The sequence below is a fragment of the Salicibibacter cibi genome (assembly GCF_016495865.1).
GTDB classification, from domain to species: Bacteria; Bacillota; Bacilli; order Bacillales; family Marinococcaceae; genus Salicibibacter; species Salicibibacter cibi.
In genome coordinates this window covers 692,058-749,728 of record NZ_CP054706.1, presented here as the reverse complement: position 1 = coordinate 749,728, position 57,671 = coordinate 692,058, and the positions used below count along the sequence as shown (strand labels likewise).

The window sequence follows — 57,671 nt, the reverse complement described above, 5'->3', positions numbered from 1 at the left end:
TTCTTCTCTTGCTGTTTTATGAACGGCACGCCCCACATTGTTCAGCTTGCCCCCTGCCTGAAATTTTGCTAGTCCGGCATCAAAAACTTTCTTTGTCGCCTCGAGCAGCCGGCTTTGGGACGGTGTTGCTTCGCCGACGACGAAGGACATGCCCGTATCCACCCAATAATCGTTGTAGGCGCCGGACACATCGATGTTGACGAGGTCCCCTTCCTGAATGGCTCGCTCGCCGGGGATTCCATGGGCAACTTCTTCATTGATACAGATACATGTATTCCCCGGAAAACCATACGTGCTGATCGGCGCCGAAACCGCGCCACTATCCGCAAACATCTCCCCTGCCAATTCATCAAGCTCGATTGTTTTCACGCCAGGCTTCGTCCGACCGATCATTTCATCACGAATCCCCGCGATCACCTGTCCCGCTTCTTTCAATCCTTGGATATCTTTATTGTCTGTTGCAATCATTATGAAGACCCCTTTTAATAAAAATGAAGGCAGCCTCTGTGTAGACTGCGCAACTGATCTCTTTCATTTTATTGTAGCCTTCTTGGCTTCATGCAACAACAATGAGGCTTTAGGGGCGAGGGGAAGGTGAAGCTATAGGGCGCAGCACCAAACCTTCTTCTAAAAGGCTGCGGGCAACGGTTTCTAGTGATTCTTGTTTTCCTTCTTTCTTACCTTCTTTTCTGCCTTCTTCTAAACCTTCCCTTCTCGCGTCCTGTTTCCGAAGTTCGAATTCCCGTTTTGCAGCCTCTTCATCCATAATCTGTTTCGCCCGTTCTTCATAGGCTACGCGCTGTTCTTTTGTTGAGCTGAGTTCTTCCCAGTGACTGAAGGCATCGTATAATGTATCATCTTTCATGGCGATCCTCCTCGGACCCACACGAGGTGGGTTCTGCAGGCGTTGCCACAGGAGGTGGCGGTTTTAGCCTGCCTTCCTTTAATTTTATCATCATAGACTTTGCTGTTCCTACGATCAACCATCCCGAGCATCAACAGCCACCTCGCCAATACATCATTCCATGGGTCAAGTTTATTAGCTTTCCAGTCTATGATCAGTTTGCTCATTTCGATGAAATGAAATTCCATCACATCGGTCAACCGAAATTTTTGCTCATCTTCGTATAAGTGATAAGTAGTATGAAATTGATCCGTTCCTGCGAATAAATCAAAATTAAGAATGTTAATAGCTATGACCGGGTGCAAATCTCGATATGCCATCCCTTTTTGTAATGGGCGCCGGTAAGTTCCGGCCCAGTAATACAGTGAACGCATAATCATGTCATGTTGATTCGTGAACTGAATTTCAATATTAATTGTCTCACCGGCCTCGGTGGTTACCAGCAAATCAAGCCTTGACTGCTTGTCATCGGCATATTCTCCGCCCGCTTCCGTGTTCTCGAAGTTGATATTCGTGATGGTATTTCTACCTGTATTGCATTTATTCGCCACCTTATATTATAGCATAGTTATGTTATTGATACGGGAGATCAAACCAACTTTTCGGAATTTTCTTCGCTTATATTTGGGAAACTTACATAGGGTTCACAGAATTACATAGAGGGGCAATCTTCAGTGGAAGGGAAGTAGAAAGGAAAATTGATTTTCGAGGGTCTGTAGATGTCTACACTCGTCTGCAGGCTATAAACTTAGGCAAAAGACACTCGTACACTTCCCTCTTTTTGAGCTGCATCAAAACAACTTATGACAAAGTTATCAAGTTCACTTCTTAGCCATGTTAAATATTCGTCATTCAGATCATAGGGCTCATTATCACGATGTAATTGATTAAGGGCCGTCAGTGCTTTCTCGGCTTCCGGCAACGACACTTCCTTGCTCTGGCCATTCCCGCTTACACCGGCATAAAAATCATAGGCATCAAATAAGCGATAAACGATTAACGCATTCGGATTTCCCATCGTAAAACGAATATGACAAATCTCTTCACCTGATTTATTAAATCCGCAAATGTCGTGACTCACAAAAATTCCTCCTTCTGGAATTAAAATTGAAAAAATTCGGTCTAAAAACAATCAGGATTTTCTTAGGGATGGGTATTGATACGGGACAATTTAGGGGGATTGACAGGCAAGACACACAACGCTGATGGGTGTTCTTGAAAGGAATCTTGAAGAGAGAAGGTGTGGTTGCAAGGGGGCAACAGAAAAGGTCAAAGGGAGGGCTAAGAGAGGAAGAGAAGATAACTAATTATTGCACGATTAAAAATAATTGTCAAATTAAAAGCGTTGAAAAAGTCCCCCTATTATTTGGGGATTTTTCGTCCATAGATCTTTAGTCCCACCCTGATTCCCGGCCAATGTTTGAAAAACCTTCTTTCACCCACCCGCCTTCATCATTTGTCTCGATAATTGCTTATAAAATCCGACCGAATCATTTCCTTTAATTAAATTTAACTGGTGATCTTTCGAACGAGTGCTGATGCGAACGGGATTCGAGATCGACATCCTCCGGTCTTTCAACAATGCAATTTCCTCAATTTTACTGTAAGGAATGCTCACAACTTCCGATCGTTTTGAAACCCATGATTTTTCTACAAAAATAACTCTTTGATCGGTGAGCGCGACAAAATCAATCAGCAAGCCATATGTATGCAGAAGCTGTTCGTCCCCAACTAAATATTCCCGTGCCTGATCCTGGTGTTTTTTACGATTATCTGCTTTTTTCCAAAATGCCATTTGTGCACACCTCTCAGAAAGATGAAGTAGCTACCCTTGGGATGTGATCCTCTTAGTAGCTACTTGATTGATTGTATTCTAAGCTTAGAATTCTTCGTAAACGGCCGGGTCCTGGTTCTTCCTGCGGCCATCCGGACGTGTCAAATCATTTAAAGCACCCATGTCTTCATCATCCAGAACAAAATCAAAAATCGTGATGTTCTCCTGCTGGCGCTTGGCAGATGCGGATTTCGGAATCGCGACGGCGCCGAGTTGATAATGCCAGCGCAACACGACTTGAGAAGCGGTTTTATCATGCTTGTCTGCGATTTTCTTGATCGTATCGTTGCTTAAAACAGCATCCATTCGCATTAAAGGGCTCCATGATTCTGTAACCACCCCGTGTGCTTCATGCCATTTCCGCTGTTCGTCCTGGTTGAAAAAAGGATGCAGTTCCACTTGATTGATACTTGGCAATACACCCGTTTCTTCTTCCAATCGTTCCATATGCTCCGGAAGGAAATTGCATACGCCGATAGAACGGATAAGTCCCCATTTCTTCGCATCAATTAACGCTTTCCACGCCTCGATATATTGATCTTGCATGGGATTCGGCCAATGGATCAAATATAAATCATAGTAATCAAGATTGGCACGATAGAGTGATTCCTGGATCGCCTTCACTGCCTGATCATAAGTATGGTATCGGCCGGGAAGCTTCGATGTGATGAGCAATTCTTCACGTGTTACAGATGTGCGCCTGACCGCCTCCCCGACCGTCCCCTCGTTTTCATAATTATACGCGGTATCAATGAGACGATAGCCTTGATCAATGGCACTCGTGATGGCCGCTGCACCCTCGTTTCCCCATAATTCATACGTACCGAAACCAACGGTCGGTACACGCATGCCGTCATTCAGTGTGATTTCTGGTATTTGCATCGTCTCGTATCACTCCTTCACCCTTTATACCCCCATCGTATCACAAAATAAACATCCATACCGCTGCTACGAAGTAGATAAAGATGATAGCAATTGAAGGTCCCACATAAATGTTTCGCCCATGTCGTGAAAAAATGGCATAGCATAAGATTGCGCCGTTGACGGCCAAGAGTACTGACGTCGCCGTGTGGCTCGGGGAAGCCGATTGCAAAATCGATCCTTCGTATAAAAAATCACACAGGCATAAAATGAGCAGGTTAAAAAGGTTGCTTCCAATGATCGATGCAGCGGCAAGGTTTGAATTGTTGAGCTTAAAAGCGATAAAGACCGTCATGGCTTCGGGCAAAGACGTGGTCGTTGCAATCAAGAAGCTTCCGACAAAGCTCGAACCCAACCCAGTGATAACGGCGATTTGGTCCCCTGCATACGTTAGAAGCGTGCCCGCGAGCAAAATCGTAATGGCAGCGGCAAAAAAACCGATCACCGCTTGTTTTAACGTATACCTTTCTTTGACGCTTCCCTCGCTTACCTTCTCTTCTTTTGGGGGTTTTCGGCGTATCACCCATAAACTAAGCAGGTAGAGAACAATGATGAGCAACGTGTCCACACCTACGTTGAGCAACGGAATTTCTACTGTAAAAAAGAGCGCAATCGGCACGATGGCCATCATAATAAAACCGAACAGAGCAGTATACCGTTGTTGCTGATCGATGCTGGTCAGTACTTTTCGTTGCCTATAAATAACATCAAAAACAGCCAAAATTAATAAATTAAAAAGGTTGCTTCCGATGACGTTACCGACGGCAAGGTCAGGATTATTCAGATAGATCGCCGAGACACTTGTCGTCACTTCCGGGAGCGAGGTCGCCCCCGCCAACAGAAAAGTACCGATCAACAGCGATCCCATCCCGGACAATCGGCTGATGGCATCAGAATACGCAGAGATTTTTATGGCAGAAAAGACCGTGACAATAATTGCGAGGATGAAAATAACGTAGATCAATAAAATTCTCCTTTACCGAACCATATGAAAATCGATATCCGGCAAAGGTGCAATAAAAAAGAGACCTCTGCCTGCGCGTAGGCAAAGGTCTCGCAAACAACGTCATCGTTGCCTTTAAAGCCGGGGCATTATTTCCCGTCATGACGGCTTTAAATAAACTGCTACTCCCCTTTGATATCTGTGATCATTATAAGGCAGGGTCATAGGGTTGTCAACGAATACGAGTGCCTTCATGTGAATCCATTACGAGCCCTGGATTTTTTTATTTTAGCAGATGAAATTCTGGGCAAGCTATGGATAGGACATACATATACACGATGGAGGAAGACGATGGACAACCTTGGAAGAAAAATAAAACGATTAACAATGGCCATGATTATAATGGTTTCTGCCGTACCCCTTGATGTTGAAGCAACATCCATCACAAAAACCCAATCGGAAGAAACAGCTTCACTTCTTGAACTGATCAATGAGTCCCTTCATGAAAACGTGGATGAAACGGATCAAGCGTCGCTTGCTGATGCTTTTCTGGAAACACTTAGCGAAGAGCAGCAAGAGATCGTCCGCAATGAATTAACCGAAGAAAACGCTACGACATGGAGCAATGTCCCGGCCACTTATGAAAACCGAAATGGCATAGCGCTCGGGGATTTGTCCGAAAAAAGCATAAAGGCCGCTTTAAAACTGATGAAAGCATCCCTAAGCGAGGAAGGTTTCCAAACATTAACGGAAATCATGAAAGCCGATGCATTTCAACGCACGGAATACAATGATGACACGTTAGGAACCGGCTTGTATTTTATTTCCATTCTCGGTACGCCATCGGATAACGAGCCATGGATGTTACAGTTCAGCGGGCACCATCTCGCTAAAAATCTTGTGTTTAACGGCAAGGAGGCGGGGGCTACCCCTCAATTTACGGGAGTTGAACCGCGAGCGTTTACCATGTGGGATAATGTGACATATCGACCCATCGATGAACGGATCACAAGTATGGAAGCCATGCTGCATTCGCTCGATGACGAACAACTGGAGAGCGCTGAAATGGAGAAAACGTTTGACGACGTTGTTGTCGGTCCCGGGGAAGATGGAAATTATCCAGAAACAGAAGGAATTGCTTATGCTAACCTGGATAAAAAACAGCAAATCCTCGTTCAAAAGGCTATCAAAGCCTGGGTGGACGATGCACCTGATGAAGCCGGTCATGCGTTGCTTAACGCCTATCTTTCTGAAGATGCGCTGCAAAACACACATATTGCCTGGTCCGGCTCTCCGGACGTTGAAGATACAGGCGCTTATGTAAGAATTGACGGTCCGCGTGTATGGATCGAACTAACGTCCCGGGAAGGGGAGAGTCACCCCGACAACCCGCATTACCATACGGTTTGGCGGGATAAAGTCGCTGATTATGGCGGGTTATTTACTCAATAAACTGTCATTTTTGATAAAAGTTTCACTTTAAATTGGGACTCTTCTCCAAAATCTATGGTTGATATAAGTGAATAATTATGGTACTTACACTAGTGCAGAACGGCTGAATTAGGGGCCCCTAAATGGGTGTTAATGGGTAAAGAACATTGTTTCCAAAAAGCGACAATAGTGGGTCGTGCCCCTAATTAGAATCATTCTCAAATGGGTTACGCCGGAAGCCCCGCGTCCTTAAAAATAGAATAAGTCTCATTTTGGAGGACGCTGGAAGGTCCAGCGTCCCTGAAAAAAGAATAAGTCTTAATTTGAGGGACGCTGGGAAAGCCCCGCGTCCTTTAAAAAAGAATAAACCCAAATATGAGGGACGCTGGAAAGGACGTATGTTTAAAAAGACGAATCATCGAAGGCGCGATTTCCGGAAAATAGCTAAGCCACGCTATGACGTGTTTTGAATGACAATATTGGTGTGAGTGATTAATTCAACCACATTAAGCGGCCACCAATTGTAATAATGTGTTAAAAAGGGGAATCCTCTGGTATAAGTCGAACCGTACGTAATGGTGACCTAACGGGAGCCCACGTAAGCCGTTAGGGCACGAATCGTGCGTAATGGTGCCCTAACGGGAGCCCACGAAAGCTTTAAGTCACGAACCGCAGTTTGTTTCACTCACGGGGGGCCCACGGAAAGTGTCGTGTTTTTCCGTAGCGATTATCATCAATTACATCTATTTGTCAACCATAGGTTTTAGTGTTGACCCCTAAATTGGATTGACCCCTTACAATGTTTAACTTTACCTTGCCGGGGCATTTTTTCATTTATAAAATTTTACTCAAAAATTCTCTCGTACGTTCATGCGTTGTGTCATCAAACACTTGCGTTGGGGTGCCTTCCTCAACCATCCTGCCCTCATCCATAAAGAACACGCGATCGCCGACTTCTTTTGCAAAACCCATTTCATGTGTGACGACAACCATTGTCATCCCTTCGTTAGCCAAGTCCTTCATAACGGCGAGCACATCACCAACGAGTTCCGGGTCAAGGGCGGACGTCGGTTCATCAAAAAGCATCACTTTCGGATTCATCGCCAAGGCACGGGCAATGGCAACCCGCTGTTTTTGTCCCCCCGAGAGACTAGAAGGATATGCATCCGCTTTATCGGCAAGTCCGACTTTTTCTAACAGATTCAGGGAACGATCGCGAACTTCTCGCGTGCTTTCCCCTTTCAACTTATGCGGTGCCAGCATCACATTATCGCGGACGGTCTTGTGAGGGAAAAGGTTAAAATGTTGGAAAACCATCCCTACATCTTGGCGAATGGCATTAATATCCGTTTTTGGGTCAGCAATATTCACCCCGTCAATCAGTACTTCTCCTAAAGTAATATCCTCAAGGCGATTTAAACAGCGCAAAAATGTACTTTTTCCGGAGCCCGACGGCCCGATGACACAGACCACTTCCTGCGCATCAATTTCCGTTGTAATATCGGTCAACACCTCGTTTTTTCCAAACGATTTATGTAAATCCTTCACCTTAATCATGAATGGTCAAGCCTCCGTTCTGTGAAACGTAACAGTATAGATGCCGGAATGGTAATCAAGAGGTAAAATACACAAACCATTAAGTAAGTTTCAAAACTCGCGAACGTTATGCTTGCGTACGTTTGACCTTGATACATCAATTCCGTCACCGCGATTGCCGACAATAAAGACGTATCTTTTAAACTTATGATAAATTGGTTCCCAAAAGGCGGAATCATAATTTTTACGGCTTGCGGCCAAATAATGTGGCGCATCGTTTGTCGTCCGTTTAACCCGAGCGAACGGCCCGCCTCCAATTGTCCCTTATCCACGGACTGCACACCGCCTCGTACAATCTCTGCCAAGTACGCCCCGGAATTAAGCGCGATCACGCCAAAAGCGGTAATTAACGCGTCAAAATTAAAATTGAAAAGGGCGGGAATCCCAAAATGAATAAAAAAGATTTGCGCAAGCAATGGGGTGCCCCTCACCACTTCCACATAGATTGACGCGACCGTTTTGATGAACCAATTCGTTGATAATCGCATAATTCCAAAAATGGTGCCGATCACACAACCGATTAACACACCAATGATCGTGATGATTAATGTGTACCATAGTCCCGTGAGTAAATAAGGGGTCACTTCAACAAATGCTTCAGGTGATAGATTCATACCGGACTCCTTTTAAAAAACATAAGATGGATAAAGCTGCCATGCATGATCCCCGCATGAGCAGCTTTTTTTATCTCGGTGGTATTCCAGAGCTCAGATTTCAGAAACCAGAGATCGGAAAAAGATTTTTATGTCCCTTCAGGGCGTTCTCCAAAGTAATCTTCGAAAATATCATCATACGTTCCATTTTCTTTCAATGTCTCCAAAGCTTCATTCACTGGCTCAACAAGTTCGTGATCTTGCGGCATGCCAATGCCATAGTCATCTGCCAGTAACGTTTCGCCTACCGTCACCATTTGGCCATCTGCCAGATCCTCTGTATGATAGGCAACGTTCGGTTCATCATATAAAACAGCGTCCACATGGCCGCCGATCACAGCTTCGTACGCTTCGGTGATTTCCGGAAAAGCTTCGATCTCAATGCCATCGACATTATCCTCGAGATACTCTTGGCTCGTGGATCCTTGGCGTGTACTGACTGTCGCCCCTTGTTCTTCCGCATCCTCGAGCGATTGAATCTCATCGTTTCCATCCGCTACTGCTAAAATAATCCCGGCATCAAAGTAGTATGGGTCCGAAAAATCAACCGTTTCTTCCCGTTCTTCCGTAATCGACATAGCATTAATTGCCGCGTCATAAGAACCGGATTGAATGCCGGAAAGCGATGCAGCAAAATCTACCGGTTCATAATCAATCTCAAAACCCACTTCATCCGCAATGGCATTCATCAGTTCAATATCGAAACCTGTCAATTCATCCGTTTCCAAATCAGTAAACGCAAAAGGCACGAAATTGTTGTCGGTCGCGACCGTAAAGGTCTCTCCTTCTACAGAACCGTCTCCACCATTTTCATCCCCATCATCCTCGACGGCTTCCTCATCTTCGTCGTCTGCCCCTTCTTCGTCTTCTGCCTCAACGTCGTCAGTGTCATCACCGTTGACATCCGCGTCGTCAGCGTCCCCTTCGGTATCATCCGTACCGCACGCAGCAGTAGCCATCAGTGAAACGCCCAAAATTCCAGATAACCAAAAATTTTTCTTCATTCTTTTCCCCCTATTCTTTTTCTAAGGAATATTAAAAAAATAATATATGTGCTAGTATACCACAAATGGGTCATATAGCAATTATGCGAAAGAATACGATTGAGTGTATGCTTATGACAGTTAGCGGTACCATATGAATATAGATAGAAAACTTGGCTTTTCGCCAAGCCTTTATGGCGAAAAGTCTTAGTTGCACTTATGTAGGTAATAAAGTTGATTTATACTTTCTTACCTACCAAAAAATCCGGAGGTTAATGATGCAAACCACATTAATGGCTGACTATTGGCACGAAGAAACGACAATTGCCGAAATCCATGACGCTTATGATAAAGGAACACTTACTGCGAAAAACCTTGTTCTTTATTATTTAAACCGTATCGCGCTTTGGGATCAGGATGGCCCTTCCATTAATGCCGTTTCCGATATCAATCCCGATGCCATTCCGATCGCGAAAGCACTGGATAAAGAGCGGGAAAACCACGGTCGAAAAGGGGCGTTGCACGGCATCCCGATTCTTTTAAAAGAAAATATCGGAACCGTCGATAAATTGCCGACGCCCGCAGGATCGATCGCGCTTGAAAATTGGCGTTCAAACGAGGATGCGTTTCTCGTCAAACAATTGCGGGAAGCCGGTGCGATTATTCTCGGCAAAACAAATATGACTGAGCTTGCCCACCGCATCGGCACAGACATGCCGGAAAACTATAGTTCAAGGGGCGGCTATGTCCTCTGTCCATACGGCACCCAATTTGATGTCGGCGGATCGAGTACGGGTAGCGCAGCGGCAGTTGCGGCTAATTTTGCACCCGTAAGCATTGGGACTGATACGTCCGGTTCGTTGTTAAACCCCGCGACACGCAATTCTCTTGTGACGATCAAGCCGACCATTGGGCTTGTTAGCCGTACGGGAATCATCCCTTTATCCTACGCACAAGATGCAGCCGGACCGATGACGCAAACCGTGACGGATGCCGCGCATCTTTTAGGAACGATCGCAGGCAAAGACCCTCAAGATGAAGAGACAAAAACACAACCGCTCAAAATTCCGAATTACGTAGAATCTCTCCATAGTGATGGTTTGCAAGGAAAAAGAATCGGTGTTTTTCGCGACTATCAACCGAGCATGAGCGATCAAATCGATCCTTCCCTTTTTGAAGAAACGATCGTCACAGTAAAAGACCTCGGAGCGACGTTGGTCGATGCCGTATCCATCCCGGCGATTAATCGAAGGGATAGTGATGCTGTTGTCAGCTATGAATGCCGACATTCCCTGAATAATTTTTTTGCCAGGGCACGTCCTTCCACGGGTTTTCGTTCCTTTGATGCATTTTTGCAATCGTATGAGGATCATGCCTACTTGCATAAATATGGCTATGATCGCCTAAGAATTCGAACAGCAGTGGAAAATAGTTTATCCAATGCTAGCTACCTCACTCAGAAACTCCGCGACGAAGGTTTGGATGATCCGCAAAGCCTGGAAAATGTTTTATTCAATCAAAACTTGGATGCTATCCTTTTTCCAAGTTCGAGTAGTAGTTATGATGTTGCTGCCCGCGCCGGATTGCCATCAATCGCCGTTCCTGCCGGCTACCATGAAAATGGGCGGCCATTCGGGATTACGTTCACAGGACAGGCGTTTTCAGAAGAAACATTATTTCAGATTGCTTTTGCTTATGAACAGGCGACGATGCATAGAAAAAAACCTGGCATAACGCAGTGACATTATTTATTTTCTATCCAGCACAGCCATTGTGCAGCGTGACACACAGATGAGTTTCTCGTCTTCGTCGACAATTTTGATCTCCCAGATCATCGTTGTCCGTCCTTTATGGAAAGGGGTGGCCGTAGCCGTCACTTCACCATCCTGTTTACTGCGTACGTGGTTCGCATTAATCTCGAGGCCAACCGGGACTTTTGTTTCCTGGTCGATATTTAGCGCTGTTCCTACTGACGCTGCCGTTTCCGCCAGGACGACCGAGGCGCCGCCATGAAGAATACCGGCAGGCTGATGCGTTTTCGGTTGCACCGGCATCCGGAGCACGAGTCGATCTTGATTTGCCTCCACAAAAGTAATGTCAAGTACATCAATCAACGTGCCTTCGGCGTTTTTTTGCAATTGTTCTTCTACATTTTTAATAGGCTGTTCCATGACGATCATCTCCTGAATAAGTATTCATTCATTTTATCACAAGAGTGAAAAGAAGAACTGATCCTCCTTTGGAAGATCAGCCCTGCTCGTCCATCTTTTAGTTTTCTCCCCAAACCTCATCTGCGACTTCTTTAATATGGCGCAGTTTTGCCCATTGTGCTTCTTCCGATAAAATGTTGCCTTCTTCCGTGGAAGCAAAACCACATTGGGGACTGATCGCCAACTGTTCAAGCGGTACATACTTTTCAGCTTCACGAATACGACTTTTCAACGCTTCTTTATCTTCAAGTTCACCCGTTTTTGATGTTACGATGCCAAGCACAATTTTTAAATCATCGCGGTTCACATACTGCAGGGATTCAAACGTGCCGGAACGCTCGTCATCGTACTCCAGAAAAAGCCCGTCCACTTCAACTTCCTGGAATACCGTCTTTGCAACCGGATCATAACCCCCACTCATGGACCAAGTGGACCGGAAATTGCCACGGCAAATATGCATCGTCACTGTTAAATCATCCGGCCGATCCGAAAGTGCCTCATTGATGATATCTTTATACCACTGTTGCTTGTTTCGTTTGTCTTGTTTTTGCTCTTCCGTATCGTCTTCAGTCGGAATAAGAATTGCCCATCCAACATCATCGAATTGCAAGTAACGGCACCCGGCATCGTAGAAAGCATGAACAGCTTTTTTGTATGCTGCAGCAAGATCTTTGCGAAAACGTTCCCGATCCTCATAAACACCGGATACAAAATGATGATCCGCGTAAAGCATACTTGGACTCGGAATCGTTTGCTTGGCCACGTGACCTTCGCCGACGATGCTTTTTAAGTAGCGAAAATGATCGAGAAAAGGATGGTCTTCCGGAAAATCCAATTGCCCAATAATCCGTACGAGCCAAGGCTTCGTTTCCACGCCTTTAAATGCATAGCCATGTTCCGGTTCATATCCTTCTACCCCATCAAGGCCTTCCAAGAAATCCAGATGCCACCATGCACGGCGAAATTCCCCATCCGTAATAGCCGTAAGCCCCGCTTCTTTTTGTTTTTCCACAATCGCGCGAATTTCTTCGTCCTCAACCTGGCGCAATTGTTCAGCCGTAATTGCATCGTTGACACGATCTTCACGTGCCTTTTTCAAGCGCTCCGTGCGCAAAATGCTCCCGACATGATCTGCACGGTATGGCGCATGCTTTGCTGTAATTTCTGCCATCTTCCCCAAAACTCCTTTTGCTAAAAAATAAACCCTCTCTTCCGAAGAAAAGAGGGGTGTGTTCGAGATCCTCTTATCTTCCTGGCATTAGCACCTTCCACCTGATGGGGTTGCTGAAGCGTCGTTGGGCCAGTCCCTCTGCTTCTCTTTATAAGAAAAAACCAATTATTTAACTCTGAATAATAGTATATCAGGATTCTATGTTATATGCAAAGGTCAAAAAAGAGAGATGATTCGTTCGAATGACCGGCGTTTCTCTTGGAAATCGTGGATATTCGTTAGAATCAGCCATTCATCATTGTGATAGCGCTCCGAAAAATAGCTTAATTGTTCTCGTACCGTGTCTGGACCGCCGATAATCATTCTTCTGCGATTTTCCTTTATTTTTTGTTGATCCCTTTCGGTCTTTTTTGCCGCTTTCGCCTCTTCTACGCTCGGCACGCGGCTATCTAGCCCCTTTTCCGTTCGTAACAGCCACATATCCTGACTCATTGCCAGTTCTTCCGCGTGCGCGTCTGATTCCCCGCAAATGACGAAAACAGCGGTTAATGCGTGGGGGACGCTTAAGCTGCCTGGTGTGAATTGTTGCCGGTAAACCTCATGAGCTGCTTCTCCACGAGTAGGTGCGATAAAATGCCCGTATACATAACCCACGCCGAGGCGGGCGGCGATTTCGGCACTATTTTCCCCGAGGCCCAAAGAGTAAACTGGTGGGGCTGCATTCGTTCTCGGTGTTGCTCGTACGCCCTTAGGTGATTGGCCACGAACATAGCTAGCGAGGGCTTCCAATTTTTCCGGATAATCATTTAACTGATTTTCTTTCCCATCCGCCAACGCAGATCGAACCCTTTCTGCCCCTCCGGGTGACCGTCCCACGCCCGCTTCAATCCTCCCGGGGAAAAGCGCCTGTAATTGCAGAAGTTGGGCAGCGACTTTATAGACGCTGTATTGCGGGAGCAAGATGCCGCCACTTCCCACGTGTAACCGAGTTGTTCGGCTCGCCACAGCCGCCATCATGATTTCCGGGGCACTCGACGTCATCCCTTTCGTCGCGTGGTGCTCGGCAAACCAAAAACGTTGATAACCGATTGCCTCTGCATGTTGTGCCAAATCAAGCGTTTCCTCGACGGTATCTTCTGCTGTCTTTCCCTTAGGGGTAGCCATTTGTTCCAAAATTCCTAGCTTCATCGTTGATTCTTACTCCCTTACATGGCCATTGCTTGTCTTGGTGATGGCCGTTCCGCTTGAACTTTTATTTTATCATATGTTGAAGCTGTCCATGTTTCCCAATGCTTACACGTCAAAGGGGCACGTAAGGCAATCTAAAACATTTGGGAGCAGCCAAGGAATTTGTCCGAGCTTAGCATTACTTGTTTGAATGAAAATTAATAACCAATAAAACATTGAGACTTTGATCGTTCAACATCTGTTATATAATAAAATGAGATGTTATTTTAAACGAACATTCCGATTAGCAAAGAGGTGCTCACGATGATCAAAGTCATCAGCGGTAAAAAAAGAATCATTTTTTATCCAATCCTATGGATCGTGGCTACGTTTGTATTGCTCTTTTTTTCACCCGATTTAAATCAAATCGTCAGTAAAGAAGGGCAAATTGAGATCCCGAGTGAATACCCCACGCAACAATTTGAAAATATGGTTGCCTCCGACGGGGCATTCACCGGCACAGAGGTCATTGTGGTGTACCACGAAGAAGACGGCTTGTCGCAAGCGCAAGCGGATCAGATCGAAGAAACGATGGAAGCCTTTGAAAATGATCCCGGCGACGTGCCCCTCCATGATATCGTTTCACCATTTAATGGGGACGAACAGGCCGATCAGTTAATCAGTGATGACGAAACGCTTTTGCTCGTTTCCCTTGAATTGGATATGGCATCCGAAGCATACGATACATATCGAAACGACATTCAACAATTAACAGCTGTGGATGGACTTACGCATTACCAAACGGGTGACGCGGCCATTTCCACAGATTACGACAAATCGACACAGGAAAATTTAGGTACGTCCCAATGGATAACGATCGCGTTAGTATTTACCGTCCTACTCAGCATCTTTCGCTCCCCATTGACACCGTTACTGATGCTCATTCTCCTTGGCTTATCTTTTCTCGGTTCAATATCGATTGTTTCTTTTCTTGCCGATTGGTTTGGATTCCCGGTTTCCACTTATACGGAAATTTTCATTTTAGCGATCATTTTTGGCGTAGGTACCGACTATTGCATTTTATTAATGCGGCGTTTTCAAGAAGAATTGCCTGCGAGTGAAACTGCCCATGAAGCGATGATTCAAACGTTTCGCTTCTCTACGCAAACGATTCTTTACGGTGCCATCACCGGCTTTATCGGATTTGCAACCATCGGTTTGGCCGATTTTAATATCTTTCAATCGGCCGTCGGCGTTGCAGTCGGCATCCTCGTGTTGCTCATCGGTATATTGGCGGGGATGCCTCCCTTGATGAGTTTTATGGGAAATCGCATTTTTTGGCCGAGTAAACCGAGAGCCAAACGGCAAGACAATTGGTTGTGGAGAAAGCTGGGCGGCTTCTCGGTGTACCGGCCGGGGTACACAATGCTAATCGTTGCCGCTATCTTAGCGCCACTCTTATGGATGTACGACAACGACATCTCGTTTAATATGCCCGAGGAAGTCCAGGAAGGTTATGAATCCGTCCAAGCCTATGACTTAATCGCCGATCGTTTCGGGGAAGGGGATGTCTTTTTTACGACCCTCGCTGTGGAAGCCCCTGAAGGAACGTGGGAAGAACCGAATGCGCTCCCTTACTTGGAATTAATGGCGATTAATTTGGAAAAAGTCGATGGGGTAAGCGATGTGCGCACAGTAACACGGCCGGAAGGGGAACGTTTGGAAGAGATGACCATCCCGGAACAAGCTGACATATTATCATCGAGCTTAAGCGAGACACTGGACGGCTTAGCTGAGATTTCCGATGGTCATGACGACTTGCTCGAAGGGGTGGCAGACGGCGCCGAACAATTTTCGGAAGCGGAAGAGGGCGTGGAAGCGTTACTGAATGGAACAGATGAAGCGCTCGAAGGTGTCGAGGAATTACAAGGTGGCTTATCAAGCTTAACGAGTGAAATAGCGACCGCTCAAGAGGAAGTATCGGCTGCTTCTGAGGAAATTGCCGAATACGAAGCGCAGTTGGATGAGTTTCAAGAAGCGATTCCCAGCACCGAATCGTTGGAACAACAATTGGAAGAAGCCGAAACCGCCAGACAAGAAGCACTTAGCACCATCAGCGAGCGGCAAGAACAACTCGGGACGCTGCAAGACATGATCGGCGGCCTTGCATTTGACCCCGACGATATCGACATCGGCTTACAGGAAAACTTGGAAATGTGGCAATCGACATTGAATGACCTTAGTGAAGAGGCGGACGAGGCTGCGCCGGACTCCGACATCAGTGAAGACATCGACAACATGAATGCCGCTTTGCAAGAAGGTGCAGAGCAAACGGACGAAGCTGTTGCCATTGTTTCGGAAGTAGAGGAAACGCGTCAAGATATTGAATCGGAACTGGAAGCCGTTTCTGCCGATCTAGCGGAAGCCGAAGAATTACTTACCCTCGAGACACCTTTAACTGACATGAATATTCCGGACCCGAACGCGACCCTTCAAGATGTCCAGAATGACCTCGAAGAAGCCGGAACAGGCATGCAAGAACTGGCCGAGGGGCTTGGAGAAGCTGTAAACGGTTTGGAGGACATGCAGGAAGGAACGCAGGAGTTAAACGAAGGGTTAACGGAAATCCAGGAAGGTCAACATGAACTTATGGAAGGCATTGAAGCCGCCGGCGACGGATTTACGGAACTCGAAGAAGGGTTGTTGGAAGTGGATGAAGGCACGCTTGATGTCATTGATGCGATTGAGCAAATGGAAGACTTTACATCCAGCATGGCTGACCAACCTTCTCACCCATTGGAAGGCATTTTCATTACGGACGACATCATGGAAAACGAAGCGTTCGACCAACTCTGGGAACATTACGCGACGCCGGATGATCGTTTTGTTTCCTTCATTGACATCACGATGGAAAACGATCCTTACGGGCTTGAAGCCATTGAAACAGTGGATGCCATCGACGAGGTCGCTGCGTTTTCGTTAAAAGAAACACCGTTCGAAGATGCGAATATTTTGCTCGATGGCATCGCCGCGCAAAATCGAGATTTAAATGAGTTGACGAATCGCGACTTTATCACAACGGCATCGATTATGTTGACGGGAATTTCCCTTGCCTTAGCCGTTCTTTTCCGCTCCCTCGTTATGCCGCTTTATGTCCTTTTTTCGTTAGCCGCCACGTACTTTGGCGCGGCCGCGATTACGGAATGGATTTTTATGGACTTAGCCGGTTATCAAGGCTTAATGTGGGCCGTGCCGTTCTTTAGCTTTGTCATCTTAATGGCTCTCGGTGTCGATTATTCGATCTTCCTTATTACACGCTTTGATGAAAACCGCAAAACCCTTGATTTGAAAGAAGCCATGATGTTGGCCATGCGCCGCATAGGTGGGATCGTGCTGGCTGCCGCCCTCATCTTGGGCGGAACATTCGCCTCCCTACTCGCATCCGGGGTACTCACCCTTCTTCAAATCAGCACGATGGTCGTCATCGGTTTGCTCCTTTACTCTTTATTGTTACTACCGCTATTTGTCCCGTCCGTAGCAACCATTCTTGGTCCATATAACTGGTGGCCGTTTCATAAGAGAGACAAATAAGCATGAGCGGGGGTTCAGCCCCTACTCATGCTTATTTTGTGTCCACATCACGAATGACAAACCTACTTTTCGGGATCGTGGGCATCCGCACCATGCTATAGCTTAAATCTTGATCGGGCACGGTGTACGTAATGTGATTCGTCAAAAATTCTAGGCTCGTCTGCATGAGCATCACCGTAATCCATTCGCCGGCACAGCGATGCCCCATGTAATGATCCCCTCCGCCTTGCGGAACAAATGCAAACGGGCTCCCTTTCCAATCTTTAAAACGCTCGGGCTTGAATGCATCAGGCGCTTCCCATAAATCCGAACGATGATTAATGCCGTGAACATCAAGCATAACGAGCGTCCCCTTTTTGAAAGGATACCCTTTCCAATGAAAATCTTTGCGAGCGAGCGCCCCCAATAAAGGTGTGAAGGGGTAATAGCGGCGGATTTCTTGGACAAACATCGTCGTATACATGTCATCTCCCACGCGTAATTCAGGTAATGTTTCCGGATGATCATGCACCGCCAGTGCGCCAAACACGACGTATCGGCCAATCGCCACGATCGGTCTAAGCACATTAATGATTTCAACGGCGGCCGTATGGGTATCCAACCGTTTTCCTTTATGGTCTCGGTGAAAAGACATAATATAAGCGGCTGTATTTTCGGGAGGATTCAGTTTTTTTGCTCGAATTTGTTTCACAATCGTTTGTATCCATTTCTCCGAACTGTCCCTTGCTCTCTTGCCACGCCGGTTTCGTTCTCCAACACCGCCGAAGGCATCGATCATTTCACCGAATTCCCGCGCCCGTTGTTCAACTTCTTTCTCTCGAAGAGGAATGCCTGCCCACGCGCAAGCACTTCGGCACATGACATCCTCTGCTTCATCGAATAAAACAACCCGGTTCCTTCCCTTCCATTCATGGACTTTCTTTTTCCAATGTTTCATCGTTATTTTTTTGATTTCTTCCAATCGTTCCGGCGTCATTAGCGATAAAAACATCAATTTTCGATGTTTATGCGCTTCATCATCCAACCCTTGCACGCCATGCTCACCGAACAATGATTTTTTTATGCGCCTTGGCGCCATTCCTTTGCGTTTAAAATACCTTTCATCATAAAAAAGCTGTGCAGCTTCTTCCCCGCTGATAAGGATCGTTTTTTGGGCAAGAAGGCGCGTCTGGATAATATCCGATTGCTGATGTCGCCGCCTGTTTGAAATGTATCGGTACCCTTCATTCAGTAATGTTAAAGTCTGGTCCAATCCTTTTTCTTTCGGAATCTGCTTCGTCGCTCGCGTCATTATTATTGCCTCCTCTAGCATTATTTTTTCGCCCAAAATGAAAATCATGCGTTTTCCACCTTGACATTCATCGAAGTACCTATATGGTTAGTTACATAAGTAAATAACCAATGAACTAAGGAGGTGGATCATGAGCCATTCATTCGATGACAGCCACCCCATTTTCGTTCAAATTGCCGAAAAAGTTGAAGATGACATCATTGAAGGCTTTCTGCGAGAAGGAGATAAGATCTCTTCCACCAATGAATTTGCCGCCTATTATCAAATCAACCCTGCAACAGCGGCTAAAGGGATTAATAAACTCGTCGATGACGGCATTATTTTTAAAAAGCGAGGGGTCGGCATGTTCGTGAACGAAGGTGCAAAAGAGATTCTTTTTAAAAAAAGAAACCAAGCGTTTTTTGATGCGTATGTTCAACCAGCCTTACTGGAAGCCCGTAAAATAAACCTTTCAAAAGAGAAATTGATCGAAATGATCAAACAGGAAGGAGAATCAAAATGAGTGCAAGTATCATGTGTTCTGATGTTACCAAGACATATCGTTCCGCTGTAGCACTGGATCAAGTTAGTTTAACGCTGGAAGAAAACAAAATTTATGGATTACTGGGAAGAAATGGTGTAGGAAAAACCTCTTTATTGCATATCATGAGCGGACAAATGTATCCGTCGCACGGAGATGTCCAAATTGGCGGGAAACCTCCTTTCGAAAAGCCATCCGTTTTGGAAGACCTTTGTTTTGTCAAAGAAAGCAATAACTTCATGAAAAATTTAAATGTCAAACAAATCTTTCATATCGCCCGCTCATTTTATAAAAAATGGGACCAAAATTATGCTTTAGAGTTGCTGGAGACTTTTAACCTTACGCTCAAACAAAAAGTGAAAACAATGTCCAAGGGGATGGAATCTTCCCTGGGAATCATTATTGGGCTCGCAAGCCGCGCGTCAATAACCATTTTCGATGAACCGTATATCGGCATGGATGCCGCGGCCAGGCAAACGTTCTATGATCTATTGATTGAGGATTATACTGAACATCCGCGAACATTGATTCTCTCTACACACCTCATTGATGAACTGAGCAAAATCTTTGAAGAGGTGTTGATCATGGACCAAGGCACATTATTGCTCCAAGAAAAAACGGATGCCTTGCGGAATACGAGTTATTACTTGCAGGGACCGAAAGAAAAACTTAGCCCTTTCTTACGTGAAAAGACCGTTCTCCATCGTGAATCGTTAGGGAGCGAGGAGACCGTTGCCGTTCAGCATTCACTGTCTACGGAAGAAAGGCAACAGATGAAACAGGAAGGACTAACAGTGAGTGCCATTCCGATCCAAAAACTGATGATCCATTTAACGTCGCAACAAAAGAAAGGAGAAGCACTATGAATCCGGTTAAAGGGAATCTATTGATTTTTTATTATGACCTGCGGCAATCATTTCTGATTTTCTGGAGCATTCTCGGCTTTCTGCTTTTGGTGACTTTCTTCATTAACATGAATTGGCCGGAAGGTGACTTCTTTTTCTTCATCAATTTCCCTGTTTATATCTATTTGGCAATCACAGCATTTATTTCTTTAAAAAATTATTATCCCTTTTCCATGGGAATGGGCAGCACGCGAAGAAACTTTCAACGCTCGATGATTTCCGGCTTTATCGCACTTGCCGCATTAAGTGCCTTGACCCTTAATATAGCCATGCGGATCAGTGAACGTTTGTCTGATGCTTGGGGATTAAATATCGGGTTTACTTCACTGGGGCAAATTGATACAGTTCCCAACCAATTTATTTCCGTATTTTGGCTGGACTTTACGATTTGTTTGTTCCTCATGGCCATCACCTATGCCATTGCTTGTCTTCACTATCGTTACGGTCATTTGATTACTTATCTTTCCATAGCTGTTATCATTATGATTCTGATAATTCCCGGTGTTAATGATCTGCTGAATCAATTGATTGAAGGATTTTGGCAAGACAATGCCCTCTGGTATTTTAGCTCTTTAATCTTGATTGCATGTGTGTTTTTTGGAGCAGCTGCCTTAATCATGCGCAAAGCGCCTTTACAATCGGCAACCGGAAAATAAGTAAGTAAAAGAGGAGGGGGCACTTTTTACCTCCCCTCCTCCTGAGTTATTTTTGGAATTACATTCCCGCTTCGTACTGAAGGCGTTTCGATAACTCCCGGAATTGTTCTTCGTCAAATCCCGGGACAAATTCTTCCGGAACATGATCAAGATCCGGGATTTCCCCGCCTTCCGGCATGCCATCAACGACTTCAAGTTCGCCTTCAGGCCCAACCGGTGTCGGTCCATTCCAAATGCGATCAAGTAATTGATAGTCATCGTCACTAAAACGGAACAGCTTGCGATGTGTTCCTTTTTCTTCATATTTTCTGGCATGATCGTATTTCGAGTTATCCAAATCCGGAACAGGTAGCATTTTCATCATATTTACGCCTGTGATATCTTCAAGTGCTTTTGCATAGGCAACCGCGTGGACGCCGCCGCGTACGAGCAAATAGCCCGCCAGCTCACGTGCCGTTTCATTATCGGTCATTTGGTAAACACGCATCTTGTGCGTCCGTGCGCCGCACTCCAAATAGAAGTTATGCAACAAATCGTTAACAAGATTTCCGCTAGAGAAAACATTGTCACCTGTCCAAGCTTTGCCGGCAGAATCAGCCGGTATAGCATTTTGCCCGCCTAAAATAAAATTAAACTTGTTTTCATACCCCATTACCGGCGCGAGCGGTGTGTCATCCGGGTTTGTGCTGCCATTTCCAACGGAACCGTCAAGATTAAGGTTGATCGTGTTAGCGACCAATTCCACGTGACCGATTTCTTCAGCCGTAATATTTGCTATCAACTCATAAAATGGGCGTAGCTTTTTCTTGCTCCTAAAATTAAACGACTGAAACATGTAATTGTTTAGCGTCGACATTTCACCGAACCTACCGCCCAATAACTCCTGCACAACACCTGCCGCTTCGGGATCCGGCTTCTCTGGTCTCGGAAGGTCAATTTGCAACTTGTCGACTCTTTTAAACAATTTAATACCTCCTTGTAAAATGTGACCACAGTAGACCTATTCCCAAAATAGATGGAAAAACAAACATACTTCTAATTTATTCATTAGGGACTGCTGAATAACGGAAAAAGACTGGCACATAAGCATTTTCCGTTGGTGTTGTTAAAGCTGGATGCAAGGAAATCCATCCTATAAACAAAAAAACCCTTGCACTTCTGGCAACGTACGGAGGGACGGTGCTGCAATGGCGAGCCTCCAGCGGAAAAACGGACGCGTCAAGACCCCGCAGCGTCGCGAGGAGGCTTGCCCGTTCGTCCGCGGAAAGCGAAGCCATGGAAGCGGCATCCCGGCTTCAGCTGATAGCCGCAAGTTGTTCAGCAATCCCTCATTAGAAAACTTGGCTTTTCGTCAAGCTTTTATGGCGAAAGCCTTCGTTGCACTTTCAATGATCTACCCTTTTCAAAAAGATCGAATGCTTTCTCCATAAGGGGCTTTATACTACAACATTTTGACAAACAAAAACAGCCAAAAACCAGCATTGAGGCGGTTTTATGACTGTTTTTGTTCATTTTAACTGCAAAATAAGTTGTTATATGATGCCACCTTCTTCAAAAAGTTGATACGTTAGCTTTGCGAATGAGTTTCGGATAACTTTAACTTTCCTTTTACTATCACAACCCCTACTAAAAAAATCCAAACCACAAATAACAGTCCTATAGCTTCAGTTAGTGTATGAATAACCTGCATCCCAAACATCAGAAGTACCCAAGATATAAGATAAGCAATAATATGCAAGATCCCGGTTATAAGACCAAAAACACTAACCTTATGTTCGCTTGTGTATAGCTGCAACCCTCTTGACAGTATAATGACCCATATAGCGATTAAAATATTAGCGAGGATGTATATGCTGGTAGAAAACCCTCCTTCTAACATTGTCCATTCATAGAGTAAAAGAGCAAAAGCGTCCGTAAATTCATTTACATCCGACTTATATAAGTTAAAAGCATAGGCAACACTTGACGCTTGTAGCATTAACGATAATGAGTAAAGAAGGAATCCTAAGGATCCCGAAAAAAGACCTATTATATTGTATAATTCAAATTTTACTTTCCTTTTTAAAAGATAAAATGTAGCGATCGGTACGGCAATCGTTAGTAGCATCATGAAGGATTTACTCCCGTGATCCATAGCTAAATATCCTATGAAGGATGTGTGGTAATCCATACCGATTTGGGCTAATGTTTCGCCTTCTTCTATAGCAATTGGATTCATAATCGAAAAAATAATATTAAATCTCATCCAAAATACGATGAAAACTGCGTGTATAATACCTATCCATCCAATAAATTTCAAATCACGCCCTCCAATCAGATACATATAAACAGTATAAAGATCTTAATACTTTGTAACAATCAAATGAACAATGTTTTTTTTGGCCCGGCAGACGTACTATCTCCCTGAAACACCAGAATACACCCCCCGCAAAACCCCTTTTCTTGGTAGTGTCCATTCATCAAGCGGCTGGAACTTTGAAATTTTATCACTGAAGCTCACTGATATTCACTGAACTTCACTGCTTGCGCTAAACTCACCTAGCTATCTCTCAGTAGATTTGTAGCTACATGACACTCCATGATAAGTTACTGAAGTAGCAAAAAGAAGGGATGTGTTTTTTTCTACAAAAGCGTATTAAACTTTAACCATTTCATAAAACTCCATAAGCTGGGGATGAAAGGAAGAGGATGATTTGTATGAGAAACGAAAATGAAAGCAGATAATACAACATGGATACGAGAAAAGACGACAATCAATTAAAGTATGCACAGCAGCATTTGGCCAATGAACGTACTTACTTGGCATGGGTGCGTACCGCCGTTGCTATTTTGGGCATCGGGTTTTTAGTCACCAGTCTCCATTTATCAATGGGGTTATCAGAAAATCTACTTATTGTGATCTTGGGGATTTCTACTGGTTTTTTGGGAGTTTTAACGATCATTTTGGCATCCGTCAGTTATTTTAAAAAAGAAAAACAAATCCGAAAGCAAACCTTCTATTCATCCTATATTATGATTTATTTCTTTTCTCTTTTATGGATCATTATTGCCCTAGTTGCAACCCTTTATATTATCCAGATATTAGTATAAAAAACGCAGGGCATTGACGTATGGGGTGAAAAAAATGAAATTTTATCACTGAATTTCACTGCTTGCGCTAAACTCACCTAGCTATCTCTCAGTAGATTTGTGACTGCACAACACCCCATGATAAGTTATTAAAGTTTGCAATAGAAAGGTCGTGTAAATCTAATGGGTTTCATAGACACCGACATTCATGAACGTGTCAGTTATGAACAACTTCTCCCTTATTTGGAACAACCATGGCGTCGTTACATCACTGATTGCCACTGGATGCAAGAAAAACACATGCCGTATACGCAGCCTGCCGTTGCCGGGGTTGACCGTGCAGACGCTCAGTTACCTGATGGTCGCCCCGCGGGTTCTGATCTTGGGTTCATGCAGGAGCAACTGCTTGATAGCAACGGGCATGAGTATGGAATTCTTACTGGAGCGCTTGATCCTTCCCCATCATCGATGCATGGATGGTATGAAATGGCAACAGCCCTTGCCAGCGCTTATAATGATTGGCAAATTGAGCACTGGCTTGAAAAGGATTCACGTCTATATGGTTCTGTGCATATCGCCGCACAAGATCCCGCTGCGGCTGTTCAAGAAATTGAAAGAGTAGGGGATCACCCAAAAATGGTCCAGATCCTCCTCCCTATTGATGACATTCTTTGGGGCGATCCTTTCTACCACCCTATATTTGAAGCAGCAGAAAAACATCAGTTGATGATTGGTATGCACCATAATGAACCACCCATTTATTATGGAAAGTGGCCGAGATATTTCATTGAATGGCATACGTTAATTCCCACCGCCCATATGAACCAAGTAACGAATATGATTTTTTCGGGTGTATTTGAAAAGTTTCCTGGTTTGAAACTCATGATGATCGAAGGCGGCTTTACGTATGTTCCGTTTTTAATGCGGAAAATGGACCAACAATACACAGACTTGCGCCATGAAGTCCCCTGGGTGAAGCGAATGCCGAGCGATACGATTCGTGACCATTTATGTTTTACCACCCAACCTCTGGAAGAACTGAAAAAGTGGGAGCTTTTGCAAATCATTGAGCAAATGGGGAGCGATCAGATTATTTCTTTTTCGACCGATTACCCCCATTGGGATTATGATTCTCCGGAACGTGCACTGCCTCCACGCCTCGATGAAGCCTTGAAGCGAAAACTCTTTTCTGAAAATGCGCGTCAATTTTACCCCAAGCTTCGCAGAGGAGGGAAAACGGATGGAAAAAGTAGTCGCTCATACGGATGACCTGGCTCCCGGCGAAATGATGGAGGCTGAATTTGATGGACGACCTGTCGTGATCTGCCGTGCATCAGATGGTGATTTCCATGCATTTACCAATCTTTGTCCTCATCAAGGCGCTCCCTTAAGTAAAGGCCAGTTATGTGGAGCGCCTGAACCAACAGACGAAATTGGAACCTACAATTACAAAAACGAAGGAAATATTCTACGCTGTCCATGGCACGGAAGAGAATTCAATATTAAAGATAGTGGCCGTATGCTTGCCAATGAACGTCAAAAACTACGTGAATATAAATTGAGTGTGGAAGAACTGAGCGTAGCAGATGGAAATATCATCTTGTACAAATGAAATAATTTCAATGCGGATTCATTCCGCATTTTTAATGTAATTATATAACAAAGAGGGGAATTTTTAATGTGTAAAAATCGTTTAGTGTATGGATTAGTATCTTTTGGAATGTTAGCTGCACTTACAGCCTGCGGAGATGAACGTTCATCAGGCGCTGAAGAAGAGGAAGAAAATCATGATGTAGACGGCATTGAAGAAATTGTTGGGATTGACCCGGGGTCGGGTACGATGGATATGGCTGAGAGGACAATGGATGCCTATGACTTAGACATTGATCTAGTGTCAAGTTCAGAAGCAGCCATGATAGCGGAATTAGAAGAAGCGATTGAAAATCAAGAACCAGTCGTCGTTACGCTTTGGCAGCCACACTGGGCGTTTAATGACTATGACTTGGAATTCTTGGATGACCCGGAAGAAGCGATGGGGCAATCTGAAAATATCCATACAATGGTCAGGGAAGGTCTTGAAGATGATCATGCTTCCGCCTACCAATTATTGGATAATTTCCACTGGGAAATCGAAGATATGAATGAAGTTATGTTAGATGCCAGAGAAGATGATGTGGAATTCCCCGACGCAGCGGAGGAGTGGATTGAAAACAACCGGGATGAGGTGGACGCTTGGTTAGAAGGCATCGAACCAGTTGAAAATGAGACAATCGAGTTGGCTTATGTCAATTGGGAAACAGAAACTGCATCAACGAATGTCGTTGCGCAAGTTCTTGAAGAATTAGGTTACGATGTCGAGTTGTCGTCTGTTGATATGGGCGTGGCATTTCAAGCCCTTGCCGATGGGGAAAGTGATGGTATGTTGATTGCTTGGCTCCCTGTAGGTGCATCAACTTACTATGAACAATATGAAGATGAGATCGTCGACCTGGGTCCAAATTTAGAGGGTGCCCAACAAGGTTTTGTTGTCCCAGATTATATGGATATTGATTCTATTGAAGACCTACAGGATGAAGAATAAAGTTCATCTGTAATATCACGGTCAGTTTGATCCAAGGGACTTATCATCGTGAAGGATGCTCTGATCTCCAGAACCCCAAGTGCACAGAAAACCATGATTGGAGGTGTAGGATAGTGGATGATGATTACATGGATACTTACGATATAACAGTTATTGGTGGAGGACCAGCAGGATTGTTCACCGCTTTCTACGGAGGGATGCGCCAGGCAAAAGTGAAGATCATTGAGAGCATGCCCCAACTGGGCGGTCAACTTTCTGCTCTTTATCCCGAGAAGTATATATACGACGTGGCCGGTTTCCCAAAAGTTCGCGCTCAAGACCTTGTTGACGACTTGGTTGAACAAATGCAAATGTTTGAACCAACCGTTGTGCTTGATCAATCCGTAGAAACCGTCGATAAGCTCAACGACGAGACGTTTAGAATTGAAACAGACAAGGACACCCATTACTCACGGACGATTATCGTTGCCGCCGGTGTTGGTGCTTTTCAACCCCGAAAGCTCAAAATTGAGGAGGCCGAACAATATGAGGGCAAAAACCTTCACTATTTTGTTGATAACCTAGGCGCTTTCAAAAACAAGGACGTCCTTATTTGTGGGGGTGGAGACTCTGCCGTTGATTGGACGCTGACGCTTGCCAATGACGCGAATGTGACGCTTACCCATCGTCGTGATAAATTTCGGGCTCATGAGCATAGCATCGCCGAATTACAATCGGCTCCCGTAAACATGCACACCCCATTTGAAATAAGCGAACTCCGGGGCAATGGTGAAAATATTAAACAGGTTGTCCTTCAGGAAGTGAAAGGTACCGATCAAAAAATCATTGACGTTGACAATGTGATTGTCAACTATGGGTTTATTTCATCGCTAGGTCCCATTAAAACGTGGGGACTCGATACGACCAAAAACTCCATTATTGTGAATTCCCGCATGGAAACGAACATCAAGGGGATCTATGCGGTCGGAGACATTGCCTCCTTCGATGGCAAAGTGAAGTTGATTGCCACCGGATTTGGTGAAGCTCCAACTGCCGTCAGTAATGCAAAAGCCTATATGGACCCGGGATCCCGGCTTCAACCTGGTCATAGCACGCATATGTTTTAATTAAAAGGGAGCTTCGTGATACTTTTAACATCTATATGAAAATATGAAAAGGAGCGTGATCCTTTGCGCTTACAAATGTATATCGACGGTCAATGGGTGGATGCTGTCGACGATGAAACCCGTGATATCATCAACCCTTATAATCAGGAAGTGATCGCAAATGTTACGGAGGGCAACGAAGAAGATGCAAAAAAAGCCGTTGCCGCTGCACGCCGTGCATTTGATAACGGAGCGTGGGCGACGACACCGGCGAGTGAACGGGGGGCGATCGTTCATGACATTGGCCGGCTGATTCGTTCGTCCCGTCAAGAACTTGCTGAGCTCGAAACGCTCGATACCGGGAAGACGCTCAGTGAAAGTCTCGACGATATGGACGACATCGCCAATGTGTTTATTTATTTTGCCGGTTTGGCGGATAAAGATGGCGGTGAAGTGATTGATAGCCCGATTCCGGATTCCACAAGCAAGGTTGTTCGCGAGCCCGTGGGCGTATGCGGACAAATCACCCCGTGGAATTATCCGTTATTGCAGGCCGCCTGGAAGTTGGCCCCGGCACTTGCCGCGGGAAATACGCTCGTGATGAAACCGAGCGAGATCACGCCGCTAACGACCGTGAAAGTGTTTGAGCTTTTTGAACAAGCCGGCGTCCCTGCAGGCGTGGCAAACCTTGTCCTCGGACCGGGCAATACGGCAGGTGCGCACCTATCCGAAAGCACGGACGTCGACTTGATTTCATTTACCGGCGGAATCGACACCGGGAAGAAAATCATGCAAGCCGCAAGTACGAATGTGAAAAAGCTCGCGTTGGAGCTCGGAGGCAAAAACCCGAACATTATCTTCGCAGATGCGGATATTGATGTGGCAGTTGATCAAGCATTGAACGCGGCTTTCTTCCACGCGGGACAAGTGTGTTCGGCCGGTGCGCGCGTACTCGTTGAAAGCTCCATGCATGACGCATTTGTCGATGCCCTCGTCAAGCGGGCGAAGCATATTAAACTCGGCAATGGTTTCGCGGAAGATACGCAATCCGGGCCGCTCATTTCTGCCGAGCACCGTGAGAAAGTAGAAGCATATGTCGCCATCGGCCAAGAGGAAGGCGCAAAACTCGCGCTTGGAGGAAAACGACCGGAAGCCGAAGAACTGCAACAAGGGTTCTTTTATCTGCCGACGATTTTTACCAATTGTACAGCCGATATGCGCATCGTGCAGGAAGAAGTATTTGGACCGGTGCTGACGGTAGAACCATTTGAAACAACAGAAGAGGCAGTGGCGAAGGCGAATGACACGATTTATGGACTCGCAGGCGCGGTCTTCACGGAAGACATTGCAAAGGCGGAAAACGTCGTTACCCAACTTCGTATGGGAACCGTTTGGATCAATGATTTCCACCCTTATTTTGCCCAAGCGCCTTGGGGCGGTTACAAACAATCGGGCATCGGCCGTGAACTCGGGCGCCCCGGCCTGGAGGAATATACCGAGACGAAGCATGTGTTCAGAAACACTAACCCCGAGCCTTTGGAATGGTTTAAATAAAAGAGCATACCAAAAGAATGCCAACTTTCGTATCCGCCAGCCGGAGCTAAATCCTTGTGCCGATAATGGCACAAGGATTTTTTCTTTTGCACGGCAACATCAAAAGATGGCTTTTCATAGATTGTCGGTTTTTTTGGCAGCTGATGTGACACATTTTATAAACAGCAGATTTAATATTTTATACCGCACAGCATGTTGTCACCGGCGATCGCAATACCTGATTCACATTTCTTGAACCCGAGGCACCATGAACTATATAATAGATGAATACTGCCATTCAAGGCTAACATGGAGGTTTAGTCGTGGAACCCATTGCCGTTACCCGTGTGCAAACATTAATAGATTCATTTGCCAGAAAAGATGTTTATTTACATTTAGAAACAACCAATGGCGCCTACGCATCTCATTTTGACCAATCTTTCTTTTCAGCAGGCGCTTATATACGTAACGCGCACATTAACTACAAGCACGGAAAAATTATCGGCGACGGCCCTTACCGTGTCGGCTTGGAGCTGAACATCGGTTGGGTATACGGAGAAGGACTCACGCATTTCGAGCTCAATGAAGATGGCCAACTTATTCTCGCCGGATTAAATCATGAAGATAAAATTGCCGTTACACTTGAAATATCCGAACAACCGTTCAGAAAATAAGGGGGCTCTGATCATGGTGAAAAAAGAACGCCACGTACTTGTCATTTTTCCTCATCCCGACGATGAAGCATTCGGCGTTTCCGGAACCATCTCCGCCCACATTGCCAGTGGAACGCCGGTCACTTATGCTTGCCTTACCCTGGGAGAGATGGGGAGAAACGTTGGAAATCCACCGATTGCCACACGTGAATCCCTCCCGGACGTACGAAAAAAAGAACTGGAAGAAGCGGCTGACGCGATGGGGCTCACCGATTTGCGAATGATGGGGTATCGGGACAAAACCCTCGAATTTCTCGCTCCCGGTGTGCTTAAAAGCATGGTGGAGGAACTAGTTGCAGAGCTTAACCCAACGCTTGTCATTTCTTTTTATCCCGAACATTCGGTACATCCCGATCACAACGCCACAGCTGAAGCCGTCGTTGAAGCACTCGCCGATATGCCAAAAGAAACAAGGCCAACCTTTTACGCCGTTGCCATCACCCTTGATAACCCGGATGTTGTCTATTCCGTAAAAGATTACATGCGGGAAAAGCTCCTGGCATTACGAGCCCACCATTCCCAATTCGGCGCTACCTTTGCCGAACGGGAAAAGCATTATCGCGGCGGAGATCCCGAAATTGTGGAGCGACTGGAAAACGAACGTTTCTTTAACTATAAATTTGCAGATGACGCGTAAGCACCGTCCTTTTTTGGCGGTGTTTTTTTATGTTCTGCTTTCTGTATTAATGAGAAGTACTCGGGTATGTTCATCCAAACCAATATGTTCTTTTACATTCGATAACGCTTCATTTTTGTTAATTTCGTTCAACAATCCCAGCGAAACCGCACCGGCTTCTCCGGCTATGGTCTTCGGATCATTCGCCATCGGTTGATCGAGTAAGTGCATCCCTTGTCGGCATCGGAATCAGGATAAGTCACGAATGCATCTACGGTGTTTTTACTATGTCCAAGGCGAGCGGAATTACCTCCCCGCAAGCGAACCCTTTCATGCCGAGAAGCCCAGTCAACAGATAAATATATCCTCTCTGATGTTTTATTTACATTCTCCACAGCTAATAGAGTATTGTTTTTGGTAATGCCGATTCGATCACATATAAATTCAATTTCACTCATTAACCTGAAATACTGACAGGCAGAAACAAACCCGGGGGCATTTTTATGATAAGTAACCGCGCGACGCATCGCCTCCGGATTAACTGTCGGATGGTCGGTCGGCACCGCTTGTTTGTTAGGATTTTCGGTCCATAGAGACGCTTCCATTCTATCCTTCCTTTCGAAAAACCGTTCATTCTTTCCGATTATTATACCAATCATTTAAGATAACCGTATATTTATTTTGCTTTAAAATGGGTATATTATGGAGAGAAGTGGAAGTCATAGCCTTCCTGAGATAATGCAATGGAGGAGGATAAAAATGGGTAGCGTCTCCATAACCGGGGCACTTTTAATCATTACCGGTTGGTTTGCACTCTTGGAGTACGATAAATTCAATGAAGCTGAAAAACGCGACATTTTACAGGGCATTAAAAAAAGCCCGGTGAAAATCGCGATCATTGCCCTTATGCCAGCGGGAATACTCATCAACATTATCGGTGGATTTGTGTTTTCGCCGATTACCATGATCATCGGTTCAAGCATGATTTTTTTACAGGCAATCATCGTCGCGGTGTTATTTTGGAACCGAACCAGGTGGAAGAGCATCCTACTTCTAGTCGTCATCATCGGCTTAGGGATCTTTATTTATATCCCTTTATGGATTTAAAAAAATCAACCTCGCGGAGGTTGATTTTTATTCTTCTTCTACTTCAAAGTTAATGGGCAAATCATCCAGTGCTTGATTCCATTCAGCGACTTCCTCTGAAGAATGATCCGACAGAGCCACGGTTAACCCGGCACCGTTTTCGTTTAGGCTGAAATCACTCAATTGGAGTTCACCAATGTCGGCACTCCAGATGACTTCTCCATCTTCAGCATTCTCGGCAGCTTTATCTAAATTAAATGCCGCTGTGCTTTCCTCGGCATTGGCGTTTTGCTCGACATCAATGTCTGCTTCACTGCCAACGATAAAGGTATAAAGCAATCCCACACTCACGACAACGGCTATGACCGCAAAAATGGCAATCATGAATTTTGCTGCTTTATTCATCGTAGGTACACCCCCTTCAACATTCAGCAAAAGTTATACGCTTCTTCTATCGACAGGCTTTTGACTCGATCTTTAAAATTCCTCTACATGACCATTCATTTCCTAAACGTCGAGTTTTAAAACATCAATGTTCACATGGTCGTTTTTTCATGGAAACTCTCTCACATCTGTGTTGTATTTTATCACAAAGAAAAAAGATCCAGTGAAAACTGGATCCTTCATCTAGCGAAATACATGACGGTTTCGTTATGAACGCACCACCCGATTTTTTTCTACGGTGCCCGCGTCTTTCGAATGTACGCCGTGACGATAATAGTCCTTATATTCAGGCTCTAATGGCTTTTGTCCGCGGATGATGTCGGCTGCTTTTTCTGCCAACATCAACACCGGTGCATGGATATTTCCATTCGTCGTATACGGCATAACGGACGCATCAACAACCCGCAGGTTTTCCAGGCCATGGACCTTCATGGTCAGCGGGTCTACAACCGCCATCGGATCTGAAACAGATCCCATTCTTGCACTGCAGGATGGATGGAGCGCTGTTTCAGCGTCATTCCTTACCCACTCCAGAATTTCCTCATCCGTTTGGACAGATGCCCCGGGGGAAATTTCACCTGAATTATAGGGCTCTAACGCCGGCTGGGAAAGAATATTCCGTGCAGTACGAATTGCTTCAACCCACTCACGCTTGTCCTCTTCGGTAGATAAATAGTTAAATATGATACTCGGATGCTGATAAGGATCGCGGGAACGTATTTTAAGGCTTCCCCGAGAGTTGGAGTACATCGGTCCAACGTGTACTTGGAATCCATGCTTCGTATCCGCTTTTTCTCCATCATATCGAACCGCTAGCGGAAGGAAATGAAACATCAGATTCGGATAATCAACATCATCATTCGAGCGGACAAAACCTCCACCTTCAAAATGATTAGTTGCTGCGGGGCCAGTACGCGCGAGCAGCCATTGCAAACCAATCCAAGGCATTTTTGCTTTATTTAAACTAGGCATTTCAGAAACAGGCTCCGGCGAAGCATGCTGAACATATGCTTCGAGATGATCTTCAAAGTTTTCACCTACACCCGGCAAATCAACGAGTGGGTCAATGCCAAGGGAGCGTAAGTGTTCAGCGTCGCCTACCCCGGACAATTGAAGGAGTTGCGGCGTGTTGAATGCACCACCTGCAAGGATCACTTCGCCTGCGTTAACATGAAATTGTTTCCCATTTCTTTGCCACGTCACACCATTAGCTCGAGTGGCGTCAAAATTAATATTGGTAACGACAGCAAGCGTCTCTACTGTAAGGTTTTCGCGTTTCATCACAGGGCGCAAATATGCATTCGAAGCAGACACGCGTCGCCCGTTATGCACGTGACTGTCGAATGGACCAAACCCTTCTTGGCGAAAACCGTTGACATCAGGTGTTCTCGAGTAACCGGCTTCTACAGCTGCATCAAAAAAGGCCTGAAATAAAGGATTCTTTGCAGGACCCCGTTTCAATTTAATCGGGCCATGATGTCCGCGGTACTCATCAGACGAACTTGCTCCAAAGGTTGCTTCCAACCGTTTAAAATACGGTAGACAATGGGCATAATCCCACGTTTCCATACCCGAGTCAGCGCCCCACTTTTCATAGTCCATTGGGTTACCACGTTGGTAAATCATTCCATTTATTGAGCTCGACCCTCCGAGTACTTTCCCCCGGGCATGCGAGACTTTCCGTCCATTCATATAAGGCTCAGGATCTGTATAGTACTTCCAGTCATATAAAGGATTACCGGACGGGTACATCAAAGCAGCCGGCATTTGAATAAACAAATCCCATGGATAATCACTGCGCCCCGCTTCCAGAACGAGCACACTTTTCGATTTATCTTCGCTTAGACGGTTAGCGAGTACACAACCCGCACTCCCTCCACCGACAATGACATAATCATACGTTTGACTCATCTCTAAAACCTCCTCTTATTTAAACCATTCCAAAGGCTCGGGGTTAGTGTTTCTGAACACATGCTTCGTCTCCGTATACTCCTCCAAGCCAGGGCGCCCGAGTTCACGGCCGATGCCCGATTGTTTGTAACCGCCCCAAGGCGCTTGGGCAAAATAAGGGTGGAAATCATTGATCCAAACGGTTCCCATACGAAGTTGGGTAACGACGTTTTCCGCCTTTGCAATGTCTTCCGTGAAGACCGCGCCTGCGAGTCCATAAATCGTGTCATTCGCCTTCGCCACTGCCTCTTCTGTTGTTTCAAATGGTTCTACCGTCAGCACCGGTCCAAATACTTCTTCCTGCACGATGCGCATATCGGCTGTACAATTGGTAAAAATCGTCGGCAGATAAAAGAACCCTTGTTGCAGTTCTTCGGCTTCCGGTCGTTTTCCTCCAAGCGCGAGTTTTGCGCCTTCCTCTTGGCCGATGGCGACATATGCTTCTACTTTCTCACGGTGCTCGGCAGAAATGAGCGGCCCGGATTGCGTATCTTCCGCGAAACCATTGCCGAGTTTAATATGCTTCGCCCGCTTGACGAGGGCATCGACAAATGCGTCATGCATGGAGCTTTCAACGAGTACGCGCGCACCGGCCGAACACACTTGTCCCGCGTGGAAGAAAGCCGCGTTCAATGCTTGATCAACTGCCACATCAATATCCGCATCTGCGAAGATAATGTTCGGGTTTTTGCCTCCGAGCTCCAACGCGAGCTTTTTCACATTCGTACTTGCGGCTTGCATGATTTTCTTCCCGGTGTCGATTCCGCCGGTAAATGAAATCAAGTCGACGTCCGTGCTTTCGGATAGGTGCGCACCTGCCGTATTGCCCGGTCCGAGGACAAGGTTTGCCACGCCTGCAGGGACGCCGGCTTGTTCAAAAAGCTCAAACACTTTCACGGTCGTTAGCGGCGTGATCTCGCTCGGTTTCATCACGAGCGTATTTCCCGCGGCAAGTGCCGGGGCCAACTTCCAGGCGGCCTGCAATAACGGATAATTCCACGGGGTGATTTGTCCGCATACGCCCACGGGCTCGCGAACAACCTTGCTTGTGGAATCCGGAATCGGGCTATCAATCACTTCACCGCCATCTTTATCCGCCAAACCGGCAAAATAAATAAACACATTGGCGATGTCGTCCATATCGTCGAGACTTTCACTGAGCGTCTTCCCGGTATCGAGCGTTTCGAGCTCAGCAAGTTCTTGACGGGACGAACGAATCAGCCGGCCAATGTCATGAACGATCGCCCCCCGTTCACTCGCCGGTGTCGTCGCCCACGCTCCGTTATCAAATGCACGGCGTGCAGCGGCAACGGCTTTTTTTGCATCTTCTTCGTTGCCCTCCGTAACATTTGCGATCACTTCCTGATTATAAGGGTTGATGATATCACGGGTTTCATCGTCGACAGCATCCACCCATTGACCGTCGATATACATTTGTAAGCGCAAAGGATCACGCTCCTTTTTGTAGTATAGTTATTTGTTTAACTTTTATTAAACGTTTTGAATAATTCAAAGTTACCATGAAGTGATGAAACTGTCAATGAAATTGTATATAAACCTATAAAAATCATTGGGTCAACACTAAAATCAATGGTTGATATTCGCGATTAAATATGGTAGCACCACTAGCGAGCGAAGGAAAAACACGTAGACTCCTGTGGGAAAGCGCAGGGCGAAGACCCCGCAGGAAAAAAGCGAACTTCTTTTTTTCCGAGGAGGCTGAGCTCGGGGCCCACGGAAAGCGTCGTGTTTTTCCGTAGCGGTCACTACCAATCATAATTGCCCCTAGGTTGTCAGCCATAGATTTTGGTGAAGAGCCAAATCATTTAAAAACATTATACTAATTTTATTAAATTTATGGTATGTTTAATATGGTTAAATATTTTTAAACAAATAGGAGGTGTACTCAAGACTTTTAAAAAACAAACAGGAGGAATTAACGTGAAAAGATTTATGCAAGTAATCTTGGCAGCTCTTTTCGTGATTGTGCCATTTAATCAAATGGCCAATGCAGAGGAAGCCAACTGCGAGGCTGATGAGTGGTCGGAAGAAAGCACATATACAGAAGGAGACCGCGTTTCATATGACGGGGAAATATATGAAGCCAAGTGGTGGACACAAGGCGAAAACCCGAATGATTCCGGTGAATGGGATGTATGGAAAGTGGCCTCCGAATGTACAAACGATGGGGAGGAGAGCCTGCCCGTTTGGTCAGAACAAGACACATACGAAGATGGAGATCGCGTTCAACATGAGGGGACTATTTATGAAGCCAAGTGGTGGACACAAGGTGAAAACCCAGATGATTCCGGTGAATGGGATGTGTGGGAAAAGATAGATCAACATGAATTACGCGTGATGTCCTTTAACATTTGGCTTGGTGGCGAAGAGGTTTCGTTTGATGAAACGGTTCGTGCTGTTGAAGAAGCAGATGCGGATATTGTCGGCGTCCAAGAAGAAAGCGGGAACTTGGACCGATTAGCGGACGAACTTGGTTATTATGCGGACCACAACCAAGAAATCATTAGCCGTTACCCGATCATCGATGTAGGCCATCCTGATTACGTTTATGTAGAAGTTGAACCCGATGAAGTGGTGGCAGTAAGCAATGTCCATTTATTGCACGATCCTTATGGCCCTTATGACATAAGAGACGAATTCACCGTTGAACAAGTCATCGGAAATGAACGACACCATATGATGGAAATGAGATCCCGTTTCGACTCATTAACAGAGCTACAAAAAGATGACGTGCCGGTATTTCTAACAGGCGACTTCAACGTCCCTTCCCACCTTGATTGGACAGAGGAAACCAAGGAAGATAATTTCAATACAGTGGTCGAATGGCCGGTTTCTATGCATTTAGACGATCTGGGCTTCCGGGATTCCTATCGTGAAATTAATGAAAGCCCCTTAGAATTTCCGAGTTATACTTGGACACCGGGAGACCCTCCGGGAGATATTAATGATGATGAAGTACATGATCGTATTGACTTTATCTATGCTGCCGGACCTTCCATCACAGAGAATAGCGAAGTGGTAGCCGAAGTCGGCCCTTATTCCGATATTGAATTGGAGAATTGGCCTTCCGACCATCGCGCGGTCGTCTCAACCTTTACTTCCGATTCAGTATCTGCTCCAGAAGCGGAAGTATCCCCTTCTCAAATGGAGTATGAGGTCGGGGAAACCATTGATATGAATTTTTATGTAGATGAGCAGCCTTCGGAAAAAGATCAAGTGGCTATCTACCCGAAAGACGGGGACCGAGACGAGGATCCTCTGCTCTGGAACTATACCGGTTCCAATAATCAAGAACCTGGAGAAGCCAAACAAGAAGGTACAATCTCTTTTGGCGAAGATTCTATTGCTGCCGGTGAATGGCCGCTTCCTGCCGGAGAATATGAAGCTGTATTTCTGGCTGATGGAGACGAAGAAGGAGCATCAACTTCCTTTGAAGTATTGGCATCAAGTGAATCAGCAACCTTAAATGTGGAGCCTGAACAAAAACATGGTGAACCGGTTAAAGTTGAATGGGAAGATGCTACTGGTTTTCCAAATGATTGGGTAGGGATTTATCCAATTGACGAATCACCTGATGATATAAGCTCCTTACAATGGCAGTATCTAGGAGGAGATCGTGAAGGCTCATTGTTGTTGGATGGCAGCTGGGGAGATACGGATGTTCTTGAACCGGGAGAATACCGTATTTATATGTTTGAAAATGAAGGTCATGACATCCTTACATCTACTGAAATTACAGTCGTTGATGAATAATAAAGAGAGCCGCCCTAATAGGTGCGGCTCTCTTTAACTAGGAGCGTGTCTCACGCTGAAATTAAATGTAGTTTTTTTGGAATATCCAGGCGTATCGTTTGCCCTTTTGTATATAGATCCTTTCCGAAAACATTATAATCGTCGGCAAGAAGAACGGTATCGCCCACTTTCACTTCGTAACGTATGGAGTTCCCATGGTAGACTCTATTCAAGACGACTCCTTGAATGGAGCCATTTAGATGAATATCGATCATTTCCGGACGGATTAAAACTAATCCATTTTTGGCATCCATATTTTCAACGGCAAATTGTAAGTCCTTCGCGACAAAATAGGAATCACTGTTTTCTTGTTTCACTTGGCCCGATAATAAATTGGCATGACCGACAAAGTTTGCAACGAATTCATTGGCCGGACGCTGATAGATGACTTCCGGCTTATCCAATTGTTGCAAGTTGCCTTCATTCAGTACCATCACCCGATCTGAAATACTTAACGCTTCTTCCTGATCATGTGTCACAAAGATAATGGTTAAATCTAATTCTTCCTTAAGACGGCGTATTTCATCCCGCATGATCATACGTAAATTGGCATCCAAATTAGATAAGGGTTCATCCAACAGCAGTACTTTTGGTTTTAAAACGAGACAACGGGCGATCGCTACACGTTGTTGCTGTCCCCCGCTTAACTCACTTGGTTTGCGTTCTTCGTACCCTTCCAACTGCACTTGGACCAAAGCATCCTGCACTTTGTTTTTCTTCGTTTCCTTTGTTTCTTTTCGCACATCCAAACCGTAAGCCACATTTTCAAAAATCGTCATATGGGGAAACAATGCATAATTTTGGAATACCATGCCGGTTTCCCGTTTTTCAGGTGGAAGATTATTAATCCGTGTTCCATTCAAGTAAATATCCCCGGATGTGGGACGATAAAAACCGGCGATGGTTCGTAGCAATGTCGTTTTCCCACAACCGCTCGGACCGATAAACGTCACCAATTCCCCTTTATTCACATCAATCGAAATGTCCTGAACAGCTCGCACATCATCAAAAGCTTTGTTTACTTGGCTTAAGCTAATTATTGAATCTTGCTGTGCCATTAACGATTACCTCCCTCTTTTTCAAATCCCTGAGTTGCTTCGTCGTTCTAACCATTTAAGAATTGCCATACACACGAGCACAATGGCAATCATTATGACGGACATGGCCGAAGCTCTGCCAAGAGCTGCTTGATTCGCCAAATTTAGAATGTAAGCAGAAGCCAAGTTTGTTCCCGGTGAAATGAGGAAAATGACAGAGCTAACCGAAACCATCGCGGTCATAAACGTATACACAAAACCGGACATAAAAGCCGGACTCAATAATGGCATAACAATTTTACGAATGGTACGTGTTGGTTTTGCTCCCAAGTCCGCTGATGCTTCCTCCATTGAGGGATCGATTTGCTGCAATTTACTAATCCCTGATTCCAAACCAACCCCAATTTTCCGAAACGCCATATTTAGCACAAGCAATAGTACTGTACCTGTTAGGAAAAATGGTGGTCCATTAAAGATCAACACATAACCGATCCCCATAACGGTACCTGGCACTGCCAAACCGAATAAAGCCACAAATTCCAGGAATTTCTTAGCAGGGATATTTTTTCGAACGGTTAAATATCCTTGTAAAAGACCTAATCCAGCAGCTAACAACGCTGCAAAAAGTGAAACGATTACACTCGTATAAATGAATCCCCATCCACTTTGATCCGAAAAATGATCCAACGTAAATGTATTATCTACTCCAATTATTTGCACAAAAGCTCCCAAGACAACCATGATGAACATAATGACAATAAAAAATGTCATCAACGTGCTAATGCCAAACGTGATGCCTTGCAAACCTTTATTAAGTGAAGCATTTTGATTGCCCGCTGAACCGCTGATCGATGTGGTATCAGTGTCTTTTATAAAATAAGTCTGGAACAAGAAAACGATTAAACTGGGCACGATTAAGAATACACCGAGAACCGCAGCCATTTCCATGTTTTGCTGCCCGGTCACCAATAAGTATGCATCTGAGGCCAGAAAAGAAGTTTCGCCCCCTATAATAAGCGGATTGGAAAAGTCGGCAAGTGCCATAACAAACACAATCAATGATGCCTTTAAAATGCTTGTACTGGCCAAGGGAAGAGATACTTTAAAAAGCGTGCGCGTCTGACTCGCTCCTAAATCCCTTGATGCATGTTCCAAACTTGGATTCATGGAACGCAAAGAGGTTTCAATCATCATATAGGCAACCGGAAAGAAACCGAGCACCTGCGCAACGACTACTCCCCAAAATCCATAAATGCTAAATTCCACACCAAACATATCGTTAAGATAATTGGTTACAACTCCCCGCCTACCGAATAAAATAATTAATGATAATGAAAAGATAAAGGGAGGTGCCACAAGAGGCAGTAAAGATAACCCTCGATACGCTTTTGATAGTGTACTTTTCGTTCGCGTCACATATAAAGCAAAGGGTACGCTGATAGAAATAACAATACTGGTTGTAACAATACCCACCCCGACGCTATTTAACAAAGCCTGAAAGTATGAGGAGTGTTGAAAGAATTGCTGATAATACTCCAACGTAAATCCCTCGGCACCGACACCAAAGCTTCGCAGCAAGACCGCCGAAAGAGGCAGCAATATGAAGAAAATCAGCAGGGCAGCCACAATAATGGCTGCCACTGCAAATCCCGGTTCAGAGAAAAAACGTTTCCATGTAGATTTAAATCGCACGATTATCCTCCTAGCTATTAAAACGACTGTCCCATTCATCTTGAATATCTTGGCGATTTTCCGCTGCCCAAAGCGCGTCATAGTCAATCATATTCGGTTCTTCATCTCCGGCAATGCCTTCAACACCCGGCTTCGTTACCATAGAGCGGTGTTCCGCAGCAGATTCCATGCCTGCTTCCGAACCGACATAATCAATGATTTCTTGAACATTTTCATTATCTTCATTGCCCTCATATATAAAGATGACATCCAAGTCATAACCTACACCTTCATCCGGGACAACTCCTTCAATTGGGTAGCCTTCTTCGATAAAGTCGGCAACAGCTTGATCCCAGGTAATGCCCACTGCGTATTCTCCTTGAGCAGCCAATTGTCCCGGGACGTCAGCTGATTCCACATATTGGCCTACATTTTCATCCAATTGTTCAAAGTACTCCCATGCTTCTTCTTCACCCAACATTTGAATAATAGTGGATACGAATAGAAAGCCTGTTCCTGAAACACTGGGATCCGGCATGACAATTTCTCCTTCATATTGAGGGTCAATGAGGTCTTCCCAAGAAGATGGAGTGTCCAAGCCTAATTCATCCACGATATCTGTATTAACGGCCAACTCGTTGTACCAATAAGACCAGCCATACCATTGTCCATCCGGATCCTTAAATTCATCAGGGACATCTTCCCATTCAGGAGATTGATAAGAACCTAGCATGTCTTCTTCTTGAGCAAGAAGGGCTAAGCTATGCAACTGTCCCCAGTGTACCTCTGCTCCGACATCCGGGAATTCCGATTCAGCCCGGCTAAATCCTTCTTCGCTGGATAAATTCAGAAAATCGGCATTTATACCGGTTTCTTCTTCCATATCCGACACCATGGGTTGCATTTCATCTTCTACGTTATGTGTATAGATCGAGACACTGTCATCATCTCCGCATGCAGTTAATGCAAAAACGGATCCTAGTAACACACCAGGTAATTTAAGTTTCATGTATTCAATCGCTCCTTTTCAGTTAAAAATAACCATTTTTTGACCATTTCCCAAATGAATCATGTATGGATCGATAATTCACCATAGTCATGAATAATATGATCAGCATCAGTCAAGTGCGAAGCATTTGGATCGTCATGGGCAACGACTCCGATATTAACCTTTGCATTCAAATTGTCACCCAAATTCATATCGCCGTTTGTATCCCCAATGACAGCGACATGCGTCGGATCAACCATTAGTTTTTGACATGCCTTATGCCCAATGTCAGGAAAAGGTTTAGGCCGGTCAATTTGGTCAGATCCTATGATACTATGAAAAAAATGATGGATATTCAATAAATGTAAGTGTTCCTCGGCAATATCCGTATCGTCGGATGTAACGACCGCCATCTGCACGTCATTTTGAGACGCTTTTTCCAAAAAAGATATCAATCCTTGAAGCGGTTGCAAATATCGATCCCAATCAATCGTTGCATTGACATCCTCCATAGTGTTCCGCACCGTTTGAACTGCTTCATTCCACGGGAGTTTCTGCCGATATAGGTGTAAAGCAACAATAATGGCACTGTCCCGCATTGTTCCTATCGCCAAGGGACCTCTAGGTAAAATAAGATGCTGTTCAGTATGCACCCCTAGATCCTTTGCTACTTCCTCATCACTAAACGTAACCCCTGGTTGCTTATTTTTAATCTTCACCAAAAGCTGATGAAACCAAGAACTCCATAGCAAGTGTAGATCAAGAAGGGTCCCATCTTTATCAAACAAAATACCCCGTATATTATATTGGTGGCCATTTACTTGCAATTCAGCCAGAACTTCATCACCTCACTTTAATATTTAATTTACAATATTTTAATCGTTTAATTTTCATTAAACGTTAACTATTATTGTATTATATCAGGTTGTCGAAATAAGTCAAATTTAGTACCGTCTAAAGATGAGGAACTAAAAAAACCAGCGCTTAGACGCTGATTTTTTTCTCATTATTTTGGCTCTTCACCAAAATCTATGGCTGACAAACTAGGGGCAATTATGATTGGTAGTGACCGCTACGGAAAAACCCTACGCTTTCCGTGGGCCCCGAGCTCAGCCTCCTCGAAAAAAAAGAAGTTCGCTTTTTTCCTGCGGGGTCTTCGCCCTGCGCTTTCCCACAGGAGTCTACGTGTTTTTCCTTCGCTCGCTAGTGGTGTTACCATATTTAATCACGAATATCAACCATTGATTTTAGTGTTGACCCATTATTTTTTTTCATCTAATAACATCTGAAATAACTCACCGGATTCCGTTTTAGCAACGAGCAAGTCCAGGAAATCATAGTAAGGCAGAGACCCTGTAATTTTTTCAAGTTTTCGTTTGGCATCTTCTCTGATATCCTCGGGCGTATCCGGATCGTCAATCAATGCTTCATATCGTGGCTGAGCCTGACGGACGCCCTGCATGTTCACACTTGCTTCCCTTTGCCAACGACGCGAAAAAACACTTGTGAAGAATTTAAAATAATCCTGTTCTGCCTGATACAAATCCTTCCGTTCTCCTTTTCTGAAAACACGGTGAATGAGTTTATCGTCCATCAACCTGCGTACGCCCAGACTCATACTTCCTTTGCTCATGCCCAATTCATGCCGCAAATCATCAAGCGTCATCGGCTCGCCATGCAAATACAATATAGCATAAATCCGCCCAACGGAACGCGTGTAGCCGTATATATCCATGGTATCGGCAATACTATCCTCGATGGATCGATTACCCTCTTCCAACTCGGCTTCTTTTTCCTTTCGTATATCATCCATTACATCACCTCGTTAAAGTTAACGACAGAAATTCGAATCATTTAAAATTGATTTAATCTAAATTATACCGACACCCAATGAAAAATTCAATCGCAGGAGTGCCGAAAAATTCGAATATCCGTTGACATAGCGTCTATTTATGTTATAGTCAACGTACTATTATTTAGTTAATATTAAACATTCTATATTATTTCAATAGGAGGTTTTCTACTCATGCATTTTTCCATAAAATGCAAATGGATATTACCCCTCTCCCTGAGTGCGCTAGTCATTAGCGCTTGCGGAAATGGCGGACAAGAAGATGGACAAGCTGAAGAAGGGCAAGGTGCCGAAGATGAAAACGGGGAAATCGAACTCACCTACGTTGCCTGGGAATCCGAAGTGGCTTCAAACAATGTCATTGCGCTAGTTTTGGAAGAAGCAGGATATGATGTGAATTTAAATCAAGTCGAGCAGGCCATCATGTGGCAAAGTGTCGCCCAAGGGGATGCGGATGGCTTTGTTGCCGGTTGGTTACCTTCGGATATGGCAACGGACTATGAACGTTATGGAGATGAAATGATCGATCTAGGTCCGAATTTGGAAGGAAACCGCACCGGTTTAGCCGTTCCGGATTATATGGACGTGACCAGTATTGAGGAAGTCCATTCCGACAACTTTGATGAAATCACTGGCATCGATGCTGGGGCCGGGGTCGTGGATTCAACAGAGCAGGCCATTGAGGCGTATGATTTAGACATTTCTGTACAAACGTCAAGTGATGCCGCCATGACTGCAGCATTAGGGAACGCTATGGAAAATGAAGAACCGATTGTAGTAACGGCATGGGAACCACACTGGAAATTTAACACATATGACATTCGTTTCCTCGAGGATCCGGAAGGCATTTATGAAGAAGAGGAAGAAATCCGCACGATGGTCCGAGAAGGGCTGGAAGAGGATGAACCGGAAGCCTATCAGATTCTTGACAACTTCTATTGGGAAACCGACGATATGAACGAAGTCATGCTCGACATCGCCGAAAATGAAATGGAACCGCGAGATGCGGCACAGGCGTGGATTGATGATAATCGAGACATGGTTGATGAATGGTTGGATACTGACATCCAAGAATAAATAATGCAGAAACAGCCCGTGCGATCGGGCTGTTTTTTTATTCACGTTAAATTCACGAATGATGAAACCAACTCTTCTGCCACGACGGATAATATAGCCAATACTACTGCAAGCGTGACCACCCCCAGATTCGTCCAAATAAACACTTTCCTTCTTGAGCCCCCGAGCGTCGTCATTTTTGCTTAAATGATCGGGAAACTCTTTGCGAATGTATCGAGAAGTGACCGTTTTAAAATTATTAATGATTTTCGATAGCTGCACTTGGAGCGGCGCCTCAAAAAGAATGTGAATATGATCCTCTTCACACGAACATCAGACACAACCGCCCAAATCAATATTTTTCACAAAAACGATTGGGTCTGGATTGATATTGCGTTTAAAGATCAAGATTTATACAAACGCGGCGTCTGGGGTTGGAAGGCATGTAACCCTAAACTCGTTAAAATCGGGAAAAATATTTTCTTAATATTAGCTATGAAACGAATGTAAAACTCAATAAGACAAGCATCAAAAATCAAAAAATATGCGCTGTGGACCTCGGGATTAACAATTCTGCTGTTTGTTCTATCATCGATGCAACTGGCACTGTCTTGGGTCGAACGTTTATCAATCAACCCAAAGAAAAAGATCGGTTGTACACGTTAACCAACAAACTTCGCAAAGTCCAGCGTGCATCCGGATGGATCTCTGCGCCTAATTTTTGGAGAAATTGTTCGAGGGATCCAAAAAACCATTTCTGAAAAGCGATGGTTGTCCCTTCAGGCAAAAGTACCTGAAGTGGCAAAAAGGACATATACGACCTTGTCTTCATTGATTAGCCTTACGAAAGCATTAGAGTCGCCGAGGGTGACTTAAAACGCTTAGTCTGTGCTGTATTTAAGACAAGGGATGCTCCGCCTATAATCGGGGAGAGGTTCAATCTGTCATTTATGCGGACTTATATAACGATCAAATTATTGAAAAAGAAATCAGGGAGTATTTACGAAAGATGTAGGTTTCAACCAACCTATTTTCGGTTATAGTTAGCGGGAAAGAAAGGATGATGATGATGAAAATACTATTGGTTGGTGCAAGCGGAACGATTGGAAGCAACGTGTACGATTTGTTAAACAAAAATCACGAAATCGTACACGCAGGTAGAAACGGGGCGGATGTACAGGTGGATATTACAGATGAAGCCAGCATTCGCGCCATGTATGAACAAACAGGTAACGTGGATGCTGTCATTAACGCCTCCGGCAGTGCCGGTTTTGCACCGATCACGGAACTGACACCAGAGAAAAATGAAACAGCTATCAACAGTAAAATGAAAGGTCAAATCAACCTCGTTCTGTTTGGTCTTCCTTATATGAACGACGGCGGTAGTTTTACTCTAACATCCGGCGTTATGATGGATGATCCCATCCCGCAAGGGTCTTCTGCCGCCATGGCCAATGGCGCGATACGTTCATTTGTAAAATCTGCCGCGATTGAGGTGCCCCGGGGGATTCGCATTAACAGTGTAAGCCCAAGCCTCTTGCAGGAATCCTCGGAAAGAATCGGCCATCTATTTGCCGGCTTTGATCCTGTTCCCGGCGGCAAGGTGGCACTCGCGTACCAAAAAAGCGTCGAAGGTGCACAGACGGGACAGAGTTACGAGGTATATTAATAGGATAGAGGGGGGCCCCCTCTATCCTTTACTGTACGGCATCCGCTTCTTCCATGCCTACCTCGTCTTCCCTTTGTTTATAGATGTCTTCGAGTCTTTTGTCACGGGCTCTGTCCAAAATTTGCATGCGTGTGGACAACTGCTTTTGCGTGAAGTTCATCGTATTTCGTTTTGCTTCATCAGTATTCCCTTCCGAACCTTCCTCATTGATCCGAATCGCGAGTGGTGTTAATTCTTCCATTTTCTTCATAACCAAATCATAAATGTGCGGGTGCTCGCTAATGATACGTTGCAACAAAAATGTTCCATAAGCGATATGGCGGGATTCATCCCTTTTTAAATTGCCAACCCCTTCCAATAACGCCGGCATCGCGTTAATGCTTTGCAACGATTGATAAAAACCAAAATAGCCGGTTTCTGCCAACACACCTTCCACAAACATGTTATAAACGGTTGCCGCCTCTGCTACCGCCTCTGGAGATTGATCGTGTACGAGCCGTTCCATTGCCGAAGGGAGGATTTCGTTGAAAATTTCATGGTAGGTGTCCGAATGGTACTCCGTCAAATCCCACTTTACCTCAAGCTCATTTAGGACTATTCTGAAAAATTCAGTATGCTTGGCTTCCTCAAACAAAAATGTCGTTAAAAACATTTCTTCTTCAAGACGCCCTTCGTTGGAAATGCTCATGATTAACGGAAGCAAATCTCTTGTTACCGCCTCTTCTCCTGCTTGGAATTGTGAAATCAAACGTAAGATTCCGTCTTTTTGCTGCTCGCTAAATGTTTCCCAATCCTTCTTATCCTGCGTAAAATCCAAATCAGACGGATTCCAAACCCCAAAACGTTTTGCCTTCTGAAAAAGCTTAAATGGTAGTGAATCTTCCCGAAGACCGGCAGCACTTGTCGTTTGAAACGGTTTGTGAGTCATCGATATCCTCCTCGCCCTATATTTGTAAGTGTTTACATTTTTATTTTTACAGATTCCGTGTTGACTGTAAATCACGTCAAATGTAGGGTATTCTACAATGAAAGGGGTGAAAACATGCCAATTGCGATGAAACGCATTTACCAAGCGGCGGAAAAATCAGACGGATACCGCGTCCTCATCGATCGCGTCTGGCCGCGCGGTCTATCAAAAGAGAAAGCCCTCATCGATGAATGGGTAAAGGAAGCAGGGCCATCAAAAGAATTACGGCAGTGGTTCGGACACGATCCGGAAAAATTCCAGGCGTTTAAAGAAGACTACAAAAAGGAACTGCAGGAAAATGAGAAACAACACGAAGCGTTGGAGCGGTTAAAAACCCTCGCCGAGATCCACGAAAAAAACATAACTCTTATCTTCGCGGCAAAGGAAGAATCATATAATCATGCCCGGGTGCTAAAAGAAATATTAGATCATCAGTAGCGTCTACCCTTTGTTTGCAAACCTCTTCTGTCTGTCTTTTTCCATGGTGATTTTTTCTGAAAACAAAGCGGCCAGTCCCTCTTCATCCTGGTTCGCTAATAAAAAAATATACCGCTCCTTATCTGATTTCTCAATGACCATAGGAGGAAGATCGTACTTCAACAAAAGAAAAATAATAAACATACGCCCCACGCGACCATTCCCATCGGAAAATGAATGGATACGCTCAAATTGCAGATGGGAAGAAGCCGCTATATCGATGATAGCTTGTTCTGAGGAAGCGGCACTTTCTCTATAGGCAATATTTTCTTGCCATTGTCTCATCGTCACATGAACTTGAGAAGGCAGCGTTGGTTGAAAGTTTGCGCCGAGAATGGCATTTTCCGCTTTTTTAAACGAACCCCTTTCGTGATGCAGGCGATCCAATAGTTTTGCGTGCAGCTCACACACGATGGAAATGTAATCTTCCGTTTGCTTCACTTGATCAAGCAGGATCTCAAACGCCTTTTTGTGATTTAATACTTCGAAAACTTCCCTTAATGATTTTTTCGCAGGAACAGTATCATACAAAAGAATGGAAACAGATTCAGGCAAAGATATCGTATTATTTTCTATCGCTGAGGAATGATGGGCCATCCTAACAAGCAGATCATTATAATAGTCTTCAGATAGATACATGAGATCACCATCTTCTGTTTTTTTTTAGCTATCTAATACGTATATTATAGCATGATGAGAAGGGGCAAAAAGGTCGCCCCCCATCAATTCTTACGCCTAAACGTAAGTGTGGCAAGAAAGATCAACAGCGCAGTAAACCCGAGCAAAAAGATCACTTCTCCGGCAGTAGTGACCGGTTGGCCGAAAAATGTAAGGTTCAAGCCCATTTCTTCCCGCACCATCGAACTCAAATTCTCCACATCGATCATAATATGTTTCATTAAATCCACGCCGTAGGTGACCGGATTCAAGGTGACGAGAAAATCCACCCATGCCGGCATATTATTCAATGGAAACAAGGCACCTGACATAAAAATCATCGGCATGACCAAAATATTGACGACAAGTTGAAACCCTTGCATCGAGTTTAACAAACTCGCCACCAACAACCCGAGGGAAGAAAACGCACAAGCGATCATAAACATGACCGGCAACAACTGTAGAAAAGAAACAATATCGATGCGCATGCCGAGAAATGGCATGAGCACCAACATCATAACCCCTTGCACAAAGGCAACGGAGGCGGACCCAAACATTTTCCCGATCGCGATATTCACCCGGGAAACCGGCGACACGAGAATCTCGCGCATATACCCGAAATCACGGTCCTGAATCACCGAAAGCGATGAAAAAATAGATGTCATGAGGAGCGTCATTGATACGATGCCGGGAAAAATAAATTCGACGTAATTAAAATCTTCCGCGCCGGTTCCGGCTGTAACCAATGATTCCATGGCACCGCCCATGCCAACCCCAAAAACGATCAAAAATAAAACCGGCATCGAAAAGGAGCCGATCATACGTGGACGGTCTCTAAAAAACTTGATCATATCTCTTTGCCAAATGGCGATAATGCCTTCCACGAACAATTTCCTCCTGTCTAATCTCGGATTTCCCGCCCCGTAAAGGAGAGAAAAACATCATTTAATGTTGGTTTGCGAATATCCAAGCCCGTAAGCGGGGTTTGCAACGTTTTAATAAACTCGGAAACGAAAGCATCGCTGTTTTCAACTTTGCAGTGAATGACACCATCTTTTTCTGATAAATCAATGACATCAAATGCTGCTTCAATTTCTTTCATCGCGGTTTCATTATCCGTCGTCGTAATTTCGATGATATCTCCGCCTAGCTGTTGTTTAAGACTTTTCGGCGTATCGATGGCGATAATGTCCCCGTGATCCATAATCGCGATTCGGTCGCTGATTTCCGCTTCGTCCAAGTAATGCGTCGTTAAAAACATCGTAATGTTTTCTTTTTCCTTCAGCTTTAATATGTATTCCCATACATGCGCCCGTGTTTGCGGGTCCAATCCAACGGTCGGCTCATCGAGAAATAGCACTTTCGGATAATGGAGCAATCCGCGGGCGATTTCCAGCCGTCGCTGCATACCGCCGGAAAATTTTTCGACGAGCAGATTGAGGCTATCGGTAAGATCCACGATTTCCAAAACCTCGCGAATACGCGCTTTTCGCTTTGAGCGGGGTACGCCATAAAATTTGCAATGAAGCTTTAAATTTTCTTTGGCGGTTAACTTTTCATCTAATGTATTTTGCTGAAAAATAATGCCGATGCTCTCCCGCACACGGTTTTGATCCTTCACCACATCATAGCCGTTAATGGTCACGGAACCGCCCGTCGGCTGCAGCATCGTCGATAAAATGTTAATCGTCGTGCTTTTGCCCGCTCCGTTAGGGCCCAGAAACCCGAAGATCTCTCCTTCCTTCACATGAAAATTGCTATCATTAACGGCTTGAAAAGACTTATAGGATTTTTTTAAGTTTTGCACGTCGATCAACATTGGCACCTCTTTCTTCTTCCATGCCTATTTTATAACAAATGAACAGATTGTCCACTCATTTACTTTTTCCTAAACCAATCGGCCCCTTCGTCCATATGCAAAAATGGCAAATCCGTTTCCACCTCTCCGGTGAGTCGATCCGGAGTTACGTCTTCACCCGCAAGCCAACTTGAAAAATCAAAGACCACCGGTTCACGATCACCGCCCAAAGCGATCCAAACGTTCCTTTCTTCCGGAAAATAAGCAGACGTATGAATCGTTCCCGCCCAGCTTTTATAACGCTCAGAGAATATGGGCTGTTTTGGATCGTTTAGAAGGCGAAACGCATCGCGGGCGTTTAGACTGGCATTATTTTGCAATGATTCCAACCTTTTTTTGGAATCATCAAGATGAAAGCGATTTTCCCTTGTTTGGATCTCGAAATGATTCGTGCACGCCGTTGTATTCCGGGCATGGACACCCCGCGGCGAGGCTTCAATAACCATCATTTCTCCCCTCGCATCATAAACGAGATAACTAAACGAATGACGATGAGGGATTTCTTTTGCCATCTCTACCGCTTCTGTTACGTCCGCGCAGGATTCCAGCAGCAAACGCCCGATCATGCTGCAAATAAAACCGGCACCCGGCTTCTTTCGATTCGTCAGATTATAAGCCATGACGAGTCCTTTTTCATTAATGCCATCCATCCGACCAGTGATGCGTTGGCTCGGTCCGGCAATCGCGTACCCTTGATCCGTAGGTTGGAAAAAAAGAAAACGGCCGTCGTAGGTCTTGGGGTGATAGTCGTAATTGCGGATGAGATAATTTTCCCCGGCGAGCACTGAACAACCTGAAGGCGAGCTATTCACCCGATAACCTCCATACTCCTGCAGCACACGCTCCAGCGGCCATTCCAACGCATCCTGCAAGCCGAGCAATTCATCCCATACGCCGGGGGCAAATGCACGTATCGCTTCTTTTGTCTCTCCGATGTCTATGTCAAACCTGGGGGTGCGCACCTTCCATTGGTTTTCCCGATTTATGACGGATAAGGTGTTTTTCAGCTTCTCCCCTTGACAGTATCCAAAATCATAGTGGGAACCGCGAAATTGGATGATATCGCTGTATATGCTTTTCATCTGAAAACCCTTCTTTAAATAAACTTCTCCATTTTAAGGATAATGGAATGTGAGACGAAAATAAAGCCATTAGAAAAATACCCCAATGACAACTCCTGTTGACAGCTCCCGGCAATTTCCGCGTTCCCGGTATGTAGCACACTCTTCTAGGGACTCGACACGATTGGATTTCCCCTTACCGGTTCGCTGTACGCTCCCCCGGAACCTCAACATGTGCGGTTTTCTCGTTTCCGGTCCACAGATGACCAGCCTGAAGACTCCGCTCGACCGATTTCTCCGTTCCCAGTCCACAGATGGCATTCCTGAAGACTCAACATGGTCCATTTTTCTTTTTTCAGTCCACAGGTGACCATTCTGAAGACTCTGCTCGGTCCATTTCTTCGTTTCCAGTCCGCAGATGGCATTCCTGAAGACTCAACATGGTCCATTTTTCTTTTTTCAGTCCACAGATGACCATTCTGAAGACTCTGCTCGACCGATTTCTCCGTTTCCAGTCCGCAGATGGCATTCCTGAAGACTCAACATGGTCCATTTTTCTTTTTCCAGTCTGCAGGTGACCATTCTGAAGACTCTGCTCGACCGATTTCTCCGTTTCCAGTCCACAGATGACCAGCCTGAAGACTCGAATCGTTCCTTTTCCCTTTTCAGTCCGCAGACGGCAGCGATTTCTCCGTTTCCGGTCGTCCCCCGCCCGCGATATACCTCTTAAGTGATATCGATGCGAATAACCCATTTATTATCGCGCTCGTTGATGAAGGTGATACAAACATGCTTGATAGCCTTTTTAAAGACGTTGATCCCAATACGATCATTACGTCGGCAAAACCGCCCAAGATATTAAAGAAGCCGAACAAGCCCAATCCGATTAAAAAAGGTCCGTTATTCAAGTGCAATACACATTTTTTTATCAGCCGTAAACGTACATTTATCAGTCAAACTCTCCATTTGAAAAAGGAGAGGACCCTGGAAACAAGGTCTTCTCCTTATTTTTTCGCCACCGGAATCCATATTTCACTTTTTACCGTGCTTCCTTCCTCCACGTCCTCCTCGTTCCAAAGAATTTCCGGGCCTTCCGCGAGTTCATAGTCTGACGAAGGAAACCATTCCGAAAAAATGCGTCCCCATACATCCTGAAGGGCATCCGGGAAGGTGCCTTCCACTGTAAATACCGCCCATGTTAGCGCAGGAATATCGAGCCGTTCCAAATTTGCAGAGGCTTGCTTCGTCGTGGCGGCCGCCAAGTAATAATCCAATTGCCCTTTTTTCGATCGATCTTCCGTGAAATTAGCGGATACACTTAGCAGCCCCGTGGGTTCCTGGTCAGAGAGCGATTCGATTTGGCGAATAGTGGTATGGCCTATACTCCCCACGAATTCGGCAATTTCAGGGTTCGCACCGTGATAGATCAGGTTCACTTTTTTCTTTTTCCCTACGACATGAAAAGCCGCTTTTTCTTCAATCCGATAATTCATTTCCGTACCTCCCTTAACAGATAATTGAAAGGTCATCCGCGGGAATGCTTTTAAAGAGGTGCCATTTTTCTTCGCTTCCGTCGGCGTTACTCCATGCTGGTTTTGAAATGCCCTGGCAAAAGAGTCAGGCGATTGATAGCCATACTTCATCGTGATATTAATGATTTTTGTGTCCTCATTCTCCAACTCAAAAGCAGCCAACGTCAATCGTCTGCGGCGGATATACTCGGACAACGTAACCCCGGCGAGAAAAGAGAACATCCGTTGAAAATGATACCGAGAACAGCAAGCGACTCTCGCTGCTTCATCGAAATCAACCGTCTCCGTCAAATGATTTTCAATATAGTTAACTGCTTCATTCATCATTTTCAAAGCATCCATGTGAATGACCTCCCCTATGTGAAGGTTACCGATTAATGGCTCTTTTTGCCCGACATTTCATGCACAAATTTGTCGGTTCTGCCTTCACTTGTTCCTTATGTGCCAATGCCAAAATCATAAATCCCAGCCATGACAGTTTAAAACCTAATGACATTTATCGTCCTTTTTTCCGTTAAAGTAAAATGATGGACATGTGTCTTCATCTGTCAATGTTCAAATTCGGTGATTGGCCGTCATTTGGCGTGGTTTTCTTCTGAGCAGGGCACGCGTAATTTCATGGAAATATATGGTGAACGAAAGCCTTTGTCTTTTCATTTTTGACGCCATCATAATCAGGCGTAGGAACTTTCATGGTGTCATTGTTGCCCATGGACGCCATTAAATGTACACATGCGTTGTTTTATGGCGTCATAACAATCCAGATGATGCCATTATATGCTGGATTCTGTAGATTCATGGCGTCAAACGTTTGCGATCTGACATCATTTGTAAACACGCTTTTCATTAGCGTTTCGCTACTCTAAAGCTTCATTTTAATTTTGGCAGAGGCTTTATGATAAAATAAATATTTAGCAAAAGCTGAAAGGACGCGCGTATATGAGCAAGCATCAGGATTTCACACAAGGAAATATTCTCAAACCGCTGATCATGTTCTCCGGACCGATCATACTCACGAATCTTTTGCAAACGTCTTTTCAGTTTACCGACAGCTTATGGGTTGGAAATTTGCTTGGCGAAGCCGCGTTAGGCGCGGTGGCGGTTTCCAGTACGATCATTTTCACGATGCTTTCGTTTGTGATCGGTTTAAACAATGCATCATTAACCATCCTTTCCCAGCAAAAGGGGAAGGAAAATGAAGAAGGACTCACCCGTTACCTCAATGCGTTTGTCGTTGTGCTCTCGATTTTATCATTATCGCTTGGATTTACGGGTTCTTTTTTTTCGGAGGAATTTCTGCGGTTGCTCGGCACACCGGAAAGCATGATGGCACCCGCCACTGCTTATTTACAGATTAATTTTCTCGGGATGATCTTTCTTTTCGGATACAACTTTATTGCGACGACGTTACGCGCATTGGGCGACAGCAAAACGCCGATACGGTTTGTCATTATTGCTGTGCTGCTTAATATTGTCCTGGACCCGCTCTTCATTACCGGATTAGACATGGGTGTCGAAGGTGCGGCTTACGCGACGATCCTTTCACAAGGGAGCGCGTTTCTATATGGGTTGTTTTTTGTGTTGCGTCGGGGACTTGCACCTTTTACCATTCCCTCTTTGCCTAAAAAAACAGAAGTCGGTTTAATTTTGAACCTTGGCATTCCTTCGGGGCTGCAGATGGCTGTCATATCCGCGGGTGTGGCCGCGATTATGAGCGTCGTTACGACATTCGGAGAAGATGTCGTCGCTGGTTTCAGCGCTGCGCAACGGTTGGATAGCTTGATCATGCTTCCGGCCATGGCGCTCGGAACAGCGGTGAACAGCATGGCCGGGCAAAACATCGGCGTTGGATATTGGTCGCGGGTAAACGCGATCACCAAATATGCAGTAATGTATAATTTTGCCGTCATGGTTGGGGTCGGCCTGTTCATCGTACTTTTTGCCGAATACAGCATTCAAATGTTCATCCGGGACGAGGAAGCTGTGGCGTTTGGCACGAGATATTTGCAAATCGTCGCGCTTTGCTACCCGTTTCTCGGCATTAATTTTGTTTTAAACGGCATCGTGCGCGCATCGGGTGCGATGTATCAAGTGCTCGTGTTGAATATCATCTCTTTTTGGGTTTTGCGTTATCCCCTGACGAATTTACTATCAAGTATATTCGGCGATATAGGTATTGCACTTGGCATGGGCGTAAGCTTTATGCTGGGCAGTTTGGCTGCTTATCTATATTATCGATTCGGAAAATGGCGCGAGAAGGAATTGTTTCGGGGAGATTGATCGACGTGGCAAGGATTTCGGGCTTCATGACCCGCTCATGATGTCTGTAACGCGTCGCTCATCCTGATTTCGGGTTCCATGACTCGTTCATGACGCCTGTATTGCTGGGTCAACCATGATTTCAGGATCTATAACTCGTTCATGGTAACCGAAACCACAGGAATAACTCATGAACCCCGGTTCCCTACCCCACTCGTGTCTCTGACGACTAAGCCCCTCACCAAACCGGCAAGGGGCTCTTCTTTTACACGCTCAATAGCTCTTTCACATCTTCCGGCCGTAAGCTCGTGAGCTGTTGTTCACCCGGCTGGATGACTTCTTCTACGAGCGCTTTTTTTCGTTCTTGCATCTCCAGCATTTTTTCTTCGATCGTTCCGGATGTAATTAGTTTGATCACCTGAACGTTGTTCTCTTGGCCGAAACGGTGGACACGGTCCGCTGCTTGCTGTTCCACTGCCGGGTTCCACCACGTGTCAAAGAGGATGACGGTGTCGCCGCCGGTTAAATTCAAACCGGTGCCGCCGGCTTTCATCGACACTAAAAAGAGGGAATGTTCCCCTTCATTAAAACGTTCGGTGAGCGCAAGCCTGTCCTTTGCCGGCGTTTGGCCGTCCAAGTAATGATACAACCAGCCCCGCTCGTCAAAAGCCGCCCGGATCATGGAAAGCATCGATGTAAACTGAGAAAAGATGACCATGCGCCGTCCTGAAGCGAGCCCTTCATCCACGTATTCCAATAACCGTTCGAATTTCCCGGATTTATAGCTCTCATCCGGCAAAACAAGCTGAGGATGGCAACAAATTTGGCGCAGCTTCGTTAAGCCGGCAAGAATTTGCATGCGTTGTTCCTGAAATTGACCTCCATCGATGGCCGAATCCACATCCTTCGCCAACCGATTGACTTGAGCCACGTAGAGCTTTTTCTGATCATCGGTGAGGTTCGTGTATTGTACCTGCTCGTCCTTTTCAGGCAATTCCGTAAGGACATCCTTTTTCATGCGCCGCAATATAAAGGGACGCACGCGTTTGGAAACTTCATCGTTTTCCATCGCTTTAAAGGCTTTTTTCGTTCCTAAAATGCCCGGGAGGAGCGTATTAAAAATAGAATAGAGCTCGTCAAGGTGATTTTCTATCGGCGTTCCCGTTAAGGCAAACGCGCTAGCCTTTTTTAGCGAGCGTACAGCTTGCGCTGTCTTCGACGCTTGATTTTTGATTGCCTGGGCCTCATCCAGAATTAGGACATCAAAGGGCTCGGATTGGTAAATATCCGCCTCCCGTTGGATGAGTGGATAAGACGTAATAAGCACTTGCGCGTTTGAACTTTGCTCCAACTTCTTTTGCCTTTCCGCTTTTGGTCCTACGATAACCTCCGTATCCATGTCGGGAGCAAAACGCTGGAATTCTTTTTCCCAATTATAACTTAAGCTCGCAGGTGTGATGATAAGCGCCCGCATATTCGGGTTTTCATCCGTCAACGCTTGCAAATACGTAATGGTTTGCAACGTCTTGCCAAGGCCCATATCATCGGCCAATATTCCGCCGAGCCCGAAATGGGATAACGTTTTCAGCCAACGAAAGCCGGTTAATTGGTATTCCCGGAGCGTAGCGTTGATCGCTTCCGGAGGATCAGCATCAACAAAATCCGGTTTTTGGACATCATTCATTAATTGCCGTAAGGAAGAGGACAGCTTAAACGACTGCGCCTTGTCATCCTCCAGGGAAAGCGCCTGATAAAGAGGGACCTTCATATCTTCTTTCAATGTTCCTTTTTCAGGAGCAAAATGATCAACGGCATTTTTTACATTTCCAAACTCTTCTCCTTGAAGATGAAGAAAAGCTCCGCTCGGAAGGCGATAATACGTCTGATTCTTTTTCAGCGCTTCCAGCACTTGCTCCACCTCGTTTGAAGGAATGCCTTCCACGGAAAAAGAAACATCAAGCCAATTTGTTTCCTCGTCTGTTGAAAGGGACACGCTCGGCTTTTTCTCGAGGGGAGCGATCATTTGCCTTACGGTCGACGTCGTATAAATATCAAGATATTCCTGCAGCAAAGGCAGTTTTTCAAAAAGAAACACAGCCATTTCTTCTTCATCATCAAGCACGAGCTTACCATCCGATTGTGTAAATGGGATTCGATCGAGCAGCGATTCAATCGTTGCCTCTGTTTCCACATCGCGAACGATAATCGCTTTCATATCCTCATCTTGCCCTTGCTCCCCGTAGGGGTTGATCTCCGTGTCCCCATATTGAAAAGTCACAAGAGCACTGAGGGCTTCTTCACTATAGTCAATCTTCATTTTCGCATTCAGCGGATACTGCCGGATCACATCCGTTAACGCTTCGTCCATTTCAACCGCCGCAATTTCTTTTAACTTCGGCAGCACGTATGAACAAAAAGGTTCCATTTCCTCTGGCGAAAAACGAGTCAACGCCCCGTCCATCTCTGAGGTGCTTAACAGTTTTTGTATAATCGTTGCTTGCTCTTGACTTAATCGATAAAGGCTTCCTCCGTTTTGCACAAGCTGATGATCCGTCGAAAAAAATAAATAGTTTCCTTCCTTTAAATATAATTCGACCTCATCTTCATCTGCACTTTTTTGCAACAAGAATTCAAGTCGCGCGCCAGAATGAAAGGAGTCGATCATGACTGTTTCCGGCGTATGCCCGGAAATGATATCAACGTCACGCCCTTCCAGCAACTCGAATAGATCCGGAACCATCAGATCGGGAATATCCAGCTCACGTTCTTGCCTATAGATGGAATAACCGGAAGGTTCGCTTTTGCTTATTTTCCATAACAAGTCCAACACTTCCCGGTCTTTTTCAGCGATTTGGTGATTTTCCGGATGATAACTAAATTTTTTCGTGAAGAAATGGCCTTTTCCCATTTGTACGTCGTCA

The 57,671-nt window shown here is 45.1% G+C and carries 53 protein-coding genes, 1 pseudogene and 1 riboswitch (2 of these 55 cut by a window edge); of the genes and pseudogenes, 21 read left to right on the top strand and 33 right to left on the bottom strand.

Annotated features, from left to right (window positions below):
- The 7 genes from map to HUG20_RS03605 all read right to left on the bottom strand — a co-directional run.
- Positions 1-468, bottom strand: partial view of a type I methionyl aminopeptidase gene (gene map / locus HUG20_RS03635; RefSeq protein WP_200088196.1) — the 5' portion only. It extends 273 nt beyond the left edge of the window; only the first 468 of its 741 coding nucleotides appear in the window; it begins with the start codon at positions 466-468; the stop codon falls past the left edge of the window.
- A 109-nt stretch (positions 469-577) separates the two neighbouring features.
- Positions 578-865, bottom strand: a complete 288-nt coding sequence (locus tag HUG20_RS03630; protein WP_200088194.1) for a hypothetical protein — start codon at positions 863-865, stop codon at positions 578-580.
- Positions 862-1,455: an Rpn family recombination-promoting nuclease/putative transposase gene (locus tag HUG20_RS03625; RefSeq protein WP_200088192.1), complete on the bottom strand. Its 594-nt coding sequence runs from the start codon at positions 1,453-1,455 to the stop codon at positions 862-864. Before HUG20_RS03625 ends, HUG20_RS03630 begins: the two co-directional genes overlap by 4 nt.
- 197 nt (positions 1,456-1,652) lie before the next feature.
- Positions 1,653-1,985: a hypothetical protein gene (locus HUG20_RS03620; RefSeq protein ID WP_246476525.1), complete on the bottom strand. Its 333-nt coding sequence runs from the start codon at positions 1,983-1,985 to the stop codon at positions 1,653-1,655.
- A gap of 354 nt (positions 1,986-2,339) precedes the next feature.
- Positions 2,340-2,699 (bottom strand): PH domain-containing protein, encoded by a 360-nt coding sequence (locus HUG20_RS03615; RefSeq protein ID WP_200088189.1) that lies wholly within the window; start codon positions 2,697-2,699, stop codon positions 2,340-2,342.
- Positions 2,700-2,783: 84 nt separating this feature from the next.
- Positions 2,784-3,620: an aldo/keto reductase gene (locus HUG20_RS03610; protein WP_200088182.1), complete on the bottom strand. Its 837-nt coding sequence runs from the start codon at positions 3,618-3,620 to the stop codon at positions 2,784-2,786.
- Between the two features lie 40 nt (positions 3,621-3,660).
- The gene (locus HUG20_RS03605) at positions 3,661-4,623 is read right to left on the bottom strand and encodes a sodium:calcium antiporter (RefSeq protein ID WP_200088180.1); all 963 of its coding nucleotides are present in this window, start codon (positions 4,621-4,623) and stop codon (positions 3,661-3,663) included.
- 330 nt (positions 4,624-4,953) lie between these two features.
- Between HUG20_RS03605 and HUG20_RS03600 the strand changes: the two genes are divergently transcribed.
- Positions 4,954-6,054 (top strand): DUF3500 domain-containing protein, encoded by a 1,101-nt coding sequence (locus tag HUG20_RS03600; protein ID WP_200088178.1) that lies wholly within the window; start codon positions 4,954-4,956, stop codon positions 6,052-6,054.
- A gap of 813 nt (positions 6,055-6,867) precedes the next feature.
- On the opposite strand, the gene HUG20_RS03595 is transcribed toward HUG20_RS03600, so the two are convergent.
- The 3 genes from HUG20_RS03595 to HUG20_RS03585 form a co-directional block, all read right to left on the bottom strand.
- Positions 6,868-7,590, bottom strand: coding sequence for an amino acid ABC transporter ATP-binding protein (locus HUG20_RS03595; protein ID WP_200088176.1), 723 nt, complete (start codon positions 7,588-7,590; stop codon positions 6,868-6,870).
- Complete coding sequence (locus tag HUG20_RS03590; protein ID WP_200088174.1) at positions 7,587-8,243, bottom strand: amino acid ABC transporter permease; 657 nt, start codon at positions 8,241-8,243, stop codon at positions 7,587-7,589. The genes HUG20_RS03595 and HUG20_RS03590 overlap by 4 nt, the downstream gene beginning before the upstream one ends.
- Before the next feature lie 128 nt (positions 8,244-8,371).
- A complete protein-coding gene (locus HUG20_RS03585) occupies positions 8,372-9,286 on the bottom strand; it encodes a transporter substrate-binding domain-containing protein (RefSeq protein WP_200088171.1) in 915 nt (304 codons plus the stop codon).
- Between the two features lie 257 nt (positions 9,287-9,543).
- Here HUG20_RS03585 and HUG20_RS03580 point away from each other — a divergent pair, with 257 nt between their 5' ends.
- A complete protein-coding gene (locus HUG20_RS03580; protein ID WP_246476524.1) occupies positions 9,544-11,007 on the top strand; it encodes an amidase family protein in 1,464 nt (487 codons plus the stop codon).
- Between the two features lie 6 nt (positions 11,008-11,013).
- Here HUG20_RS03580 and HUG20_RS03575 read toward each other — a convergent pair whose 3' ends face one another.
- The 3 genes from HUG20_RS03575 to HUG20_RS03565 form a co-directional block, all read right to left on the bottom strand.
- Positions 11,014-11,436: a PaaI family thioesterase gene (locus HUG20_RS03575; protein ID WP_246476523.1), complete on the bottom strand. Its 423-nt coding sequence runs from the start codon at positions 11,434-11,436 to the stop codon at positions 11,014-11,016.
- 97 nt (positions 11,437-11,533) lie between these two features.
- On the bottom strand, positions 11,534-12,646 hold the full coding sequence (locus tag HUG20_RS03570; protein WP_200088167.1) for a 5-methyltetrahydropteroyltriglutamate--homocysteine S-methyltransferase: 1,113 nt from the start codon (positions 12,644-12,646) through the stop codon (positions 11,534-11,536).
- A 70-nt stretch (positions 12,647-12,716) separates the two neighbouring features.
- Positions 12,717-12,803: riboswitch (SAM riboswitch) on the bottom strand.
- A gap of 59 nt (positions 12,804-12,862) precedes the next feature.
- Positions 12,863-13,834: an LLM class flavin-dependent oxidoreductase gene (locus HUG20_RS03565; protein WP_200088165.1), complete on the bottom strand. Its 972-nt coding sequence runs from the start codon at positions 13,832-13,834 to the stop codon at positions 12,863-12,865.
- A gap of 303 nt (positions 13,835-14,137) precedes the next feature.
- Here HUG20_RS03565 and HUG20_RS03560 point away from each other — a divergent pair, with 303 nt between their 5' ends.
- Complete coding sequence (locus HUG20_RS03560) at positions 14,138-17,404, top strand: MMPL family transporter (protein ID WP_200088163.1); 3,267 nt, start codon at positions 14,138-14,140, stop codon at positions 17,402-17,404.
- 31 nt (positions 17,405-17,435) lie between these two features.
- Here the strand turns inward: HUG20_RS03560 and cypC are convergent, their stop codons facing one another.
- Entirely contained in the window at positions 17,436-18,695 is a 1,260-nt protein-coding gene (gene cypC / locus HUG20_RS03555) for a CYP152 family fatty-acid peroxygenase CypC (protein WP_200088161.1), read from the bottom strand.
- A gap of 130 nt (positions 18,696-18,825) precedes the next feature.
- Between cypC and HUG20_RS03550 the strand changes: the two genes are divergently transcribed.
- Genes HUG20_RS03550 through HUG20_RS03540 form a run of 3 tightly spaced genes read left to right on the top strand, consistent with a single transcriptional unit; the run spans position 18,826 to position 20,776 of the window.
- Positions 18,826-19,197, top strand: coding sequence for a GntR family transcriptional regulator (locus tag HUG20_RS03550; RefSeq protein ID WP_200088159.1), 372 nt, complete (start codon positions 18,826-18,828; stop codon positions 19,195-19,197).
- Positions 19,194-20,081 (top strand): ABC transporter ATP-binding protein, encoded by an 888-nt coding sequence (locus HUG20_RS03545; RefSeq protein WP_200088156.1) that lies wholly within the window; start codon positions 19,194-19,196, stop codon positions 20,079-20,081. Before HUG20_RS03550 ends, HUG20_RS03545 begins: the two co-directional genes overlap by 4 nt.
- The gene (locus HUG20_RS03540; protein ID WP_200088154.1) at positions 20,078-20,776 is read left to right on the top strand and encodes a hypothetical protein; all 699 of its coding nucleotides are present in this window, start codon (positions 20,078-20,080) and stop codon (positions 20,774-20,776) included. Before HUG20_RS03545 ends, HUG20_RS03540 begins: the two co-directional genes overlap by 4 nt.
- Before the next feature lie 58 nt (positions 20,777-20,834).
- On the opposite strand, the gene HUG20_RS03535 is transcribed toward HUG20_RS03540, so the two are convergent.
- The gene (locus tag HUG20_RS03535; protein WP_200088152.1) at positions 20,835-21,740 is read right to left on the bottom strand and encodes a manganese catalase family protein; all 906 of its coding nucleotides are present in this window, start codon (positions 21,738-21,740) and stop codon (positions 20,835-20,837) included.
- A 215-nt stretch (positions 21,741-21,955) separates the two neighbouring features.
- On the opposite strand from HUG20_RS03535, the gene HUG20_RS03530 reads away from it, so the two are divergent.
- Positions 21,956-22,111, top strand: a complete 156-nt coding sequence (locus HUG20_RS03530; protein ID WP_200088150.1) for a hypothetical protein — start codon at positions 21,956-21,958, stop codon at positions 22,109-22,111.
- Between the two features lie 232 nt (positions 22,112-22,343).
- Here HUG20_RS03530 and HUG20_RS03525 read toward each other — a convergent pair whose 3' ends face one another.
- Entirely contained in the window at positions 22,344-23,075 is a 732-nt protein-coding gene (locus HUG20_RS03525) for a hypothetical protein (protein WP_200088148.1), read from the bottom strand.
- Positions 23,076-23,506: 431 nt separating this feature from the next.
- Between HUG20_RS03525 and HUG20_RS03520 the strand changes: the two genes are divergently transcribed.
- The 8 genes from HUG20_RS03520 (at position 23,507) to bshB2 (ending at position 30,394) form a co-directional block, all read left to right on the top strand.
- On the top strand, positions 23,507-23,866 hold the full coding sequence (locus HUG20_RS03520; protein ID WP_200088146.1) for a YidH family protein: 360 nt from the start codon (positions 23,507-23,509) through the stop codon (positions 23,864-23,866).
- A 162-nt stretch (positions 23,867-24,028) separates the two neighbouring features.
- Positions 24,029-25,114, top strand: a complete 1,086-nt coding sequence (locus tag HUG20_RS03515; RefSeq protein WP_200088144.1) for an amidohydrolase family protein — start codon at positions 24,029-24,031, stop codon at positions 25,112-25,114.
- On the top strand, positions 25,086-25,457 hold the full coding sequence (locus HUG20_RS03510) for a Rieske (2Fe-2S) protein (RefSeq protein WP_246476522.1): 372 nt from the start codon (positions 25,086-25,088) through the stop codon (positions 25,455-25,457). Before HUG20_RS03515 ends, HUG20_RS03510 begins: the two co-directional genes overlap by 29 nt.
- Before the next feature lie 66 nt (positions 25,458-25,523).
- Positions 25,524-26,426 carry a glycine betaine ABC transporter substrate-binding protein gene (locus tag HUG20_RS03505; protein ID WP_200088140.1) on the top strand — a complete coding sequence of 301 codons (903 nt, stop codon included), beginning with the start codon at positions 25,524-25,526 and terminating at the stop codon, positions 26,424-26,426.
- Positions 26,427-26,554: 128 nt separating this feature from the next.
- Positions 26,555-27,532 (top strand): NAD(P)/FAD-dependent oxidoreductase, encoded by a 978-nt coding sequence (locus HUG20_RS03500; protein WP_200090368.1) that lies wholly within the window; start codon positions 26,555-26,557, stop codon positions 27,530-27,532.
- A gap of 63 nt (positions 27,533-27,595) precedes the next feature.
- Positions 27,596-29,065 carry a betaine-aldehyde dehydrogenase gene (gene betB, locus HUG20_RS03495; protein ID WP_200088119.1) on the top strand — a complete coding sequence of 490 codons (1,470 nt, stop codon included), beginning with the start codon at positions 27,596-27,598 and terminating at the stop codon, positions 29,063-29,065.
- A gap of 302 nt (positions 29,066-29,367) precedes the next feature.
- Entirely contained in the window at positions 29,368-29,718 is a 351-nt protein-coding gene (locus tag HUG20_RS03490) for a YojF family protein (RefSeq protein ID WP_200088138.1), read from the top strand.
- A gap of 13 nt (positions 29,719-29,731) precedes the next feature.
- On the top strand, positions 29,732-30,394 hold the full coding sequence (gene bshB2 / locus HUG20_RS03485) for a bacillithiol biosynthesis deacetylase BshB2 (protein ID WP_200088136.1): 663 nt from the start codon (positions 29,732-29,734) through the stop codon (positions 30,392-30,394).
- Between the two features lie 27 nt (positions 30,395-30,421).
- Here the strand turns inward: bshB2 and HUG20_RS03480 are convergent, their stop codons facing one another.
- Complete coding sequence (locus tag HUG20_RS03480) at positions 30,422-30,604, bottom strand: hypothetical protein (RefSeq protein WP_200088134.1); 183 nt, start codon at positions 30,602-30,604, stop codon at positions 30,422-30,424.
- Between the two features lie 528 nt (positions 30,605-31,132).
- On the opposite strand from HUG20_RS03480, the gene HUG20_RS03475 reads away from it, so the two are divergent.
- A complete protein-coding gene (locus HUG20_RS03475; RefSeq protein WP_200088132.1) occupies positions 31,133-31,480 on the top strand; it encodes a hypothetical protein in 348 nt (115 codons plus the stop codon).
- A gap of 27 nt (positions 31,481-31,507) precedes the next feature.
- Here HUG20_RS03475 and HUG20_RS03470 read toward each other — a convergent pair whose 3' ends face one another.
- The 3 genes from HUG20_RS03470 to betB (HUG20_RS03460) all read right to left on the bottom strand — a co-directional run bounded on the left by HUG20_RS03470 (position 31,508) and on the right by betB (HUG20_RS03460) (position 35,299).
- Positions 31,508-31,864 carry a hypothetical protein gene (locus tag HUG20_RS03470; RefSeq protein ID WP_200088130.1) on the bottom strand — a complete coding sequence of 119 codons (357 nt, stop codon included), beginning with the start codon at positions 31,862-31,864 and terminating at the stop codon, positions 31,508-31,510.
- A gap of 246 nt (positions 31,865-32,110) precedes the next feature.
- Positions 32,111-33,814 (bottom strand): choline dehydrogenase, encoded by a 1,704-nt coding sequence (betA, locus tag HUG20_RS03465; protein WP_200088128.1) that lies wholly within the window; start codon positions 33,812-33,814, stop codon positions 32,111-32,113.
- 15 nt (positions 33,815-33,829) lie between these two features.
- Positions 33,830-35,299, bottom strand: coding sequence for a betaine-aldehyde dehydrogenase (gene betB / locus HUG20_RS03460; protein WP_200088119.1), 1,470 nt, complete (start codon positions 35,297-35,299; stop codon positions 33,830-33,832).
- A 495-nt stretch (positions 35,300-35,794) separates the two neighbouring features.
- Between betB (HUG20_RS03460) and HUG20_RS03455 the strand changes: the two genes are divergently transcribed.
- On the top strand, positions 35,795-37,627 hold the full coding sequence (locus tag HUG20_RS03455) for a carbohydrate-binding protein (RefSeq protein WP_200088112.1): 1,833 nt from the start codon (positions 35,795-35,797) through the stop codon (positions 37,625-37,627).
- 50 nt (positions 37,628-37,677) lie between these two features.
- Here HUG20_RS03455 and HUG20_RS03450 read toward each other — a convergent pair whose 3' ends face one another.
- From HUG20_RS03450 to HUG20_RS03430, 5 genes are all read right to left on the bottom strand, one after another.
- The gene (locus tag HUG20_RS03450; protein ID WP_200088105.1) at positions 37,678-38,724 is read right to left on the bottom strand and encodes an ABC transporter ATP-binding protein; all 1,047 of its coding nucleotides are present in this window, start codon (positions 38,722-38,724) and stop codon (positions 37,678-37,680) included.
- Between the two features lie 21 nt (positions 38,725-38,745).
- A complete protein-coding gene (locus HUG20_RS03445) occupies positions 38,746-40,395 on the bottom strand; it encodes an ABC transporter permease (RefSeq protein WP_246476521.1) in 1,650 nt (549 codons plus the stop codon).
- 10 nt (positions 40,396-40,405) lie between these two features.
- The gene (locus tag HUG20_RS03440; protein ID WP_246476520.1) at positions 40,406-41,383 is read right to left on the bottom strand and encodes an extracellular solute-binding protein; all 978 of its coding nucleotides are present in this window, start codon (positions 41,381-41,383) and stop codon (positions 40,406-40,408) included.
- Between the two features lie 59 nt (positions 41,384-41,442).
- A complete protein-coding gene (locus HUG20_RS03435; protein WP_200088101.1) occupies positions 41,443-42,150 on the bottom strand; it encodes an HAD family hydrolase in 708 nt (235 codons plus the stop codon).
- Between the two features lie 473 nt (positions 42,151-42,623).
- Positions 42,624-43,175: a GbsR/MarR family transcriptional regulator gene (locus tag HUG20_RS03430; RefSeq protein WP_200088099.1), complete on the bottom strand. Its 552-nt coding sequence runs from the start codon at positions 43,173-43,175 to the stop codon at positions 42,624-42,626.
- Between the two features lie 213 nt (positions 43,176-43,388).
- Here HUG20_RS03430 and HUG20_RS03425 point away from each other — a divergent pair, with 213 nt between their 5' ends.
- The gene (locus HUG20_RS03425) at positions 43,389-44,291 is read left to right on the top strand and encodes a glycine betaine ABC transporter substrate-binding protein (RefSeq protein WP_200088097.1); all 903 of its coding nucleotides are present in this window, start codon (positions 43,389-43,391) and stop codon (positions 44,289-44,291) included.
- 176 nt (positions 44,292-44,467) lie between these two features.
- Here HUG20_RS03425 and HUG20_RS19900 read toward each other — a convergent pair.
- Positions 44,468-44,594: pseudogene (locus HUG20_RS19900) on the bottom strand (transposase); the annotation flags it as partial.
- Between the two features lie 745 nt (positions 44,595-45,339).
- Between HUG20_RS19900 and HUG20_RS03415 the strand changes: the two are divergent.
- On the top strand, positions 45,340-45,939 hold the full coding sequence (locus tag HUG20_RS03415) for a short chain dehydrogenase (protein ID WP_200088095.1): 600 nt from the start codon (positions 45,340-45,342) through the stop codon (positions 45,937-45,939).
- 28 nt (positions 45,940-45,967) lie between these two features.
- Here the strand turns inward: HUG20_RS03415 and HUG20_RS03410 are convergent, their stop codons facing one another.
- Positions 45,968-46,867: a R2-like ligand-binding oxidase gene (locus HUG20_RS03410; RefSeq protein WP_200088093.1), complete on the bottom strand. Its 900-nt coding sequence runs from the start codon at positions 46,865-46,867 to the stop codon at positions 45,968-45,970.
- 114 nt (positions 46,868-46,981) lie between these two features.
- Between HUG20_RS03410 and HUG20_RS03405 the strand changes: the two genes are divergently transcribed.
- On the top strand, positions 46,982-47,344 hold the full coding sequence (locus HUG20_RS03405; protein ID WP_200088091.1) for a DUF488 domain-containing protein: 363 nt from the start codon (positions 46,982-46,984) through the stop codon (positions 47,342-47,344).
- 3 nt (positions 47,345-47,347) lie between these two features.
- Here HUG20_RS03405 and HUG20_RS03400 read toward each other — a convergent pair whose 3' ends face one another.
- The 5 genes from HUG20_RS03400 to HUG20_RS03380 form a co-directional block, all read right to left on the bottom strand.
- Positions 47,348-48,022, bottom strand: a complete 675-nt coding sequence (locus tag HUG20_RS03400) for a Fic family protein (RefSeq protein WP_200088089.1) — start codon at positions 48,020-48,022, stop codon at positions 47,348-47,350.
- Positions 48,023-48,105: 83 nt separating this feature from the next.
- Entirely contained in the window at positions 48,106-48,924 is an 819-nt protein-coding gene (locus HUG20_RS03395) for an ABC transporter permease (protein ID WP_200088087.1), read from the bottom strand.
- Between the two features lie 17 nt (positions 48,925-48,941).
- Positions 48,942-49,859, bottom strand: a complete 918-nt coding sequence (locus HUG20_RS03390) for an ATP-binding cassette domain-containing protein (protein WP_425504089.1) — start codon at positions 49,857-49,859, stop codon at positions 48,942-48,944.
- Positions 49,860-49,918: 59 nt separating this feature from the next.
- Positions 49,919-50,980, bottom strand: coding sequence for a C45 family autoproteolytic acyltransferase/hydrolase (locus HUG20_RS03385; RefSeq protein ID WP_200088076.1), 1,062 nt, complete (start codon positions 50,978-50,980; stop codon positions 49,919-49,921).
- Between the two features lie 983 nt (positions 50,981-51,963).
- Positions 51,964-52,833: an AraC family transcriptional regulator gene (locus HUG20_RS03380; RefSeq protein WP_200088074.1), complete on the bottom strand. Its 870-nt coding sequence runs from the start codon at positions 52,831-52,833 to the stop codon at positions 51,964-51,966.
- Between the two features lie 597 nt (positions 52,834-53,430).
- Between HUG20_RS03380 and HUG20_RS03375 the strand changes: the two genes are divergently transcribed.
- On the top strand, positions 53,431-54,771 hold the full coding sequence (locus tag HUG20_RS03375) for an MATE family efflux transporter (protein ID WP_200088073.1): 1,341 nt from the start codon (positions 53,431-53,433) through the stop codon (positions 54,769-54,771).
- Between the two features lie 244 nt (positions 54,772-55,015).
- On the opposite strand, the gene HUG20_RS03370 is transcribed toward HUG20_RS03375, so the two are convergent.
- Positions 55,016-57,671 carry the 3' portion of a DEAD/DEAH box helicase gene (locus HUG20_RS03370; RefSeq protein WP_200088071.1) on the bottom strand. It continues 542 nt past the right edge of the window, so only the last 2,656 of its 3,198 coding nucleotides appear in the window; the start codon falls outside the window, past its right edge; its stop codon occupies positions 55,016-55,018.

Coding starts and splice junctions, on each gene's coding strand:
- HUG20_RS03590 (WP_200088174.1), bottom strand. CDS start 8,243: ATGAATCTATCACCTGAAGCATTTGTTGAAGTGACCCCTTATTTACTC.
- HUG20_RS03510 (WP_246476522.1), top strand. CDS start 25,086: ATGGAAAAAGTAGTCGCTCATACGGATGACCTGGCTCCCGGCGAAATG.
- HUG20_RS03515 (WP_200088144.1), top strand. CDS start 24,029: ATGGGTTTCATAGACACCGACATTCATGAACGTGTCAGTTATGAACAA.
- HUG20_RS03580 (WP_246476524.1), top strand. CDS start 9,544: ATGCAAACCACATTAATGGCTGACTATTGGCACGAAGAAACGACAATT.
- HUG20_RS03385 (WP_200088076.1), bottom strand. CDS start 50,980: ATGAAAAGCATATACAGCGATATCATCCAATTTCGCGGTTCCCACTAT.
- HUG20_RS03575 (WP_246476523.1), bottom strand. CDS start 11,436: ATGGAACAGCCTATTAAAAATGTAGAAGAACAATTGCAAAAAAACGCC.
- HUG20_RS03415 (WP_200088095.1), top strand. CDS start 45,340: ATGAAAATACTATTGGTTGGTGCAAGCGGAACGATTGGAAGCAACGTG.
- HUG20_RS03505 (WP_200088140.1), top strand. CDS start 25,524: ATGTGTAAAAATCGTTTAGTGTATGGATTAGTATCTTTTGGAATGTTA.
- HUG20_RS03520 (WP_200088146.1), top strand. CDS start 23,507: ATGGATACGAGAAAAGACGACAATCAATTAAAGTATGCACAGCAGCAT.
- HUG20_RS03400 (WP_200088089.1), bottom strand. CDS start 48,022: ATGTATCTATCTGAAGACTATTATAATGATCTGCTTGTTAGGATGGCC.
- HUG20_RS03595 (WP_200088176.1), bottom strand. CDS start 7,590: ATGATTAAGGTGAAGGATTTACATAAATCGTTTGGAAAAAACGAGGTG.
- HUG20_RS03375 (WP_200088073.1), top strand. CDS start 53,431: ATGAGCAAGCATCAGGATTTCACACAAGGAAATATTCTCAAACCGCTG.
- HUG20_RS03430 (WP_200088099.1), bottom strand. CDS start 43,175: ATGGATGATATACGAAAGGAAAAAGAAGCCGAGTTGGAAGAGGGTAAT.
- betA (WP_200088128.1), bottom strand. CDS start 33,814: ATGAGTCAAACGTATGATTATGTCATTGTCGGTGGAGGGAGTGCGGGT.
- HUG20_RS03450 (WP_200088105.1), bottom strand. CDS start 38,724: ATGGCACAGCAAGATTCAATAATTAGCTTAAGCCAAGTAAACAAAGCT.
- HUG20_RS03545 (WP_200088156.1), top strand. CDS start 19,194: ATGAGTGCAAGTATCATGTGTTCTGATGTTACCAAGACATATCGTTCC.
- cypC (WP_200088161.1), bottom strand. CDS start 18,695: ATGACGCGAGCGACGAAGCAGATTCCGAAAGAAAAAGGATTGGACCAG.
- HUG20_RS03600 (WP_200088178.1), top strand. CDS start 4,954: ATGGACAACCTTGGAAGAAAAATAAAACGATTAACAATGGCCATGATT.
- HUG20_RS03405 (WP_200088091.1), top strand. CDS start 46,982: ATGCCAATTGCGATGAAACGCATTTACCAAGCGGCGGAAAAATCAGAC.
- bshB2 (WP_200088136.1), top strand. CDS start 29,732: ATGGTGAAAAAAGAACGCCACGTACTTGTCATTTTTCCTCATCCCGAC.
- HUG20_RS03425 (WP_200088097.1), top strand. CDS start 43,389: ATGCATTTTTCCATAAAATGCAAATGGATATTACCCCTCTCCCTGAGT.
- HUG20_RS03610 (WP_200088182.1), bottom strand. CDS start 3,620: ATGCAAATACCAGAAATCACACTGAATGACGGCATGCGTGTACCGACC.
- HUG20_RS03630 (WP_200088194.1), bottom strand. CDS start 865: ATGAAAGATGATACATTATACGATGCCTTCAGTCACTGGGAAGAACTC.
- HUG20_RS03475 (WP_200088132.1), top strand. CDS start 31,133: ATGGGTAGCGTCTCCATAACCGGGGCACTTTTAATCATTACCGGTTGG.
- HUG20_RS03540 (WP_200088154.1), top strand. CDS start 20,078: ATGAATCCGGTTAAAGGGAATCTATTGATTTTTTATTATGACCTGCGG.
- HUG20_RS03585 (WP_200088171.1), bottom strand. CDS start 9,286: ATGAAGAAAAATTTTTGGTTATCTGGAATTTTGGGCGTTTCACTGATG.
- HUG20_RS03440 (WP_246476520.1), bottom strand. CDS start 41,383: ATGAAACTTAAATTACCTGGTGTGTTACTAGGATCCGTTTTTGCATTA.
- HUG20_RS03560 (WP_200088163.1), top strand. CDS start 14,138: ATGATCAAAGTCATCAGCGGTAAAAAAAGAATCATTTTTTATCCAATC.
- HUG20_RS03570 (WP_200088167.1), bottom strand. CDS start 12,646: ATGGCAGAAATTACAGCAAAGCATGCGCCATACCGTGCAGATCATGTC.
- HUG20_RS03410 (WP_200088093.1), bottom strand. CDS start 46,867: ATGACTCACAAACCGTTTCAAACGACAAGTGCTGCCGGTCTTCGGGAA.
- HUG20_RS03480 (WP_200088134.1), bottom strand. CDS start 30,604: ATGCACTTACTCGATCAACCGATGGCGAATGATCCGAAGACCATAGCC.
- HUG20_RS03380 (WP_200088074.1), bottom strand. CDS start 52,833: ATGGATGCTTTGAAAATGATGAATGAAGCAGTTAACTATATTGAAAAT.
- HUG20_RS03615 (WP_200088189.1), bottom strand. CDS start 2,699: ATGGCATTTTGGAAAAAAGCAGATAATCGTAAAAAACACCAGGATCAG.
- HUG20_RS03390 (WP_425504089.1), bottom strand. CDS start 49,859: ATGTTGATCGACGTGCAAAACTTAAAAAAATCCTATAAGTCTTTTCAA.
- HUG20_RS03500 (WP_200090368.1), top strand. CDS start 26,555: ATGGATACTTACGATATAACAGTTATTGGTGGAGGACCAGCAGGATTG.
- HUG20_RS03550 (WP_200088159.1), top strand. CDS start 18,826: ATGAGCCATTCATTCGATGACAGCCACCCCATTTTCGTTCAAATTGCC.
- HUG20_RS03470 (WP_200088130.1), bottom strand. CDS start 31,864: ATGAATAAAGCAGCAAAATTCATGATTGCCATTTTTGCGGTCATAGCC.
- HUG20_RS03565 (WP_200088165.1), bottom strand. CDS start 13,834: ATGAAGCTAGGAATTTTGGAACAAATGGCTACCCCTAAGGGAAAGACA.